General features: G+C 62.0%; 55 protein-coding genes and 1 tRNA gene (1 of these 56 only partly in view). 32 read left to right on the plus strand and 24 right to left on the minus strand.

From position 1 onward, the window contains the following. From M1D88_RS16970 to M1D88_RS16980, 3 genes are all read left to right on the plus strand, one after another. On the plus strand, nucleotides 1–151 hold the end of the coding sequence (locus M1D88_RS16970) for an ABC transporter ATP-binding protein (RefSeq protein WP_458111907.1). It extends 1658 nt beyond the left edge of the window; the window shows 151 of its 1809 coding nt (coding positions 1659–1809); its start codon lies beyond the left edge, outside the window; its stop codon occupies nucleotides 149–151. Next, complete coding sequence (locus M1D88_RS16975) at nucleotides 148–1980, plus strand: ABC transporter ATP-binding protein (protein WP_458111908.1); 1833 nt, start codon at nucleotides 148–150, stop codon at nucleotides 1978–1980. Before M1D88_RS16970 ends, M1D88_RS16975 begins: the two co-directional genes overlap by 4 nt. Before the next feature lie 90 nt (nucleotides 1981–2070). Further along, nucleotides 2071–2147, plus strand: a tRNA-Pro gene (locus M1D88_RS16980). Nucleotides 2148–2316: 169 nt separating this feature from the next. Here M1D88_RS16980 and M1D88_RS16985 read toward each other — a convergent pair. Continuing rightward, on the minus strand, nucleotides 2317–2517 hold the full coding sequence (locus M1D88_RS16985) for a hypothetical protein (protein ID WP_458111909.1): 201 nt from the start codon (nucleotides 2515–2517) through the stop codon (nucleotides 2317–2319). Between the two features lie 129 nt (nucleotides 2518–2646). On the opposite strand from M1D88_RS16985, the gene M1D88_RS16990 reads away from it, so the two are divergent. Continuing rightward, nucleotides 2647–3927, plus strand: coding sequence for a helix-turn-helix domain-containing protein (locus M1D88_RS16990; RefSeq protein ID WP_458111910.1), 1281 nt, complete (start codon nucleotides 2647–2649; stop codon nucleotides 3925–3927). 36 nt (nucleotides 3928–3963) lie between these two features. On the opposite strand, the gene M1D88_RS16995 is transcribed toward M1D88_RS16990, so the two are convergent. Both M1D88_RS16995 and purD read right to left on the minus strand, forming a co-directional pair. Continuing rightward, nucleotides 3964–4914 (minus strand): phosphoribosylaminoimidazolesuccinocarboxamide synthase, encoded by a 951-nt coding sequence (locus tag M1D88_RS16995; RefSeq protein ID WP_458111911.1) that lies wholly within the window; start codon nucleotides 4912–4914, stop codon nucleotides 3964–3966. A gap of 2 nt (nucleotides 4915–4916) precedes the next feature. Beyond that, nucleotides 4917–6227 (minus strand): phosphoribosylamine--glycine ligase, encoded by a 1311-nt coding sequence (gene purD, locus M1D88_RS17000; RefSeq protein WP_458111912.1) that lies wholly within the window; start codon nucleotides 6225–6227, stop codon nucleotides 4917–4919. A 482-nt stretch (nucleotides 6228–6709) separates the two neighbouring features. Between purD and M1D88_RS17005 the strand changes: the two genes are divergently transcribed. Continuing rightward, complete coding sequence (locus M1D88_RS17005; RefSeq protein WP_458111913.1) at nucleotides 6710–8287, plus strand: molybdopterin-dependent oxidoreductase; 1578 nt, start codon at nucleotides 6710–6712, stop codon at nucleotides 8285–8287. 36 nt (nucleotides 8288–8323) lie between these two features. Beyond that, on the plus strand, nucleotides 8324–9340 hold the full coding sequence (locus M1D88_RS17010; protein WP_458111914.1) for an asparaginase: 1017 nt from the start codon (nucleotides 8324–8326) through the stop codon (nucleotides 9338–9340). Between the two features lie 7 nt (nucleotides 9341–9347). Here the strand turns inward: M1D88_RS17010 and M1D88_RS17015 are convergent, their stop codons facing one another. Continuing rightward, the gene (locus tag M1D88_RS17015; protein ID WP_458111915.1) at nucleotides 9348–9623 is read right to left on the minus strand and encodes a hypothetical protein; all 276 of its coding nucleotides are present in this window, start codon (nucleotides 9621–9623) and stop codon (nucleotides 9348–9350) included. A gap of 934 nt (nucleotides 9624–10557) precedes the next feature. Between M1D88_RS17015 and M1D88_RS17020 the strand changes: the two genes are divergently transcribed. Further along, entirely contained in the window at nucleotides 10558–10950 is a 393-nt protein-coding gene (locus tag M1D88_RS17020; protein ID WP_458111916.1) for a sterol carrier family protein, read from the plus strand. 129 nt (nucleotides 10951–11079) lie between these two features. Beyond that, entirely contained in the window at nucleotides 11080–11745 is a 666-nt protein-coding gene (nboR, locus tag M1D88_RS17025; RefSeq protein WP_458111917.1) for a nicotine blue oxidoreductase, read from the plus strand. An 11-nt stretch (nucleotides 11746–11756) separates the two neighbouring features. Here the strand turns inward: nboR and M1D88_RS17030 are convergent, their stop codons facing one another. Next, on the minus strand, nucleotides 11757–12740 hold the full coding sequence (locus M1D88_RS17030) for an aldo/keto reductase (RefSeq protein ID WP_458111918.1): 984 nt from the start codon (nucleotides 12738–12740) through the stop codon (nucleotides 11757–11759). A 471-nt stretch (nucleotides 12741–13211) separates the two neighbouring features. Next, nucleotides 13212–14138: a neutral zinc metallopeptidase gene (locus tag M1D88_RS17035; protein ID WP_458111919.1), complete on the minus strand. Its 927-nt coding sequence runs from the start codon at nucleotides 14136–14138 to the stop codon at nucleotides 13212–13214. 443 nt (nucleotides 14139–14581) lie between these two features. Between M1D88_RS17035 and M1D88_RS17040 the strand changes: the two genes are divergently transcribed. The 3 genes from M1D88_RS17040 to M1D88_RS17050 all read left to right on the plus strand — a co-directional run bounded on the left by M1D88_RS17040 (nucleotide 14582) and on the right by M1D88_RS17050 (nucleotide 16621). Further along, nucleotides 14582–15361 carry a hypothetical protein gene (locus M1D88_RS17040; protein WP_458111920.1) on the plus strand — a complete coding sequence of 260 codons (780 nt, stop codon included), beginning with the start codon at nucleotides 14582–14584 and terminating at the stop codon, nucleotides 15359–15361. A gap of 361 nt (nucleotides 15362–15722) precedes the next feature. After that, the gene (locus tag M1D88_RS17045) at nucleotides 15723–16079 is read left to right on the plus strand and encodes a helix-turn-helix transcriptional regulator (RefSeq protein WP_458111921.1); all 357 of its coding nucleotides are present in this window, start codon (nucleotides 15723–15725) and stop codon (nucleotides 16077–16079) included. After that, a complete protein-coding gene (locus tag M1D88_RS17050) occupies nucleotides 16076–16621 on the plus strand; it encodes a hypothetical protein (protein ID WP_458111922.1) in 546 nt (181 codons plus the stop codon). Before M1D88_RS17045 ends, M1D88_RS17050 begins: the two co-directional genes overlap by 4 nt. A 362-nt stretch (nucleotides 16622–16983) precedes the next feature. Here M1D88_RS17050 and M1D88_RS17055 read toward each other — a convergent pair whose 3' ends face one another. The 5 genes from M1D88_RS17055 to M1D88_RS17075 all read right to left on the minus strand — a co-directional run bounded on the left by M1D88_RS17055 (nucleotide 16984) and on the right by M1D88_RS17075 (nucleotide 24625). Then, nucleotides 16984–17211 carry a hypothetical protein gene (locus tag M1D88_RS17055; protein WP_458111923.1) on the minus strand — a complete coding sequence of 76 codons (228 nt, stop codon included), beginning with the start codon at nucleotides 17209–17211 and terminating at the stop codon, nucleotides 16984–16986. Nucleotides 17212–18261: 1050 nt separating this feature from the next. Then, entirely contained in the window at nucleotides 18262–19503 is a 1242-nt protein-coding gene (locus M1D88_RS17060) for an amidohydrolase (protein ID WP_458111924.1), read from the minus strand. Nucleotides 19504–19555: 52 nt separating this feature from the next. Further along, complete coding sequence (locus M1D88_RS17065) at nucleotides 19556–22414, minus strand: molybdopterin-dependent oxidoreductase (protein WP_458114562.1); 2859 nt, start codon at nucleotides 22412–22414, stop codon at nucleotides 19556–19558. A 2-nt stretch (nucleotides 22415–22416) separates the two neighbouring features. Next, on the minus strand, nucleotides 22417–23367 hold the full coding sequence (locus M1D88_RS17070; protein WP_458111925.1) for an FAD binding domain-containing protein: 951 nt from the start codon (nucleotides 23365–23367) through the stop codon (nucleotides 22417–22419). A gap of 10 nt (nucleotides 23368–23377) precedes the next feature. Next, nucleotides 23378–24625 (minus strand): XdhC family protein, encoded by a 1248-nt coding sequence (locus M1D88_RS17075; protein WP_458111926.1) that lies wholly within the window; start codon nucleotides 24623–24625, stop codon nucleotides 23378–23380. A gap of 301 nt (nucleotides 24626–24926) precedes the next feature. On the opposite strand from M1D88_RS17075, the gene pucL reads away from it, so the two are divergent. The 4 genes from pucL (at nucleotide 24927) to M1D88_RS17095 (ending at nucleotide 29681) form a co-directional block, all read left to right on the plus strand. Further along, nucleotides 24927–25835 (plus strand): factor-independent urate hydroxylase, encoded by a 909-nt coding sequence (gene pucL, locus M1D88_RS17080; protein ID WP_458111927.1) that lies wholly within the window; start codon nucleotides 24927–24929, stop codon nucleotides 25833–25835. A gap of 127 nt (nucleotides 25836–25962) precedes the next feature. Then, a complete protein-coding gene (gene aceB, locus M1D88_RS17085; protein ID WP_458111928.1) occupies nucleotides 25963–27561 on the plus strand; it encodes a malate synthase A in 1599 nt (532 codons plus the stop codon). A gap of 3 nt (nucleotides 27562–27564) precedes the next feature. Next, entirely contained in the window at nucleotides 27565–28872 is a 1308-nt protein-coding gene (locus M1D88_RS17090) for a DUF6986 family protein (protein WP_458111929.1), read from the plus strand. Beyond that, a complete protein-coding gene (locus tag M1D88_RS17095) occupies nucleotides 28869–29681 on the plus strand; it encodes a bifunctional allantoicase/(S)-ureidoglycine aminohydrolase (RefSeq protein ID WP_458111930.1) in 813 nt (270 codons plus the stop codon). The genes M1D88_RS17090 and M1D88_RS17095 overlap by 4 nt, the downstream gene beginning before the upstream one ends. A 19-nt stretch (nucleotides 29682–29700) precedes the next feature. On the opposite strand, the gene M1D88_RS17100 is transcribed toward M1D88_RS17095, so the two are convergent. Next, nucleotides 29701–30024 (minus strand): hypothetical protein, encoded by a 324-nt coding sequence (locus M1D88_RS17100; protein ID WP_458111931.1) that lies wholly within the window; start codon nucleotides 30022–30024, stop codon nucleotides 29701–29703. Between the two features lie 62 nt (nucleotides 30025–30086). Here M1D88_RS17100 and M1D88_RS17105 point away from each other — a divergent pair, with 62 nt between their 5' ends. Further along, nucleotides 30087–31067 (plus strand): CHAD domain-containing protein, encoded by a 981-nt coding sequence (locus M1D88_RS17105; RefSeq protein ID WP_458111932.1) that lies wholly within the window; start codon nucleotides 30087–30089, stop codon nucleotides 31065–31067. A 13-nt stretch (nucleotides 31068–31080) separates the two neighbouring features. Here M1D88_RS17105 and M1D88_RS17110 read toward each other — a convergent pair whose 3' ends face one another. Together M1D88_RS17110 and M1D88_RS17115 are read right to left on the minus strand one after the other, a co-directional pair. Then, on the minus strand, nucleotides 31081–32256 hold the full coding sequence (locus tag M1D88_RS17110; RefSeq protein WP_458111933.1) for a zinc-dependent alcohol dehydrogenase: 1176 nt from the start codon (nucleotides 32254–32256) through the stop codon (nucleotides 31081–31083). A 64-nt stretch (nucleotides 32257–32320) separates the two neighbouring features. Further along, on the minus strand, nucleotides 32321–32734 hold the full coding sequence (locus M1D88_RS17115; RefSeq protein ID WP_458111934.1) for a CBS domain-containing protein: 414 nt from the start codon (nucleotides 32732–32734) through the stop codon (nucleotides 32321–32323). 262 nt (nucleotides 32735–32996) lie between these two features. Here M1D88_RS17115 and M1D88_RS17120 point away from each other — a divergent pair, with 262 nt between their 5' ends. The 3 genes from M1D88_RS17120 to M1D88_RS17130 are packed head-to-tail and all read left to right on the plus strand — an operon-like array spanning nucleotide 32997 to nucleotide 34464. Beyond that, nucleotides 32997–33236, plus strand: coding sequence for a hypothetical protein (locus M1D88_RS17120; protein WP_458111935.1), 240 nt, complete (start codon nucleotides 32997–32999; stop codon nucleotides 33234–33236). 2 nt (nucleotides 33237–33238) lie between these two features. Beyond that, the gene (locus M1D88_RS17125; RefSeq protein ID WP_458111936.1) at nucleotides 33239–33598 is read left to right on the plus strand and encodes a VOC family protein; all 360 of its coding nucleotides are present in this window, start codon (nucleotides 33239–33241) and stop codon (nucleotides 33596–33598) included. A gap of 53 nt (nucleotides 33599–33651) precedes the next feature. Beyond that, nucleotides 33652–34464, plus strand: a complete 813-nt coding sequence (locus M1D88_RS17130) for an SDR family oxidoreductase (RefSeq protein ID WP_458111937.1) — start codon at nucleotides 33652–33654, stop codon at nucleotides 34462–34464. Nucleotides 34465–34503: 39 nt separating this feature from the next. Here the strand turns inward: M1D88_RS17130 and M1D88_RS17135 are convergent, their stop codons facing one another. The 3 genes from M1D88_RS17135 to M1D88_RS17145 form a co-directional block, all read right to left on the minus strand. Beyond that, on the minus strand, nucleotides 34504–35214 hold the full coding sequence (locus M1D88_RS17135) for an HAD family hydrolase (protein ID WP_458111938.1): 711 nt from the start codon (nucleotides 35212–35214) through the stop codon (nucleotides 34504–34506). Next, entirely contained in the window at nucleotides 35214–35522 is a 309-nt protein-coding gene (locus M1D88_RS17140; protein ID WP_458111939.1) for a YegP family protein, read from the minus strand. The genes M1D88_RS17135 and M1D88_RS17140 overlap by 1 nt, the downstream gene beginning before the upstream one ends. Nucleotides 35523–35617: 95 nt before the next feature. Then, nucleotides 35618–37411 carry a glycoside hydrolase family 15 protein gene (locus M1D88_RS17145; RefSeq protein ID WP_458111940.1) on the minus strand — a complete coding sequence of 598 codons (1794 nt, stop codon included), beginning with the start codon at nucleotides 37409–37411 and terminating at the stop codon, nucleotides 35618–35620. A 143-nt stretch (nucleotides 37412–37554) separates the two neighbouring features. On the opposite strand from M1D88_RS17145, the gene M1D88_RS17150 reads away from it, so the two are divergent. Genes M1D88_RS17150 through M1D88_RS17160 form a run of 3 tightly spaced genes read left to right on the plus strand, consistent with a single transcriptional unit; the run spans nucleotide 37555 to nucleotide 40280 of the window. Then, nucleotides 37555–38436: an aldo/keto reductase gene (locus tag M1D88_RS17150; RefSeq protein ID WP_458111941.1), complete on the plus strand. Its 882-nt coding sequence runs from the start codon at nucleotides 37555–37557 to the stop codon at nucleotides 38434–38436. Then, nucleotides 38437–39168, plus strand: a complete 732-nt coding sequence (locus M1D88_RS17155; RefSeq protein ID WP_458111942.1) for a DUF72 domain-containing protein — start codon at nucleotides 38437–38439, stop codon at nucleotides 39166–39168. Between the two features lie 53 nt (nucleotides 39169–39221). Then, a complete protein-coding gene (locus M1D88_RS17160) occupies nucleotides 39222–40280 on the plus strand; it encodes an App1 family protein (protein ID WP_458111943.1) in 1059 nt (352 codons plus the stop codon). A 9-nt stretch (nucleotides 40281–40289) separates the two neighbouring features. Here M1D88_RS17160 and M1D88_RS17165 read toward each other — a convergent pair whose 3' ends face one another. From M1D88_RS17165 to M1D88_RS17180, 4 genes are all read right to left on the minus strand, one after another. Then, nucleotides 40290–41774: a GH1 family beta-glucosidase gene (locus tag M1D88_RS17165; protein WP_458111944.1), complete on the minus strand. Its 1485-nt coding sequence runs from the start codon at nucleotides 41772–41774 to the stop codon at nucleotides 40290–40292. 110 nt (nucleotides 41775–41884) lie between these two features. Then, nucleotides 41885–42274, minus strand: a complete 390-nt coding sequence (locus M1D88_RS17170) for a hypothetical protein (protein ID WP_458111945.1) — start codon at nucleotides 42272–42274, stop codon at nucleotides 41885–41887. Between the two features lie 9 nt (nucleotides 42275–42283). Beyond that, entirely contained in the window at nucleotides 42284–42784 is a 501-nt protein-coding gene (locus tag M1D88_RS17175; RefSeq protein WP_458111946.1) for a DnaJ domain-containing protein, read from the minus strand. Nucleotides 42785–42888: 104 nt separating this feature from the next. Continuing rightward, a complete protein-coding gene (locus M1D88_RS17180) occupies nucleotides 42889–43308 on the minus strand; it encodes an Hsp20/alpha crystallin family protein (RefSeq protein ID WP_458114563.1) in 420 nt (139 codons plus the stop codon). A gap of 143 nt (nucleotides 43309–43451) precedes the next feature. On the opposite strand from M1D88_RS17180, the gene M1D88_RS17185 reads away from it, so the two are divergent. Beyond that, the gene (locus M1D88_RS17185) at nucleotides 43452–43739 is read left to right on the plus strand and encodes a MerR family transcriptional regulator (protein ID WP_458111947.1); all 288 of its coding nucleotides are present in this window, start codon (nucleotides 43452–43454) and stop codon (nucleotides 43737–43739) included. A gap of 30 nt (nucleotides 43740–43769) precedes the next feature. Here the strand turns inward: M1D88_RS17185 and M1D88_RS17190 are convergent, their stop codons facing one another. Beyond that, on the minus strand, nucleotides 43770–44549 hold the full coding sequence (locus tag M1D88_RS17190; RefSeq protein WP_458111948.1) for a phosphatase PAP2 family protein: 780 nt from the start codon (nucleotides 44547–44549) through the stop codon (nucleotides 43770–43772). Between the two features lie 191 nt (nucleotides 44550–44740). Between M1D88_RS17190 and M1D88_RS17195 the strand changes: the two genes are divergently transcribed. The 6 genes from M1D88_RS17195 to M1D88_RS17220 all read left to right on the plus strand — a co-directional run bounded on the left by M1D88_RS17195 (nucleotide 44741) and on the right by M1D88_RS17220 (nucleotide 50776). Continuing rightward, on the plus strand, nucleotides 44741–44965 hold the full coding sequence (locus M1D88_RS17195; protein ID WP_458111949.1) for a hypothetical protein: 225 nt from the start codon (nucleotides 44741–44743) through the stop codon (nucleotides 44963–44965). Nucleotides 44966–45014: 49 nt separating this feature from the next. After that, nucleotides 45015–46148 (plus strand): DNA alkylation repair protein, encoded by a 1134-nt coding sequence (locus M1D88_RS17200; protein ID WP_458111950.1) that lies wholly within the window; start codon nucleotides 45015–45017, stop codon nucleotides 46146–46148. A gap of 298 nt (nucleotides 46149–46446) precedes the next feature. Further along, the gene (gene chvE, locus M1D88_RS17205) at nucleotides 46447–47571 is read left to right on the plus strand and encodes a multiple monosaccharide ABC transporter substrate-binding protein (protein ID WP_458111951.1); all 1125 of its coding nucleotides are present in this window, start codon (nucleotides 46447–46449) and stop codon (nucleotides 47569–47571) included. A gap of 111 nt (nucleotides 47572–47682) precedes the next feature. After that, complete coding sequence (gene mmsA, locus M1D88_RS17210) at nucleotides 47683–49212, plus strand: multiple monosaccharide ABC transporter ATP-binding protein (RefSeq protein WP_458111952.1); 1530 nt, start codon at nucleotides 47683–47685, stop codon at nucleotides 49210–49212. Between the two features lie 5 nt (nucleotides 49213–49217). After that, complete coding sequence (mmsB, locus tag M1D88_RS17215; RefSeq protein WP_458111953.1) at nucleotides 49218–50528, plus strand: multiple monosaccharide ABC transporter permease; 1311 nt, start codon at nucleotides 49218–49220, stop codon at nucleotides 50526–50528. Nucleotides 50529–50566: 38 nt separating this feature from the next. Beyond that, the gene (locus M1D88_RS17220) at nucleotides 50567–50776 is read left to right on the plus strand and encodes a hypothetical protein (protein WP_458111954.1); all 210 of its coding nucleotides are present in this window, start codon (nucleotides 50567–50569) and stop codon (nucleotides 50774–50776) included. Between the two features lie 247 nt (nucleotides 50777–51023). On the opposite strand, the gene M1D88_RS17225 is transcribed toward M1D88_RS17220, so the two are convergent. After that, on the minus strand, nucleotides 51024–51452 hold the full coding sequence (locus M1D88_RS17225) for a hypothetical protein (protein WP_458111955.1): 429 nt from the start codon (nucleotides 51450–51452) through the stop codon (nucleotides 51024–51026). Between the two features lie 90 nt (nucleotides 51453–51542). Between M1D88_RS17225 and M1D88_RS17230 the strand changes: the two genes are divergently transcribed. After that, nucleotides 51543–52211 (plus strand): helix-turn-helix transcriptional regulator, encoded by a 669-nt coding sequence (locus M1D88_RS17230; protein WP_458111956.1) that lies wholly within the window; start codon nucleotides 51543–51545, stop codon nucleotides 52209–52211. A 30-nt stretch (nucleotides 52212–52241) separates the two neighbouring features. Here the strand turns inward: M1D88_RS17230 and M1D88_RS17235 are convergent, their stop codons facing one another. Beyond that, the gene (locus M1D88_RS17235) at nucleotides 52242–53114 is read right to left on the minus strand and encodes an NAD-dependent epimerase/dehydratase family protein (protein WP_458111957.1); all 873 of its coding nucleotides are present in this window, start codon (nucleotides 53112–53114) and stop codon (nucleotides 52242–52244) included. A gap of 175 nt (nucleotides 53115–53289) precedes the next feature. Between M1D88_RS17235 and M1D88_RS17240 the strand changes: the two genes are divergently transcribed. Next, a complete protein-coding gene (locus M1D88_RS17240) occupies nucleotides 53290–54105 on the plus strand; it encodes a carbonic anhydrase (protein ID WP_458111958.1) in 816 nt (271 codons plus the stop codon). Nucleotides 54106–54150: 45 nt separating this feature from the next. Beyond that, nucleotides 54151–55248, plus strand: a complete 1098-nt coding sequence (locus M1D88_RS17245) for an NAD(P)H-dependent flavin oxidoreductase (protein ID WP_458111959.1) — start codon at nucleotides 54151–54153, stop codon at nucleotides 55246–55248. The last annotated feature ends 2 nt before the right edge of the window (nucleotides 55249–55250 follow it).

Here is a 55250-nt window from a genome sequence, read left to right on the forward strand (position 1 = left end):
CGGCCGCATCACCGCCGTCGGAACCCATACGGAACTGCTCGCTGCCAACGACCATTACCGGTACGTGATTGCGAACCTGGTCGCTGAACCCCGGGATCTCGATTCCGAGCTGTCGGAACTCGACGCCGAGGCCGAGGAGATATCCCGATGACCACCACCACGTTCGGTACAGCCAACGAGGACAACGCCTTCCTCAGCAAAAGCGACAGCAGGACTGTCCGAAGGCGATCTCTTGCGCTGCTCGGGTCCCTCATCCGTCCGGTCCGGCTCCGGTTCTGGCTCACTCTGGCCACCGTAATCCTGTCCCAGCTTGCGAGGGTCTCGGGGCCGGTCCTGATCGCTTTCGGCATCGACCATGCACTTCCGGCCTTACGTGCCGGGGACAATGTCCCCCTGATGCTGACCGGCGTCGCCTATTTGGCGGCTGCGATCACGACGGCGGCCCTCACCGCGCTGTATGTCACGTCGACGGCGAAACTGAGCCAGGCGATGCTCCTTGACCTGCGGCTGAGGGTGTTCCGGCACACCCAGCGTCTCAGCCTCGAGTTCCACGAAAAGTACACCTCCGGCCGCATCATTGCCCGGCAGACTTCCGATCTGGAAGCCCTGAGGGAACTCCTTGATTCCGGCGTGAGCTCCCTGGCCTCAGGAATGCTGTTCATGGTGTTCACAGCCGTCACGGTGTTCGCCCTCGACTGGCGAAGCGGCCTGATCCTGCTGGCTGCAGGCGTCCCGATGTACTTCCTGTCCCGCTGGTACCAGAAGCACTCCCAGATTGTCTTCCGGGAATCCCGGGTGGTGTCGGCAAGGCTGATCGTTCATTTTGTGGAATCCATGACCGGGATCCGTGCCGTCAAGGCCTTCCGCAAGGAACGGGAGAACGCCCAGCGGTACACCGACCTCTCCGAGAACTACCGCAAGGTCACTGTGCGCTCCATCAATCTCAATGGCATTTTCCAGCCGGGCCTGGTGCTGATCGGCAACGTCTGCGTGGCGGTCGTCCTGCTCTTCGGCGGGTTCCGGGTTCTGGGCGGTGATCTCGAAGTGGGCGTCCTGCTTGCCTTGATGCTGTCCGCCAAGCGCTTCTTCCAGCCGGTGGACCAGATGGCCATGTTCTACAACTCCTTCCAAAGCGCACAGGCAGCCCTCGAAAAGGTCTCGGGTCTCCTGGAGGAAGTCCCCACGGTCCGTCCACCCAAGAACCCTGTACCGCTCAAGGACGCACGCGGCACTATCGCTTTCAAGGGAGTGGAATTCCGGTACGGCGACGGCCCTGTCATCATTCCCAGACTGGACCTCCACATCCCCGCCGGGCAGACGGTGGCTCTGGTGGGCCAGACCGGTGCAGGAAAATCAACCTTCGCCAAGCTGATCGCCAGGTTTTACGATGTGTCCTCCGGAACGCTCACTCTGGACGGAGTGGACCTCCGGGATCTGAGCACCACAGATCTTCGCCGGAACGTTGTGATGGTGACACAGGAAGCCTTCCTCTTCAGCGGCTCCGTGGCCGACAACATCGCGTTGGGACGCCCGGAGGCCTCGCGGGCGGAAATTGAGGAAGCGGCCAAGGCTGTGGGCGCCCACGAGTTCATCATGGAACTGCCCGAGGGATACGACACCGACGTCAACAAGCGGGGCGGCAGGGTCTCGTCAGGCCAGCGCCAGCTCATCAGCTTTGCCCGCGCTTTCCTGGCGAAGCCGGCTGTCCTGATCCTCGACGAGGCAACGTCGTCGCTCGACGTCCCCTCAGAGCGGTTGGTGCAGCAGGGCCTGGCCGGCCTTCTGGAAGGGGTTGCCGGCAAGGAGTCCGGCCGCACCGCGCTCATCATCGCCCACCGCCTCTCCACGGTGGAGACGGCCGACCGCGTCCTGGTCATCCACGACGGCCGAGTGGTGGAAGACGGCAGTCCCGAGGAACTGATCAGTGGCGGCGGGCGCTTCGCCCAGCTCCATGGAGCATGGAAGGACTCGCTGGTTTGAGTCCGGTTCCAGGGGCGGCGCGGGGAGTCCGGTGATTTCGCATCCGGTGCTCCGATCCGCTATTCTTGTAAAGTTGCTTTTGCAGCGGATCGGGATGTAGCGCAGCTTGGTAGCGCGCTTCGTTCGGGACGAAGAGGTCGCAGGTTCAAATCCTGTCATCCCGACCAAACAGTAAGAGGGTCTTCCAGTCGGAAGGCCCTCTTTCGCGTATCCAGGCCGTTTTCCCTGCGGCCTGAGTGGACCTGATTCTCAAGCCGGCTTAAAGTCTCGAGCCCCGGGTTCAGCACTTGGCATGAACCCGGGGCTCTGGATGGTCCCTTTCGGGCTGACGTCTTTTTACATTGGATCAGGCCAGTTGCCGATGCCCATAGGAGCGAACGTGCCCCCGATTGCCTGGGGTGTGCTCATGGGGTCCGGCCAGTTGCCGATCGCTACGATCGAGGACTCAGCGGGGGCGGCCGACACGACGGCTGGAGCAGCAAACGCGAAAGCCACTGCCCCGGCCATGGCAACGGAAGCAGCAATCTTCTTCAACATGGATGTTCCTCAATACGAGTTGGATTCGTTACAAAGTCTGCGCAGGGCTTGTTGACATACATTGTAAAATGTTTTCCACAGAGACTGTCAAGCATTTCCTTTAAGACTGTCCAAAATGAGGAGGAACCGGTGGGGAACGGATTCGGCGAGAAGCTCCGTGCGGAGCGTCTCGAACGGGGGCTGACTCAAGCCGAACTCGGGAAGGACCTCTACTCCCCCAGTTACATTTCCCTGCTGGAAACCGGCCGGCGTGAGCCTACGGCCGACGTCATTGAAGAGCTGGCGAGGCGACTGGAAATGGCTCCCAAAGCCCTCGAAGCCTGGAGCCAGCCGGTATCCATCAGCGACGCCGAGTACGTTCTGGCCGGCCTGTATGCCCGGCAGGCCTGGGATCTGAGAGACTATCCGCTTGCCGCGAGCCACGCTGCGACCGCCGCACAAATAGCCCTCGAAGGCCGGAACACCAGCGCCTGGTGGAACATGACTTACATGCAGGCCGAGTGCCTCATGAAACAGGGTCAGTTGGCCGAATGCCAGAAAATCATCCAGCACCTTTTGGAGCATCCCATGGCCTCCGAGTCGGTAGGCCTGGGCGTCAGGGCACGGCAGATGCTCGCCGCAGTGTGCCACGGCCAAGGCCAGCTCACTATCGCCGTCGAGCATGCGCAGGAAGCCGTAAGGCTCTGTGAGCAACTGCCTCAGGGATCCACGTTGATCATCGGTGCGATGCGCGCGCTGATCGGCGCGCTGGCTGAAAGCGGCAGGCTTGAGGAGGCCTGGAAATACTGCCAGCTCATGAACGAGCAAACGGACGAAAACTCCATGTCCCAACTTGCCGGCGAGGTGGCCTGGGTGATCGGAAACGTGGCGTTTATGCGCCACGACTACCCGGAAGGGATCAAGCACCACGAACGCGCCGCCAGATTGCTCTCGCCGGCGAACGACATTGAACTTTGGGCACGGTTCAACAAAGCTTCAGCGGCAGTCCGCCTGTCCTCCGGCATTGTAGAGCCCGAAACCTTATCCGCTATCGAGCGTGCCGAACTGGCGCTCTCGATTGTGGGAGGCAACAAGACGGACCATCTCGAGGTTGCGTTCATCCGGGCCCGCTGGCTCTACCTCACCGGCGATATCGTGGCAGCCGTCAACAAGCTCCGCGAGATCCACGCGGAACGCAAGGCACTGGGCAAGCACACGGCCGGCGAAGTGTCCCTCCTGCTGGGGAAGTCGCTCAAGGTAGCGGGCGAGCCCGCGGAGGCTTTGGAGCACCTGGAAGAGGCGCGGAAAGAATTCAGCTCGGCCGGAGCTTCGGACCGCCTGCAGCAGGCCATGGACGCCATTCTGGAAATCAAACTCGCCGAACGCCGCGCTGCTGCGGCGTCCGGCGGTTCAGCTGACACTGCGGGCTGAGACCGGCCTGCTGGAGCGGTCCTCCGTGAGCAGGGCTTAGGCGAACTTCCGGCCTGTGAGCTTCTCGTAAGCCTCCACGTAGCGGCCGCGCGTGCGGTCCACCACCTCGGCCGGAAGTGCGGGGGGCGGTGTGTCCGAAGCCCTGTCCCAGCCGGATTCCGGAGACGTCAGCCAGTCGCGGACGTACTGCTTGTCAAAGGAGGGCTGCGCCTTTCCGGGTTCGTACGTGGCGGCATCCCAGAAACGCGAAGAGTCAGGGGTCAGCACCTCGTCCCCGAGAGTAATGGTTCCGGTGACCACATCGAATCCGAACTCCACCTTGGTGTCGGCGAGGATGATGCCACGTCCGCGTGCCACTTCTTCGGCCCGGCTGTAGATTTTCAGCGTGAGCTCACGCAAGCGCTCGGCAACGTCCACGCCCACCATGTCCACCACGGCTTCATAAGTGATGTTCTCGTCGTGCTCCCCAACCTCTGCCTTGGCAGACGGAGTGAAGATCGGTGCTTCGAGGCGGGAACCGTCAACCAGTCCCTCGGGCAGCGGAATGCTGCACACGGTGCGGGACTGCTTGTACTCGGCCAAACCTGAACCTGTGAGGTATCCGCGGGCGATGCACTCCACCGGGAACATGTCCAGTTTTTTGCAAATCATGGCCCGCCCCTCAACAGCTGCAGGGACGCCGCCTTCCACAGTGGACGCGAGGACGTGGTGCTCCACGTCAAGCTGCTCAAACCACCAGAGACTCAGCTGCGTAAGGATGCGTCCCTTGTCCGGGATTTCACTGCTGAGGACGTGATCGAAGGCGCTGATACGGTCGCTGGCCACCACCAGAACGCAGTCCTGGTGGAGCTGGTCCTTGATGGCTTCATCAAGGGGTACGTAGAGATCCCGCACCTTTCCGGAGTACACGTGCTTCCAGCCCGGCAGCTGCGGGGCCTGGGTCTGGAGCCCTCCGGCCTGTGTTCCGGGCGCGTTCAAATCCACCATGCTCATGCCTTTGCCTTGGAGGCTGCCTGGACCCCTGAAGCGGCTACGCGAATCTCGCCCCGGGCCGCCTTGCGGCCGATATCCGTCCGGAACTGTGAGCCTTCCAGCTGAACCAGCTCCACGCCGTCGTACGCGCGTTCCCGCGCCTCCACAAGGTCGGTTCCCAGCGCGACGACGGCGAGCACCCGGCCGCCTGCGGAGATGACCTTGCCGTCGTCGTCGAGAGCGGTCCCTGCATGGATGACGTGCACGCCTTCGAGCTCTTCGACCTTCTTGAGCCCACGGATACGGTCACCGGTGCGGGGGGTGTCGGGATAGTTTTCAGAAGCGACGACGACGGCCACCGCGGTTTCCTTGGCCCAGCGCAGCTCTTCTGCCTTGTCCAGTTCACCCTTGGCGGCGGCGAGCAAGAGGGACCCGAGGGGCGTCTTCAGCCGGGCCAGTACAGCCTGGGTTTCCGGATCGCCGAAACGAACATTGAATTCGATGACACGGGTGCCGCGGGAAGTCAGAGCGAGCCCGACGAAGAGGACACCAACAAAGGGCGTGCCACGGGCGGCCATCTCGTTGACAGTGGGCTGTGCCACCCTGTCGATGACCTCCTGCACCAGGCCTTCAGGTGCCCAGTCCAGCGGTGTGTAGGCTCCCATTCCGCCGGTGTTGGGGCCTTCGTCGTTGTCGAAAATGCGCTTGAAGTCCTGCGCCGGGGAAAGCGCCACAGTATTGTGGCCGTCGCACAGGACGAAGACCGAAACTTCCGGGCCGTCCAGGAACTCCTCGATAACTACGGTTCCGCCGGCGTCGAAGCAGCTTTGGGCATGGGCGAGCGCGGCGTTGCGGTCGTGAGTAACCACCACTCCCTTGCCTGCGGCAAGTCCGTCGTCCTTCACCACGTAGGGGGCCCCGAACGTATCAAGGGCGGCTTCGGCTTCCTCGGCGTTGGCGGCAACCAAAGCCATGGCTGTCGGAACGCCGGCCTCGGCCATGACCTGCTTGGCAAAGGCCTTGGACGCCTCCAGCTGCGCGGCGGCCTTGCTGGGGCCGAATACGGGAATGCCGGCGGCGCGTACGGCGTCCGACACCCCGGCGGCCAGCGGTGCTTCGGGGCCGACCACCACGAGGTCGGCAGTCAGGCGCGTGGCCAGAGCGGCGACAGCGTCAGGATCATTGGCGTCGATCGCGTGCGTTGGAACCAGCTTGCTGATGCCGGCGTTGCCCGGAGCCGCGTGGACTTCGGAGACGTTGGGGTCTGCAAGCAGGGAGCGGACAATGGCGTGTTCGCGGCCACCAGGGCCAATGACGAGTACCTTCACAGTCTCCAAGGGTACTTTGTGGACCCGGTGCACTCCTAAGCCATGACCTTCGCAACTCACGCTCTTTAGGGGGCAAGGGCCCGCCCCGCACCGCTTTCATGCCGCATCATTGCGCGGTCAGGGGGTGCGGTAGAACTCGGAGATCAGGGTGAGGCCCCGCTCCGCCCAGGCAATTTCGTGTTCGGCGCGGGGCAACAAGCGGCCGAGAAAATCTGCTGCTGCGTCTCCCGCGTCGCTTCAATTAGCGGCGTGGGCGGAGCCGTTCAGGGCCCAGAACAGGAGCTGCCGAGCATCGTCATCGATGTTCCCTAGCCCGTTCCGCCCGTTCCCGGCTGAAGGTTCCCACCTTCCCGCCCAGTTACCTCTGCAAAGCCCCCGTAATTCGCGGCGTTTCTTCCGGGACACGCGGCTTCCGACCAGGTAACTGGGCGGGAACCCCACGTCCGGACAATCCGCGGGGCGAGCGGCTACGAACGAAGGGTATGAAGAACCTCAGATCCCGCTTGGGAAGCCCCGCGGCACTGGCCGCCCTGGCTGGAATGGCCGCGGCCGCCGTCGTCCTTTCCGTTGCGGAACTGGCGGGTGCCTTCTTCACGGCTCGCGCCACACCGCTTATCGCTTTGGGATCGGCCTTCATCGACTTCACCCCGCCCTGGATGAAGGACTTTGCCATTGCCACGTTCGGCACCAACGACAAGGCTGCCCTGTTCGTTGGAATGGGCCTCACCATCACAGTGCTCGCCGGGGTCCTGGGCATTGTGGCGTACCGCAGATGGGTTCTGGGCGTGGCTGGTGTCCTGCTGATGGGCGCGGTGATTGTGGCCAGCGTTGTCACGCGTGCCGGAGTGAAACCCCTCGACGCCCTCCCGACCCTTTTTGGCACGATCGCAGGACTGGTGGTGCTGAGACTCCTGATGAGGCAGCTATGGGGGATGAAAACCTGGCCGGAAGCGCCTGCCGACCTTGCCGCGAAGGGGACCGAGCGCGTGCCTTCCACCCGGCGGGCTTTCTTCGCGGCGACGGGGATCACCGCTGCAGCTTCGGTCATGGCCACAGCTGGTGGCCGCCTACTGGGTGCCGCCCGGAGCAACATCGCGCAGGCCAGGCAGTCGCTGCAACTTCCCAAACCGGCGACGGCGGCTCCCGCAGTTCCAGCGGGCGTCCAATCTGCTGTTCCGGGAGTCACTCCATGGATCACGGCCAACAACGATTTTTACCGGATTGATACGGCCCTCAGCGTTCCGGAAATCAATGTGGAGGACTGGGAGCTCCGGGTCCATGGCCTCGTGGAACAGGAGGTTCGGCTGACGTTCCAGGACCTGCTCGACGCCGAATTGATCGAGTCCCATGTGACCCTTACCTGTGTGTCCAATCCCCTGGGCGGCAACCTGGCAGGAAACGCCAAGTGGCTGGGAGTGCCTCTTCGAGATGTGCTGAAGATGGCGCGCCCCCAGCCCGGAGCGGACATGGTGCTCTCGACGTCGGAGGACGGTTTCAGCGCGTCCACCCCTTTGGAGGTCCTGCAGGATGACCGTGACGCCATGCTGGCCATCGCCATGAACGGAGAGCCCTTGCCGCTGGAGCATGGCTACCCTGTCCGGATGGTGGTGCCGGGGTTGTACGGTTTCGTGTCCGCCACGAAGTGGGTGGTGGATCTTGAGATCACCCGTTTCGCCGACAGCAAGGCTTACTGGACGCAGCGTGGGTGGTCGGAACGGGGCCCCATCAAGACCATGGCGCGGGTGGAAGTGCCTAGGTCCTTTGCCAAGGTCCCCGCAGGCCGGGTGGCAATCGGCGGCACGGCGTGGGCACAGACGAGGGGAATCACGAAGGTCGAAGTCCAGATCGACAACGAAGATTGGGCCGAGGCCGAACTCTCCACTGAGGCATCCGTGATTACGTGGCGGCAATGGTCTTTTGATTGGGAAGCCACTCCCGGCCCGCACTACATCAAGGTCCGGGCCACCGACGGAAGCGGTGAGGTGCAGACGGACCAGCGGGCGGACCCGGTGCCCGACGGCGCGTCCGGCTGGCAATCGGTTATGGTCACGGTCGAATAGCCGGGTATTCGCAGGCCTGCGCCCTAGACTTTAGCCATGCCAGAAAATTCGCATGCCACCTTTTCCGTGGACTCCGCCGTCGAACTGGCAGTGGTGGAACGCAGCGGTTTCGTCGAATCCCGGCACATCGGCTCGGCCGTCGTGTTGGCCGCCGACGGAACCGTCGTCACACAGCTGGGGGACATCACGACACCCATCTATGCGCGCTCCTCGCTCAAACCGCTGCAGGCGCTGGCAGTCATGCAGTCCGGCGTGCCCTTGCGCGGCGCGCAGGTGGCCCTTGCCTGCGGAAGCCACACAGGGTCGCTGGACCATATGGATGTTGTGGAAGGCATGCTCAAGGCAGCGGGCCTCAAAGAGGAGAACCTCCAGTGCCCGGGCGCTTGGCCGCAGGATGAAACAGCACGGAACTGGCTGGTCCGTTCAGACCAAGGCATCTCAAGGCTGGCCCATAACTGTTCCGGAAAGCATGCCTCTTTCCTGTGGGCTTGCACCGAGAACGGCTGGGACATCCACAGCTACCTCGAGCCCAACCATCCCCTGCAGCAGCGCATCCGGTCCGTCATCGAGGAATATTCCGGGGAACGCATCGCGCACCTCGGCATTGATGGCTGCGGAGCGCCTGTTGCAGCCATCTCACTGACAGGACTGGCGCGGGCCTTTTCACTGCTCGCCAAAGCTCCTGGGGACAAACGCTCCAACGCCCGGGCCGCCACCATTGCCACCTCCATGCTCGACTATCCCTGGGCAGTCCAGGGGCGGGGCGAAGCCAACACCATCGTGATGGATGAACTGGAGATCATTGCCAAGGTTGGTGCAGAGGGCGTGCTGGTTATGGCCACATCTCAGGGCGTTTCCGTCGCCATCAAAATGCTCGACGGGAACCTCCGTGCAACCACCCTGGTGGGCCTCACTGTCCTGGCAGCCGCTGGAGCCGTGGACATTCCGGGAGTTTCCAGTGTCCTGGAGAAGGTGGTTGAACCTGTGATGGGCGGCGGCCGTCCTGTGGGCAAGATCCGGCTTGGCCACGCTGTCTCGGCGCTTCTTGACTGAGATGCAGCTACTTGTTTAGCGAAACGAAAACGGTATAGACGATGATTCCGCTGATAACGTCGAATACCGCGAGGACTTTGCCGGCAGTTGCCTTAACCCCGTGACCCTCAGCCTTGCGCGCCATGATGAACGCCATCACTCCCGCGCCAACACCGAACAAGAACAAACCGACAATACCGATAATGATGGATGAACGCCGATACTTCTGACCTTGGCTCAGGTGGAAAGCGGCCGCCTCCACGTCTTCCTGGCTTTGCACAACCGGGTCTTGGATTTCGCTCACGCCGCTCATAGTTCCCTCTCAAATTTTTGTCCATCGCTCGACGGAAGGCTCGAACAGTACTTGACGGATCCCGCCGCACAAAACGACGCCGGCCTCGAGGCTTCTTTCCGTCATCTTTCTTAAACAGGCGCATCGAATAATGGATCCGGTCCCCGCCGAAGCTCGCTCCCCGATGCCAGCACTTGTTTCGCCCGTGCCATGTACTGTCGGGTTGATTCCCGCCAGGCTCTTTGATGTTTTTTGGACAATCGGAGGCCTGCAGGCATTTCAAAGGCGGCGCCCATTGTGAGCTTGCATCCACTTCCTGAGGGTTCGATTTCGTAGCTGCTTCTGCAGTCAACCTCGGTGTGAGTGACAGTCCGCGTATATGCGCGCCACGGGCGTTCCTCTGCTACCACTTCAATAATCGAAACGCAGCCGTTTTCGGGGATGAAGCATTGCCGTTCACCCACGCCGTCAGGAGTGCCAGGAATGGTGAAGGCGTGCTTAGCGTCTGATAGCAATACTGCACTCTCTGCAGGGCGAATCAAGGCAAACAGGGTGTCAGGATCGCACTCGTATGTTTCCGATTCCTCCATGCTGAACGTTCGGGCCGGACCTCGCTTTGCCCGGCCCACAAGCCGACTCCGCAGGTGCATTGTGCGGACAAACGAGGAACAAAACATCCTGAGCAGGATCAAAGTGAAGAGGCTCCCAATCATCGCCAGACCCAATCCGTAGTTGGCGCCAGCCACCACTCCGGCCAGACCAACAATTGCTATATAACCGCCGAAACGGAGGACGGCATCAAGACGTTCTGGAGGATGATCACAATGCATTATGCCGTCCCCTTCTCAGCTCACAACCGGCGGACGGAATCCTAGGTGCGCAAACCTGACGTAAGGTTGAAACCGCCCACTTTGTAAACCAGCTTTTGACCTGCAGGAGCCCAGAAATGGCCGTATCCCGGCGACGCATTCCGCTGGACGAGGGCCGCGCGGCACTTGCCGCCTGGCTGGAAGCCAGCCCGGCGCCGTCGGACTCGCACAATTCCCCTGCCGCAGTCCCCCGGACAGTAACAGCGACGGCGGTGAGGTACTCGCTTGAGGAGGTCACCGCCCGGGCACCGGGAAATTCTGTTGAGGTTCGGGTTCCGCCCTTCGGCGTCACCCAATGCGTGGAGGGGCCCCGCCACACGCGCGGCACTCCCCCCAACGTGATCGAGTGCGACGCCGCCACCTGGCTGGCCATGGTTACCGGACGGTTGAGCTGGGCGGATGCGGTAGACGCCGGCCGTGTAGCGGCCTCCGGGCTGCGGGCCGACCTCTCAGCGTTGCTTCCGCTCTGAGGATCACCGGTAATCGGTGCGGCACGATGTTCTGCAGCTTCGTACTTCGAGTCCGTGGGTCCAGGAAGGGTGGTACATCGTCGCGGCGCCCCACGGCAACGCCAACCATCAGACGCTTAAGGTGTTGGTATGAGAACCCCGAATCGGCTGGGCGCCAACGAGGCAGACTCCACGGTGACAGGGCCCGCGGATAGCCGGTCCACCACCGGAGTGCTGCTCGCGGCGGGCTCGGGCTCACGCCTGGGGCTGGGGCCCAAGGCTCTGCTCCCTTTCGGCGGCCGCACCCTGGTGGAGATCTTGGCGGACCTGCTCCGCCAGGGTGGGTGCCGCGAAGTGGTGGTGATCCTGGGGGCCGACGCAGCCAGGGTGCTGACAAAGGTGGATCTGGAGCGGCACAAGGTGGTGATCAACTCGGAGTGGGAGTCGGGAATGGGCAGCTCATTCCGGCTTGGCGTGCAATCCGCACAGCCCTCGGATCATGTGCTGATAGCTCTCGTGGATCAGCCGGGACTCACCTCCGAATCGGTGGCGAGGCTGATCTCGCGCCACCGTCCGGGTAGTGTCACTGCCGCGGGGTACAGGAATCCGGGCGGGGAACTCACCCGCGGGCATCCCTTGCTGCTGGACGCCTCACTCAGGGAGGCAGCGGCAGGATCCGCAAGCGGTGAAGCGGGAGCCCGGCTGTTCCTCAAGGCCAACCCAGAGCTGATCGACCTCGTGGATTGCAGCGACCAGTCCGGGGGCCAGGACCTCGACACCCCGGACCAGTTGCACCTGCTGCAATCGGACGGCTAAGCTACCGGCTCCTACCAGCGCGGGTGGATGGCCTCGCGGAAGTAGCGGTCATAGATTTCGTGGACGCCGACGTCGAACGTTGCATCAATGCCCGGAACGCTGGCAGCCTCTGCGTTGGCCCGCGCCTGCTCCACGTTGCGGGCACCGGGGATCACGGTGCTCACCCCGTCCTGGGCCGCGATCCAGGCAAGAGCCGCCTGGGCGGTGCTGACGCCGTCGGGCACCAGTTCCTCAAACTCCGTGACCGCCTGGAGGCCCCTTTCGTAGTCCACTCCGGAGAACGTCTCGCCGACGTCGAACGAGTCGCCGGAGCGGTTGAAGTTTCGGTGGTCGTCCTTGGCAAACTGGGTGTCCAGCGTGTACTTGCCGGACAGCAATCCTGATGCGAGGGGAACTCGTGCAATGATGCCGACGCCGGCAGCCTGGGCGGCGGGAAGCACGGCGTCGAGCGGCTTGAGGCGGAAAGCGTTCAGGATGATCTGCACGGTTGCTGTTCCCTCGTGGCGCATGGCCTCCAGGGCTTCGTCGACGCGTTCCACGCTGACGCCGTAGTTTCGGATTGCTCCCTCTGCCACCAGTGTGTCCAAGGCGTCGTAGACTTCCGCGTTGCTGTAGACGGCGGTGGGCGGGCAATGAAGCTGGACCAGATCGAGGCAATCCGTACCAAGGTTGCGCCGTGAACGGTCCGTCCACTCCCGGAAGTTGGCCAGGTTGTAGTTTTCGGGCAGCTGATCCAGGCGCCGGCCCATCTTGGTTGCCACGGTAATGTCCAGCCCGGGGTTCTCGGCGAGGAAAGCACCGATGGCCTGCTCGCTGCGGCCATCGCCATATACGTCGGCTGTATCGAAGAAAGTGACTCCGGCTTCCGCCGAGGCAGCGAGGATGGCCTGGGCGTGGGCGGGATCGACGTTGCCCCAGTCGGCCCCGAGCTGCCATGTTCCGAGGCCGATAACGGAGACCTTCTGGCCGGTTTTGCCTAATGTGCGTTGTTCCATAATGCGACTATAGATGCTTGTTCAGCCTTGGCTAACTCAGGCTTGTCCCGTAGCCGTTAGCGCTATCAACTCCAGCGCCTTGGCTCGAGACTCCCCCACTCGCCAGCGCCGCCCGGGCGCAGGTGACTGAACACTGTGATGGCGCACGCCCGTGAGGGTCTATCCGGCTTTCCTAGCGACTTTCCTTTGGAGGTGACGCTGGTGTACCCCATGACATTGCCCACTGCGTGTCAAAAACCCCTCCCAGCAGGGTTGTGAAACCTCTCTCGCCTGCGGACATGAGTTGTGACACAGCCCTAGCGGTCTTTTCCGTAGGAATCGAAAGGCGGATCGCAGCTGTTCAAAATGGTCGTTTTTGACGACTACCGTCAATCAATCGGTGTGAAACTTGGTCAGCTCTGATAGCAACGGACCAATGAACTGATTCCTTGGTGACCAGCCGCGACGTGCACAATGGCCGGGACGTGCCTGCTAGCCGTTGTAAATGGGTGTGTTCGGGAAATACTGGTTGCACCCTAGGAGCCCATAGTAGTATCCGTACTCCACTGAATCAGCCCGCTCCTGCACTGTTCCGTGAGTCCGATTAATATCGCTTTCCGCTTTACCGATCGTCTCCACTAGACCGATGATGTCGCCCACGTCGTCTGGATACTCCAAGTAGCCTGACTGCTCTGCGTGGTACACCCAAGCACCTGCAATGCAGTCAGCCTGGTTCTCTCTCTGTATTGCCTCCTGCTGATTCTGGGGCCGCGGGACCTGCATGATGGTCTGAATGTGGTGTCCCCACTCGTGCGCGTATCCAACAGCGGGAGCGGCATCTCCAAGGCCGGCATAAAGTGTCCACAACATGTCTTGACCCGTATAAATTGCTTGATCTACGGAGCAATACATGTAGGACTCACTGTGATAGGGAGCGATGGTGTTGTCTGGACCCGCGCAGGCACTTGGCCCAACCTGACCTGAGGCTATGTAGTAGAAGTTTGTTGGCCGGTATGCGGTCCCATAGAGCTCATCGAACATCGGGGAGATGAGCGCGAGGATGTGGCTCAGGTATGTCCCCATATCGTCATACGTGTGGCAGCCTTCATGGGTTCCGCCAGGACAGAAGACCTGCTGCTGATTTGCGGCCAGGTCATCGGGTGCCGGCGCAACAACGTCAATCTCCGTCTTTGCGGGTTGGGGGGTCGGCGTGACCAGCACTGTAGCAGTCTCGGAGGGTAGAACCTCCGTCGGTCGCTCAGTGGGAGTGCTGGCTGGAACCCCGCTGCTCGGCGGAGGAGGCGGTGTAACGGTTACTGTCTGCGTTGGGCTGGATGTGCCACCTTCTGGATTGGTTGTGCAAGATGCCACTAGCATGGCGGCAGCGGCGAGGACAGCGGCGGCTGGATGACGGCTCATGGGGGATCCTAAGGTTCCAAATGAGACCGGCGGACTTTATTACAACCCCAGATTTTCTCAGAGTATGCCTACCAACCGCTCTTGTCATCGGTGCAGCCCCGTTCCCTGATCTTCCTCGCCAAGGTAGCTTGTGCGTCAGGATGCGAAGCTACAGTGATCCGCACAGAATTTAAGATGTACGGGTCCTGGCGTTCTTGTAGATCCTCGGCATAATCACCCAAGGCCCGAAACAGTCGTTTTTGACCTCGGCAGCGTTCGCGCTTGATGAAACGTGCTTCCGAGATAGGGCATGCCCCCATAGTCCCCGCCGGCAGTTGCTCCCTCATCGTGCATTTCACCGTGCGGGTCATACGTACATCGCCAAGACCCGCCGTCACGCTGATAGCGTCAGCGGCCTTCCGCAGCACGCTGATCAACCGGCTTACGGGCGGCCAGATGCCGGCATGGCATGTGAAATGCTGGGGCTCATGGAACCCCTGAACATGGAACGCCGCGTTATCGAGGCGGCAGAGACACTGGCTCGATCGCTGGGGAGCGATCCAAACCACACCGTGGCGGCCGCCGCCCTGGATACAAGCGGCCGAATACACACAGCTGTGAATGTCTATCACTTCACCGGCGGACCCTGCGCCGAGCTTGTCACTCTTGGGGTAGCCGCAACCGCCGAAGCAGGCCCCCTGGTCGCAATGGCCGCCGCAGGCGACCGAGGACGGGGTCTCATTTCGCCCTGCGGCCGCTGTCGGCAGGTGATGCTCGATTTGCACCCCGATCTTCTCGTTGCGGTCCCAACTGCTGCCGGCCCTCAGATGCGGCCGATCGCAAAGCTCCTTTCCGACACATACTTCTTTCCGGATGCACGGGCCGAGCGTGTGTTCCGCTTCAACCGGAGCTACTACGAAGCAGTCGCAAACGGCCGGAAAACCTCCTCGGTTCGATGGGACGAGCGTATTGCCGTTGGTCCTGCAATCTTCTACTTCGAAGATGATGTGGAGTGCCCATCGCTTCGTGGGGAGATCCTTGAGGTCCAGCGGTATCGGATCGAGGATCTAACTCCCGAACGGCTTCGCATCTCAAACGGCGGAACAGTCGAGGGCTACCTCGAAGGTCTTCGACGTCATTACCCGCTTATGCCCGTCGACGCATTCGTCGACGTCGTGGACTTTCAACTAGCTCCATCCGACCCCGGTCTTGTAGAAGAAGCGCAAAACGCCAACGCGCGATGAAGGTTCGGCTAACGGTCGACCTACTTCTGAATTTCGCCGGGACGGGGCTTTGGCCGCCGGTTGATGAATGCCAGGATCAGCAGCGCAGAGACAACCGCGGCTATGGCTCGGACGACATCTCCAACAACTTCCCCAGCCGGCAGCAACCAGATCGCAATGAGGGACAAGCCAAATGCAACGGCAAAAACCAGAGCGCAGGCAAGCAACAGCTTCCAAATTGAGTCAATCCAAGTCAGGAATCTGTTGATCATTTCGTCAGCATATGTGGAGCAGTGAAGACACGGTAGAGGTTCCTAAATGGAACGTTGGCAGATTGTTCAGACCCATTGACTAACGGAAGGTATCTTCCTATTCTTTCTTCATGAGTCGTCGAAAGCAGGGAAGTCTGCTCCGGCTGGAGGTCCGTATTCTTGAGATCGCCGAGAAGCTGGAGTCCAAAGGTGACGTCCTTTATGGGTTCGCTTTGGCGAGTGCGCTCTCTGCCGATGACGGCAAGGCATTGACGTCCCATGGGACTCTCTACAAAGCTTTGGCGCGCATGACGGAGTCGGGCCTTCTTCAGGCGACATGGGAAGATCCCGACATCGCTGAGAAGGAGCGCCGCCCGAGGCGCCGCTTTTACCGGATCACCACGGACGGCAAGACTGCCCTGCATGCTGTCCACTCTGTTATCGCAGCACCTACCCGTGTACAGACCTTCCGGTCGGCGCAGGCATGAGTGACTACCAGGATCTGCAAGACTCCAGAGTCGCCAGAGCAGTCCTGTCCTGGGCCGACTTCTACAGCCGTCATGTGACTCCCAGTCAAGGCAAGGCCCGGCGCGAGGAACTGATCTCAGACATGTACGAACAGCAGGCGGACGCGTTGCGGCGGGGCGTTCCAGCCAAGGCAGTCAATCGCTCGATTGCCTTCCGCGCGGTCCGGGGAATCTTCGCGGACATCACCTGGAGCAGAATCCACAACGATCCGGAGGTACGAACCATGGCAACATCACGGAAAGCAGATTCGACAGATCGCCCCCTCACCAGCCAAGTCACTGCTGTCCTGTGGGCGGCTCTTGTCGCCCTGGCCGCCATCGGTCTGGGAACGTCCATCACGGAAATGATCGACACCGGGGGTCAAAGGCACGGATACACCCCATGGCCCGGGGCCGCCAATATTAGCCTCACACTTGTCGTTCTCATGGGGAGTGCTGCTGCTCTCGCCTTCACAGCCGTAGCCGGGGCATTGAAATGGCGACACAGCAATCGAGCCACCTAACCCAGGCTTCAAAGGCAGTCAGAGTTCGTTTAAGGTTCCTCAAACGTACATCCGCCCACTGGTCAGAAACGATCCTTGAATCCAATTGACCAACCGAAGATCGCCGGAACACGCTCTGTGGCCTGATCCTCAGGTCGGATCAAATCAGGTCCGAAATCGGTCGTTTTGAATACCGCTGTTAAGGCAAAGCAGACGTTTCCTGACTGAGTCTAGAGAGCCGGCCTGAGCGGCAAGGGTTTTTGAGGATAGGGTCAACGGAATGAGGAATCCCGCAATGCCCGGTAGAACGGCAACTTTGACAAGTAGCGGTTCCATCCCTGGTTCCATGGGCCCCATCACCCAAGGCTGGAGGAGTCCGTCGATTAAGAGGCGGATTCGGCGTGATGCTTGGCCTTCTGATGCTCGTCGGCCGGTTTGTCATCATTGTTCAGGGGTTCGACCCAGAGGGCTTGGCGTACTGCAATGGCGGTTCCGGTCTCCATTCCGCCGGTACTGAGCTGAAGGAAGTTCGCTTCATTCGTCGGAGCAGTCTCCCGGGACCAGATAAAGGTAGGCCGTCGGCGAGGATCAGGAGGAGCAGCCAAGGCCATCTGGTGCCAATCGATCTGTCCATAACAGCAATTCTCTGCTCGAAGCAGTCCACATTCGTGGCGCCCCACACTCCGCTGGCACACAGAGTTTCCAAGAATTGTGCAGGTTCTTCCCTCGGGTCGCTGCTCTCCGGGCTAAAGAGTGCCCGCGCGGCCGGGAGGGGACCTTCGGATCCCAGGACCCAGGATATGATGGCGCTCCAGATGACCAGGCTGGACGGGATCCTGAAACACTACGAGACCACAGAGGAATGCTTCAACGAACCCTCGATCACTGCCGCATAGATCCGCGAGATCCCCTTTTTCTTAGCCCACCATGGTTCGAACATGACGGGCCGGCGACGAGGGGGGTTGAGCCTTCGGCTCAGAAAGGCTCGATTCGTCGTCGGCCCCGCTTGATCTCCAGAACATCGTCCCGGAAAGCCTGACTCCTTGAGGCCCATCATGTTCGGCCTGGGAATGCGAACCTGGTACTACGCCTGCTCGAGCTTCAAGGCGAGGGAAGAGGTCGATTCTAGTATTTTGGCCTAGTCGCGTCGTACCAGATACCGGAGCCGACACCCAGCTTCAGCACACCGGTTGAAATTGCTCCCGGATCAATCCAATCCGTATCTTCCAGAGCGCGAAGGTACCTGCTCCCCCAGGAGTACCTGCTCCCCCAGGAGCAGGACCCCCGTTGCGCCGGCTGCTACGGCGCCTTTTGTTGCCTTGTTCATTCAGCGTCCCCCGGAACTGTCTGGTGCTTAGACCTTATGTGCTGCCTGGGACCTGAGCGTCCCGTTGCAGAAATTCTTACGGTCCCGACTCAAGGACCCGTCGATTTCTCCCCAGCTTTTTGGCAGGAACACGCAACAAACGCTCAAGGCCGTCTGGCGGGCCGCAGAGGGTAGGCCCGGGTGTTAAGACCAGACATCGAGGTACCCCCATTGGCCCGGGTTTTCATTTCTGAGAGGAAGCCTTCCGCACTGGATCAGCGCTGGCCTTCCTTGAAGGCCGCTCTTGCGCACAAGGCTTCCCAAAAGTAGAGACGATTTTCCGCTGCGATCTCAGCTACTGTTCCTTAGCCGCGGATCCATCCAGATATTCTCGGGCAGCCGTAACGAGCGCTTCCGTACCAAGGCTCAACGTAGGTTGGATACACGGGGCGAAATAGGGCGAATGGTTTGACGGAATATCCTCCGGCATGCGGCCGCTTTGGGCCCAGTCCTTGAAGGAGGACAACGAAGGGTCAGCTCCACCAAGAAACCAAAAGACCAGTGGTGCGCCGGCGGCCTGTGCCAGCACTCCAACATCCTCACTGGCCGAAACTGCACCCGGGTTAATGACCTTCCCTGGCCCGAACTTCTGCTGGAATGCGGAAGTAATCTTCGCTGCCGCGGCTTCGTCGTTGACCGTTAGCGGGAGGTGCTCTTCATAATGGAATTCCGGCTCGCTGGGAGCATTTGAGGCTGTTGCTTCGCTGCGAACAATGCGCTCAATGGAACCTAGAACCTTGTCTCTGGTCACCTTGCTGAAAGAGCGAATGCTAAGACCCAAAGAGGCAGTCTCAGGGATGATGTTGTTTTTGGTTCCGGAGTGAATCTGCCCAACGGTGACTACAGCAGCATCGCTGGGAGCCAGTTCACGTGAGACGATCCCCTGCAGCCGGACCGTTGCCGCAGCGGCCAGGAGGACCGGGTCAACGGTGGTTTCGGGACGGGATCCGTGACCACCCCTGCCATGCAGCGTGATACTGAGGGAATCGGCCGATGCCATGAGGACCCCGGGGCGAATGCCGAAGCACCCGGCCGGAAACGGTGCGACGTGCTGGCCCAGAACCACATCAGGCTTGGGTACCAGGTCATAGAGCCCGGCCGCCACCATTGTCTGTGCGCCTCCACCCCATTCTTCAGCCGGTTGGAATACTGCAATAAGTGTTCCCTGCCAGTCCTCATGCTGGGCAGCCAGGATTTCCACGGCTCCAACCAGGCAGGTGACGTGGACATCGTGTCCGCAGGCGTGCATCACCGGCACCTCCCTGCCCTCATGGTCCACGCCGACGACCTCACTGGCGTAGTCCAGTCCTGTTGCTTCTTTGACAGGAAGGGCGTCCATGTCTGCGCGGAGAAGGACAACGGGACCAGGACCGTTCTCCAGGATGCCAACCACACCCGTCTTGCCCACGTTACGGTGTACTTTGTAGCCGAGATCAACCAGATGCCTAGCAGCGATTTCAGCGGTCCTGACTTCTTGGAACGAAAGCTCCGGATTGGCATGCAGGTCGCGATAAAGCTCTTCAAGATCGATACTCATGGGCTCACACTTACAGATTGACACCAGCGCTGGCTAGTACTCGGCGCAGGAGTTATCTGGGGCGGGGCCGTGCTTCCTTCATGCGCAGGTACAGCCGGTCCCGGCGAATCGGCAACTCCCCGAAACGGATTCCAGTGGCGTTCCTGATCGCATTGGCCAGCGCCGGAGCAACGGGATTGAAGGGGCTCTCGCTCATCGATTTTGCCCCCAGCGGCCCCAGCTTGTCGTTAGTGTCCGCGAAGTAGACCTCGCTCCGCGGAACGTCCGCAAAGGTGGGGATGTGGTACTGCCGGAGAGTATCCGTGGTGACCCGGCCGGCGTCGTCCACCTGCACTTCCTCATACAGCGCCGCACCAAGAGCCTGCGCGATACCGCCTTCGATCTGGCCGCGGCACTGCCTCGGATTGACCACCACCCCGGCGTCGGCTGCCTGCACGCTTTGCAGGATGCGCAGCTCCCCCGTGTCGGTGTTGACCGCCACCCTGAAGGCGTGGACATTGAAGGCCACAGAACGTGGGGTACCGCCCCACTGCCCATCAGCCGAGAGCTCGACGCCGGCCTCAGAGGCGGCGTCGTAAATTTCAGTCAGCGGCACCCTGGTTCCTTCACAGACCACCGCATCCCCCTCCAGGACGCAGCCGGAGGACTGGACCCGCCGGATGCCGGCAGCGAAGGCACGGATCCGCACCGCAAGGTCTTCGGCGGCGGCGAGGGTCGCCTTGCCGGCAACCACCGTCCCAGTGGACGCGAAAGCGCCAGAATCGTGCGGGACCAGGTCCGTGTCCGATTGCCGGATGGTGACGCGGCTGGACGTGGTGGACAGTGCCGTTGCTGCGAGCTGGGCGTGGACAGTGGAGGTGCCGTTGCCGAATTCGGCGGTGCCGACGTCGGCGGCATAGGTACCGTCCGGGAGGAGCCTAACGACGGAGTGGGCAAAGTGCCCCCGGGGAGGCGCGGTATCGATCATGGAGATTGCGGATCCCTCGCCGGTAACCCAACCAGGCCCGGCGTCCTCCAACCCGGCGGCCCGGTAGCGTTCACGGCCGCGGTCAAGAGCTTCCTGCACCAGGCGGATGCATTGGTCCAGGCCGTAACTGCCGTAGTGCACATCCTCCTGGGGCTCCGGATGGGTGGAGAGCATCTGGTCCCCTTCCCGGACCATGTTCAGGTTTCGGAACTCCAGGGGGTCCATTCCGATCCCGCTGGCCAATTCATCCATGCCCGATTCAATGGCGAAGATCATCTGGCTCAGGCCGTACCCGCGGAAGGCGCCTGAAGGGACTGTGTTGGTGTAGACGGCCTGCGCGTCCACCTTCTTGTTGCGGCATTTGTACACGCCCAGGGATTCGCCGCAGCCGTGGAACATGACGCCGGGGGCATGGTTGCCGTACGCGCCCGTGTTGGTCAGGACCTCCAATTGCAGGGCCGTCAATTCCCCTTCTCTGGTGGCACCGGCCTTTAGGTGGACGGTGAAAGGGTGCCTGACAGTGGAGGAGGTGAATTGTTCTGCGCGCGTGAACTCAAGCTGCACCGGCCGCCTGAGCTTCAGGGCCGCGAGCGCCACAATGTCCTCGGTCAGGACTTCCTGCTTGCCGCCGAAACCTCCTCCCACCCGCCCGGCTACCACCCGCACTTGCTCCTGCGGCAAGCCGAAGACGCGCGCCAGGGTACGCCGGGCTAGGAACGGGACCTGGCTGGAGGTGCGGACGGTGAGGCGGCCGTCGTCGTCGAAGGAGGCAATGGATGCGTGCGTCTCCATGGCGACGTGCTGCACTCGCTGGGTCCGGTACGTATGTTCGTGGATGAAGTCGGCCTTGGCGAATCCTGCGGCCAGGTCGCCGAGCTCCGAGTGCAGCTCGGCCGCCACGTTCTGAAGCGGGCGGGCTATGCGCGAAGTGTCGCCATCCTTGTCGCCATGGAGAACCGGCGCCCCGGGGAGGATGGCGTCCTGAGGCGTGAAAACCGCGTCCATGACCTCGTACTCCACGTTCAGCACGCGCGTTCCGGCTTCCGCTGCGCTCACCGAATCGGCGACGACGGCGGCCACCCGCTGCCCGATGAACCTCACCACGTCATCCAGGACACGAGTGTCATCGGGGTCGTCGGTGTAGAGCTCGTGCTGGGCAGTTGAGAACAGCTGCTCCGGCGCGTCCTCATGCGTGAAGACCGCCACCACACCAGGGACCTGCAAAGCAGCTGTCGCGTCAATGTTCAAGACGCGGGCGTGGGCGTGCGGGGAACGAAGCAGCTTCAGGTGAAGGAGGCCCCGCAGTTCCCCGGGCGGGACATCGAGTGTGTAGGGGGCGGAACCGGTGACCACTCCGAGGCTGGCAGGCGCGGGAGCATCATCGCCGAGCTGTCCTGGCCGGGGATCAGGGTGTTCCGTGCCGCCGATGCCTGAGATTTGAGCTTCCCTGTCAGGATGCCCGTCATGCCCGCACACCGCATCCTCGATGGAGCGGTAGCCCGTACAGCGGCACAGGTTGCCTTTGAGGCTGCGGTCCAGGTCCTCTTTCTGTGCCTGGTCAAAGGTGGCCGCCGTCATGATCATCCCGGCCGTGCAGAAGCCGCATTGGAATCCCTGGCGGTCCAGGAACTGCTGCTGCATGGGATGCAGCCCTGCCTCGCTTGAGGCTCCTGTCGGGGCTCCGGTTGAACCTTCGGTGGATGCCCCTGTTGAGGCTCCCGCAAGGCCTTCGATGGTGGTGACTTCTTTTCCCTGGGCCCGGACTGCGGGATAGATGCAGCTGTGCACGGGGATCCCGTCCACGTGTACTGTGCAGGCGCCGCAATCACCGGCGTCGCACCCCTTTTTCACCCCAACATTCCCTTGCTCCCGAAGAAAGGTCCGCAGGCACTGGCCCGGCCTTGGCTGGGACCCCGCAGGGTTCCCGTTGATCCCGATAACCACGGTCACCACCCCTTCCGCCCGGCCGGTGGCCAAAAGTCCCCTGAAACGTAGGGCTGCCCGCCTTCGCCCGGCACTGACCCCAGCTCAACCCGGATTTCCTCGGCGAGGCGGTACGTCATGTCCTTGCGCCAGGCCGGGAGTCCGTGGACGTCGTCGTGGTAGAGACCGTCAGGGATGGCATCGTCAATAGCACTTTGCAATACCGCTGTCTGCGGGACGCCGGAACCTGATCCGAAGCGCAGCTGAACGGGACGCCTGGTGGCGGCCGTGACGGTCAGGACAAAGCCGGCATCGGCGTCGAGCCTCCCGATCAGGAGCACCCCGGACCTTCCCAGATTGCTCAACGAAAGCCTCCGGAACGCCACCCGCGAGCGCAGGGCGGCAGCCGGAAGGGTGATGCTGCGCAGCAGTTCCCCCGGCGCCAGGCAATTCTGCCCGTCGCCGGTGACGAAGTCGGCCACGGGAACCGTCCGGCCCACACCCCCGGCGGCATGCACAGTGGCCAGCCCGTCGAGGGCAGCGAAAAGCGAGATCATGGGCCCGGCCGGCAGGGCCGTACACAGGTTGCCGCCCACAGTGGACATGTTCCAGACCTTGAACGAAGCCACGAAGGAGTCGCAGCAGGGACGGATGAGCGCCAAGGCTGGCCACTCCGCTGGTCCAGTGGCAGTGGCGGATCTGTCGTCCAGCTCGCTGGGTCTACTGAAGTCCGCGGGAAGATTGTAGAGCTCGGCCACCGTGCAGGTTGCCGCGAGTTCCAGCCCTTCCGAGGTCACCGTGATGGGTGGCCAGCCTGTGGAGCCCAGGTCCAGGAGACGCTTGAGTGGTTGGTCGCCAAGAGCGGCGCCGCCATCGGAAAAGAGCACCGTGCCACCGGCCAACCACGCGTCACCCGGCTGCCACTGCCCGGGATCGGCAGTGGAAATAACTGCCTCAACGGTATTCAGATCCACGCGCCCTCCCCTACAGTTCTTCTGCCGGGCCGGGCTGCCAGTGGATGGGACCTGCTCCGTCCTTCAGGGAGGCCACTGTGGCCCCATTGCCGCGGTTCAGGGTAGCCACCAGCTCGGCCGTGATGGCTACGGCAACTTCCGCGGGAGTCACAGCCCCCAGGTCAAGGCCTATTGGCGAATGCAGCCGCGACAACGACTCCGGCGCCACGCCCTCCGCCAGCAGGGATTCCACCCGGCCGCGGTGGCTCAGCCGCGACCCCATGGCCCCTACATACGCCAGCTCCAGCTGAAGTGCTGCGGCAAGGAGCGGAACATCGAACTTGGGGTCATGGGTCAGGACGCAGACTGCGGTCCTGGCGTCGATCCGCCCGGCGTCCACCTCCGCTGCCAGATAGCGGTGGGGCCAGTCCGTGATCACGTCATCGGCTCCGGTGAACCTCTCCTGGCGCGAAAAGGCCTCGCGGGCATCACACACGGTGACGTGATAATCCAGCAGTCTGGCGGCGGGCAGGAGCGCGGCGCTGAAGTCGTTGGCCCCGAAGATCACTATCCGGGCCGGCGGAAGGCGGCTCTCCACCAGCAGGGTGACCGGCTCCGGCACGGTTTGGCCGGCAGTGGGCAGTTTCTGGCCAGACGCGGGCAGGGTTTGGCCAGACGCAGGTGAACAACCCTTCTGGGGAGCCAGCCTGACGAGTCCCGACCGGCCCCCACGGAGCAGCGGCTCCAGCTGGGCCGCAGCGGCGCGCAGGGCTGGATGCTGTGACAAGCCGAGGTCCAGAAGCGCGGCAATTTCAGCTGAGGCAGTGACGTCAAAGTGCGCCGGATCGTGGATCACCACCGCGTCCTTCCCCTCCCGGTCAAGCCTGCGGATCAGTGCCAGAGCCACCCGATCCGGAAGCCGGGTCTCTTGCAATTTCATCCACAACGGCCCGGAGGGACCGAATTCAAACTGCTCGATGTGCACATCCAGGCGCCCGCCACAGGTGAGGCCCGCCGCAAATGCGTCCTCGGCACTGTAACCGAACGACTCGCGGCGGGTGCCGCCGTCGTGCAGTGTCTGCAGTGCAGCCTCGACGACTGCCCCTTCGACGCACCCGCCGGACAGGCTGCCCAGCACCTCGCCGGCGGCGGACACGATCATTGACGTACCCACGGGCCGCGGCACAGACCCTGTTGCCCCCACCACGGTGGCCACAGCACAGCGCTGGCCGGAAACCGCAGGCTGCCAGTCCCGGACGGAAGGCAATAGATTCAGCATGCGGCTCTCCCTTCGTCCCCGGGCATGTCCCTCGCCGCGGTGTTGTCCATTCTGCTGCCTGTTCTCCGCTGAAGGAAGCAAGCCCCGCCGCAGCCGCCTGGGATCAATCCTGCCGACAGTGTTCCGGCTAGCCACCCGAAGTGAAAGTTGCGGGTTCCTTTAGGCTCTTTTTTGTTGGCAGTGTTTTTTAGGACAGGCAGTGCTTTTAGAACAGGCAGTGCTTTTTAGGACAGGGCAGGAAACATGCTGTTAATTTCGCTGTGCCACCTTGGTTCCAGCGACCGGAAGTTGGGAAAACACCATGAGCGGGAAGATAGTCCTCGGCAGCAACCAGTACGGCAAGGCCGAAGTCCGCGTCGTCAAAATCACCCGGGATACCAAACGCCACGAGATTGAGGACCTCAACGTTACCTCGCAACTTCGCGGGGACTTTGCTGCCGCGCATCTGGAAGGCAACAACGCCCACGTCGTGGCCACCGACACCCAGAAGAACACCATTTACGCCTTCGCCCGGGCCGGCATCGGCTCCCCTGAAGCCTTCCTGCTGAGGCTTGGCGAGCACTTCACCTCGAGCTTCGAGTGGGTCAGCGGCGGCCGCTGGGAAGCGGAGTCCTACGGCTGGGACCGGATCCAGGTGGCGGGCAAAGACCACCATCATTCGTTCGTGCGCAACGGCCGCGAGGTACGCACCGCCGTGGTGGTCCGGGACGGTGCGGCCATCCATGTCGTCTCGGGTCTCCGGGAGCTCACGGTCCTGAAATCAACCCAGTCGGGCTTCACCGGCTACCCCAAGGACAAATACACCACCCTCCCCGAGACCACAGACCGGATCCTGGCTACCGATGTCACGGCCCGCTGGCGTTTCAATCCTGCCCTGGACGTGCGCGCCTTTGACTTCAACAGGAATTACGACGACGTCAGGCGGCTTTTGTTGGAGGGCTTCGCTGAGAAGTACTCCCACGCCCTGCAGCAGACGCTGTTCGACATGGGCACCAAGGTGCTGGAAGCCCATGGCGAGATCGACGAGATCAGGTTCTCCATGCCAAACAAGCATCACTTCCTGGTGGACCTCGCCCCTTTCGGCCTGGACAACCCCAACGAAGTGTTCTTCGCGGCAGACCGCCCTTACGGCCTGATTGAAGCCACAGTGCAGCGTGAAGATGCCGCGCCAGCTGACGCCGCCTGGACCGGCATCGCCGGCTTTTGCTGACGGCGGACCTAATGCCGGTTAGATTGTCCCCAGGTTCTTCGCCCCGAATCGGCAGCGGACGCTGCCGCCGCAGCGGCTGCCCACGCAGCCTCAAATGCAGCCTCAGCTGCCTAGGAAAGGACACTCGATGGCCCTCACAGTCACCGATCCGCAGCCCGTTTCAAGGGCCGGGGAAATCCTCACGCCGGAGGCTCTCGCCTTCATTGAGGAGCTCCACCAGCGCTTTGCTTCAACGCGTGCGGAGCTGTTGAAGGCCCGCGTGGTCAAGCGTGAGCAGGTTGCACGGACAGGCAAGCTGGATTTCCTGCCGGAGACCGCCGATATCCGCTCCGGTGGGTGGAAAGTTGCTCCTGCCCCTGCTGCGCTCCAGGACAGGCGTGTGGAGATGACCGGCCCAGCTTCTCCGGCGAAGATGGCCATCAACGCCCTGAACTCCGGCGCCAAGGTGTGGCTCGCTGACCTGGAGGATGCCAGCACGCCCACCTGGCACAACGTGATCGACTCCATCCTGAACCTTCGCGACGCAGCCAGAGGCACCCTGAGCTACACCTCCCCCGAGGGCAAGGAGTACACCCTTCGCACCGACGCCCCGCTGGCTGTGGTGGTGGCCCGCCCCCGCGGCTGGCACATGGATGAGCGGCACCTGCTGGCCGACGGCGAACCCACCGCCGGTGCGCTGGTGGACTTTGGACTCCATTTCTTCCACGTGGCTGAACAATTGCTCCGCAACGGCCATGGCCCCTACTACTACCTGCCCAAAATGGAGAGCCACCTCGAAGCGCGCCTGTGGAACGACGTCTTTGTCTTCGCGCAGGATTACCTCGGCCTGCCGCAGGGGAGCATCCGGGCTACTGTGCTGATTGAGACCATCCCGGCGGCCTTCGAAATGGACGAGATCCTCTACGAGCTGCGGGAGCACGCCTCAGGACTGAACGCGGGGCGCTGGGACTACCTCTTCAGCATCATCAAGTACTTCCGGGACGCGGGGCCTGCCTTCGTCCTGCCGGACCGTGCCTCAGTTGCCATGACCGCTCCGTTTATGCGCGCCTACACCGAATTGCTGGTCAAAACCTGCCATCACCGCGGCGCCTTCGCGATGGGCGGGATGGCAGCAGTCATTCCAAACCGTCGGGAGCCGGAGGTAACGGCCCAGGCTTTCGAGAAGGTGAGGGCTGACAAGACCCGCGAAGCGACTGACGGCTTCGACGGCTCCTGGGTGGCGCACCCCGACCTTGTTCCCGTCTGTCAGGAGGTGTTCGATGCCGTGCTCGGCGAGCGCCCCAACCAGCTCGACAAGCAGCGTCCCGAGGTCTCCGTCACCGCTGGCCAGCTCCTGGATATTGCCTCCGCCGGCGGCCAGGTCACCGAAGCCGGGCTGCGGCTGAATCTTTACGTCGCCGTCGCCTATACCGCGGTCTGGATCTCCGGCAACGGCGCAGTAGCAATCCACAACCTGATGGAGGATGCTGCCACCGCCGAAATTTCCCGGTCCCAGGTCTGGCAGCAGATCCGGAACGCGGTGGTCCTGGCCGACACCGGCAACACAGTGAACCGCGAGCTTGTGGCAGGAATCCTGGCCGAAGAGACTGAGCGCCTGCGCAGTGAAGTGGGCCAGGACGCGTTCGAGAAGTACTATCAGCCCGCGAGCAGCCTCATTGCCGATATCTGCCTCTCAGAGGATTACACGGACTTCCTCACCACCCCCGCCTATGAACTGGTGGGCTGACGCATGAATGGAGCGCCCCGGGGATCGCTTTCAAGCGCTGACCTGGCGCAGATTGATTCGCGGCTCGCTGCCACGGACAGGATGCTGGTGCAGAACTACCCCGGCGACGATGGCTCGCGCCAACCCGTTCAGACTGCGTATATTCCGGCGGACACCTTCACGCCATCGCTTGCCGCCGAATGGGGTGCCCAGGCGCTTGCAACTGCCGAGTCCCGGGGCGGCCTGGTCCACCTCGGTCACCTGCTCGGTCAGGAACGTGCTTTGGCAACCGCCGTGGCCACCAGGGTGGAAGCGAAGTTGACCAGCGAGCCCATAGAGGATCTCAGGCTGGACTTTGAGGACGGATACGGGGACCGGGGCGACGACGCCGAGGACGCCGACGCTGTTTCAGCCGCTCACGCCGTGGCCGAGGCGGTTGCTGCCGGAACCTCGCCCCCGTTCATCGGCATCCGGTTTAAGGGTCTTGAAGAATCCACCCGCACCCGCGGACTGCGGACGCTGGACCTCTTCATCTCCGGGCTTGCGCACGCAGGCGAGCTTCCCGCCGGGCTCAGGCTCACGCTGCCAAAAGTAACCACTGTGGCGCAGGTGCAGGCCCTCGAGTTTGCAGTGACCAGGTTGGAGGAGATCCACTCGCTCCCGTCAGGAAGGCTGAGGTTCGAAGTGCAGGTGGAGACGCCCCAGCTCATCCTCGGCCCGGACGGCACCTCGCCGGTGGCACAGCTGCCCCACGTGGTCCCCGGACGGATCAGCGGGCTGCACTACGGCACTTACGACTATTCGGCATCACTGCAGATTTCTGCCGAATATCAGTCCATGGAGCATCCTGTGGCTGATTTCGCGAAGGAAGTGATGCAGCTTGCCGTGGCCGGGACAGGGATCCGGCTTTCAGACGGCTCCACCAACATCATTCCGGTGGGTGAGAACGTCGAGACGGCGTGGGTCCTGCACGGACGGCTGGTGCGGCGTTCGCTGGAGCGTGGCTACTACCAAGGGTGGGACCTTCATCCGGCGCAGCTTCCCAGCCGCTTTGCAGCCACTTATGCCTTCTACCGGCAGGGGCTTATCCCCGCTGCCACGCGGCTTCGGAATTATGTTCAGCGCACGCAAAAGGGTGTGATGGACGAGCCCGCCAGCGCCCGTGCCCTCGCAGCCTTCGTGCTCCGCGGATTGCAGTGCGGCGCCGTGGGAACCGCGGAAGTGAAGCTGCTTGCGGGCCTGGAACTCCCCCAGCTCCGGTCCTTGGCCCAGCCGCAAACGTCCCTCAACTCATCAACCGACTCGTCCACCGCACCAGGAGCGAACCCATGAGCAGCTACTTTTCTCCGGAAGGCGGCCTTCCGCCGCAGACCCAGCTCCTCACTGACCGCGCCATTGTCAAAGAGGCTTATACGGTCATCCCCAAGGGCGTTCTGCGGGATATCGTCACGAGCAACCTGCCAGGGTGGAACCAGAGCCGCGCGTGGATTATCGCCCGTCCTATCGCAGGCTTCGCCACCACGTTCTCGCAGCTGATCGTGGAAGTAGCTCCAGGAGGCGGATCGCAAAACCCGGAGGCCGAATCCGGCGTCGAAGGCGTTATCTTCCTGACCCAGGGTCAGCTCGCCCTGACGCTCGACGGCGATCTCCACCATCTTGAGGCCGGAGGCTACGCCTACCTGGCCGCCGGTTCGGACTGGTCCATCAGGAACAGCTCGGGGGAACCGGCCACTTTCCAATGGATACGGAAGGCCTACGAGCCGCTGGAGGGTTTCGAGGCCAAGTCCTTCGTCACCAGAGACCAGGCTGTTGAGCCCCGTCCTATGCCTGGTACCAATGGAGCATGGGCCACCACGAGGTTTGTGGACCCGGACGACCTCGCCCACGACATGCACGTCAACATCGTCACCTTCCAGCCCGGTGGAACCATTCCCTTCGCCGAAACGCACGTGATGGAGCATGGACTCTTCGTGCTGGAGGGCAAGGCCGTTTACCGGCTTAACGATGATTGGGTGGAGGTGGAAGCCGGAGACTTCATGTGGCTCCGCGCCTTCTGCCCGCAGGCCTGCTACGCGGGCGGCCCGGGTCCTTTCCGCTACCTGCTGTACAAGGACGTTAACCGGCAGATCCGCCTTACCTAAGGCCGTGGCGCAGACTCTGTTATCCGCGGCCAGGGTCCACGCTGGCCTGTGGATCCACGCGGCGCCGGCCCAGCCAAAAGCCGGCCCAGAAAGCAGCTCCCAGCAGGGCCACCACAATGAGCGCGATCCCCACCCTGGCCCGGGCCCCAAGGAACACCAGCCCTTCCGGCATGAAGTACTGCTGGGACAGCGGCGCATAGGCAAACCAACCGTACGTTTCCGTGCTCGGAAGCAGGACAAGCACCAGGCCGGCCAGCAACAACAGCACCAACGCTGCCGACAGCGCGACCGTTCTGATTCGTCCTGCCTCTGAACTGTCCCGCCCATCCCCCAATGAATTCATGAGGCAACTGTAGCCCTTCGTCCGGGCTGTATATCGCCCGCCTTCCGGCCGTAGAGTGAAGCATGGCGAGCACCCGGGAAGCTACGGAGATGTCGTCGAGTCCGACCTCCGGTGAAGTCCTGTTGGAGTACCTGCGACGCCAGGTGGCGGAGCTCCAGCAGCAGGCGCCGCGTGTCCGGGACGATCTGCCGGACTCGGTCCACCAGATGAGGATGTCTGCCAGGCGTCTCCGCGCGGTGCTTAAATCAGCGCAGTCAATGCTCGGGCCGGGTAACCGGCAGGCAGACGATGGCAGCCCGAACCTGTCCCTCCCTGAGCTGCGTTCTGAACTGAAGTGGCTCTCCGGGGTGTTGGGCAAGGCCCGCGACCCGGAGGTAATCCGGGACCGGCTGGCAGCGCTTGTGGCCGAGGAGGCGGACGCCTTGCTTCTGGGCCCTGCCGCAGAGCGCATTGACCAGGCTCTCAGGGCCGTAGCCCGGGACGCCCACGGCGAGGTGCTGGAGGCGCTTGGCAGCGACCGCTACCGCCGTCTGGTTCAAGCCTTGGACGCCCTCACGGACAGGCCCTTTGTGGGTGACAAGGCAGCACGGCCGGCCGGCAAGGGTTTGGTAAAGCTGGTCAAAAAGGATGTACGGAGGCTGCGTAGGAAGGCTGCAGCACTGGACCAGCCGAAATGGGGAGAGGCAGGCTCGGAAGCAAACTCGGACCCAAACTCTGACCGAGGCCCACGGGATGTGGCCTTCCACGACGTGCGGAAAGCAGCCAAACGGGTGCGTTACATTGCCGAGGCCGCTTCGATCGCAGAAGCCAAGTCCGCGGACCGGATCGAGGATGCAGCGCACACGATCCAAAAGATCCTTGGCCAGCACCAGGACAGCGTCATGGCCAGGGAACAGCTCCTGCGACTGGGATCAAAGCCAGAGCCGGGATCAAAATCCGAAGCAGACAGCGGCTTTACCTTCGGCCGTCTGCACGCCTTGGAAGAACGACGGGCTGAGGAAGCCGAAAAGGAATTCTTCAAGGCCTGGAAGGCTTTCCCGTAGCCGCAACGCTGAGCTACGGGTTAAGCACCACCTTGATGCAGCCATCCTCCTTCTTCTGGAACTTCTCGTACAGGGCCGGCGCCTCTCCCAACCCCGCTCGATGGGTGACGAGGTCCATCACACCCAGGGGATCGGCGTCGTCCTCCACCAGCGGAAGCAGTTCATCCGTCCAGTTCCGCACATTGCATTGCCCCATCCGCAGCTGGATCTGCTTGTCAAACATCCACAGCATGGGCATCGGGCTGGCCTGGCCCCCATAGACGCCGCTGAGGGAAACCGTGCCGCCCCGACGCACGGCATCAAGTGACGCATGGAGGGCGGCAAGCCGGTCCACTCCCGCCGTTTCCATCGCCTTCTGCGCGAGCTTGTCAGGCAGCAGCCCCAACGCCTGATGCGCGAACCCTGCGACAGGCGAGCCGTGGGCTTCCATCCCCACCGCATCGAGCACCGCATCGGGGCCGCGGCCCTCCGTCATGTCGCGCAGTTCATCTGCCACGGTCTTGGAGTAGTCGAGCGTTTCCACGCCGTGTCTGGCTGCCATTGCCCGGCGCTCCGGAACGGGATCAACGCCAATGACCCGCTGTCCCAGGTACCGCCCTATCCTTGACCCGAACTGTCCGACAGGGCCAAGGCCGAAGACAGCGAGGGTTCCCCCAACAGGGACGTCGGCATACTTGACCCCCTGCCAGGCCGTGGGCAGGATGTCGGACAGGAACAGATACCTCTCATCAGGCAATTCGGTCCCCACTTTCACCGGGCCGTAGTCTGCGAAGGGCACCCGCAGATACTCGGCCTGGCCGCCCGGCACGGAACCGTACAGCTCGGAGTAACCGAACAGGGCGGCTCCGGAGCCCTTCTCCTTGACCTGGGTGGTCTCGCATTGGGACTGCAACCCTCGGCTGCACATGAAGCATTCGCCGCAGGCTATCCCGAACGGGATGACGACGCGGTCTCCCACCCTCAGGTTGGTAACCGCGCTGCCGACCTCCACCACGATGCCCATCGGTTCATGGCCAATCACATCACCCTTATGCATATACGGACCCAGCACTTCGTACAGGTGGAGGTCGGATCCACAGATGGCGGTGGAGGTGATCCGGACGATCGCATCTGTGGGTTCCTGGATCACCGGATCAGGAACTTCCTCCACGCTGACGGATCGTTTGCCTTGCCAGGTGAGTGCCTTCATCGTTTGCCTCTCAATGCGATGAGAAATCGGATAACGGTAGCCGGACGGCAAAGGGTCCGAAGGATCAGTAGGAAATAAACTCTACGAGTTCACCCACACGGTCCTCGGGGTAGTTGCGGGCGATATCAGCCTGGCTGAGCATGCCTACCAGGTCATGCCCGTCAATCACCGGCAGACGCCTGACCTGGTGTTCCTGCATGGTCTTGATGGCTTCTTCTATGGTGTCATCGGCACCGATCGTGACGGGCTTCCCCTCAGCCATCTCGCCCGCCGTGACGCTGCGCGGGTCTCCGCCCTCAGCCAGGCATTTGATGACGATATCCCGGTCAGTGACCATTCCCTTGAGCCGCTGATCCTCTCCGCAGATGGGAAGTGCACCTACGTTGAGCGATTTCATCTTGCGGGCCGCCGCCTCCAGGGTTTCCTTTTCTCCGACGCATTCGGCGCCAGGAGTCATAAAATCGCGTGCCTTTGGCATTGTGCTCACTCCTCATGAGGTCTTCCGGGCGGCAGCATCCTGCCCGGAATGGATATGGAATTGGTCCCCGTATGAGGTCATGGCGGACAACTCTCCGGGGGTACTTTGACCGTAGCGCCGATTCAGTTCCCTGTGAAGGTCAGCATGCTTATTAGTTTTTCGGTCAGAGAAAAACTAAGCAACCTGATCAAATCCCTTGCCTCCCGGACCGGGAACTCACTAGCGTTGAAGGTGCCCCAGTCCCCCAAGGAAAGGCAACATCATGACGCTATACCAGCCCGAGCCCGTCGAGATTTCCACCCGCATGCGGCCGGGAGAATGGACAGAATCCAGCCTGGAAGAGCTTGTCACCACCTATCGGGCAAAGCTGATGGGCATGGGGGCCAGCGTGGCGGACATCGTCACGGAAGTGGACAGAAATGACGACGGCTCGGTCCGCGTATTCGTGGCTTGGCGGAAGGACGAGGCTGCTAACGAGGCCACCACGGGTCAGGCCGTGTAGGAATGCTGACAGTCGGAACCACCGTCCTTGGCGTTGGCGATGTCGCCAGAGCCACAGCTTTCTGGAGCGCCGCCCTTGACTACGCTCCCCAGGACAACGGGGACGACACGTGGGTGATCCTGAACCCGCAGAACGGCAACGGCGCCCGGCTGGCACTGATGCTCAGCGAGAGTCCAGTTCAATTGCACCCGCGGATCCATTTGGATCTTTGGGCCGATAACCAGGAAGCGGAGGTCCAGCGGCTTTTGGACCTTGGAGCCGAACGCGTTGACTGGGATCTCTACCCGGACGATGCAGATTTCATAGTGCTCGCAGATCCCGAAGGCAACCGTTTTTGCGTCGTGGACGCAAGCGAGGGTTAGAACCAGGGCTTAGTGATCAGGACTAACGACCACCAGACCGAGAGGAACGCGGCATGGAATTTTCATCGCAGGAGTTTTCCCCCCGGACGGCAATCGTCACGGGCAGCGACTCGGGTATCGGCAGGGCAACAGCTGTGGCCCTGGCCCGGAACGGCCTGGATATCGGCATCACCTGGCACACTGACGAGGCAGGCGCGGAACACACTGCCTCGCAGGTCAGGGAGGCCGGGAGGACAGCCGTGGTCCGGCAACTGGACACCTCGGACATTCCGGCATGTTCCGGCGTCGTGGATGAACTCGCGGCCGGGCTCGGCGGCGTGGATGTTTTCGTCAACAACGCCGGAACGGGTGAAGGCACCCCGTTCCTGAAGCTTGGGTACGACGGCTGGACCAAGACCATGGATGTGGACCTCAACGGGGCCTTCCTGTGTATCCAGGCGGCAGCCCGCCATATGGTCCAGGCCGGGAGAGGCGGCAGGATCATTGCAGTGACCAGCGTCCATGAAACGCAGCCCAAGGTGGGCTCCTCCGCTTATGTGGCAGCCAAGCACGGGCTGGGCGGGCTCATCAAGACGATTGCCCTTGAGCTGTCCAGCCATGGAATCACGGCGAACTCAGTCGCCCCGGGCGCCATCTCTACTCCCATGTCCGGGCAAGAGGGTGACGACCCGCAACCCAGGAACGAGCCCGGGATTCCGCTTGGCCGCTCTGGTCGCGCCCAGGAGATCGCGGCCGTCATCGCCTTCCTTGCCTCGCCGGCGTCGAGCTACGTCACGGGGGCGTCGTGGGTGGTGGATGGTGGGATGCTCCAGATGGGGCCGACGGCCGGAGCCAATCTGCCCGACCATGAGTGGCGTGACATCTGAGGAGCTGCGATACAAGGCAGCCCCCGCCTAAACAGTCCCTTAATGGAGCGCTTTGCTTTGAAGCAGCTTCCCGATGGCACTGTCCCTGAGATTGCCCAACAGTTCGCGCGGACCGGAATAGGACTCTATAGCTCCCGCATCCCTGAGCTCGGCCTCGCTGGTGCCGCCGCAGGTTACGCCGATCGTGGGGATGCCGATTTTGGCGGCCGCGTACACATCCCACACTGCGTCCCCCACATAAACAGCATCGTGGGCGCTCACCCCAAGTCCTTCCAGGGCAGCCAGGAGGATGTCAGGCTCAGGCTTGCTTTCCTTGGCATCATTGGCGCTCGTGGCCACGTGGATGTAAGAGTCCGAATTAAGGGCGGACCGGAGCATTTTCAGGTCCTGCTCACGTGCGGAAGAGGCCAGCGCGACGGCGAGCCCTCCTTCCCGGCATTGAAACAGAAGGTCGCGGGCGCCGTCGAACGCCTTCAGGAATGGCCAGTAGGTTGAGAAGATGGCGGCGTGGGCGTTCATCACCGAAACGTCTTGGCCTGTGTCGCGGTCCGGGGGCAAAAGATGGGCCACCAACTTGTCCCCGCCCATGCCCACGGTCCGGTGGATCGAAGCCATGGGAACGTCGAAACCTGCTCCGCGGAAAGCATGCCACCAAGCCATGGTGTGCAGGTACGACGAGTCCACGAGTGTCCCGTCCACGTCGAAAAGGACCGCCGCCCGATGCTTTCCACGGGCTTTGCCGTTGAGCATCAGTGGTCCATACCTGCGCGCCTTCCCGCGGCGATCAATTGGCCGTGCCCCCCAACAGCCGTAGATTTTCTGGCGGCCTTGACATGTTGCTTGAGGCTCTGCTGTTTGACGGGTGCCGACTGCTGGTCATGGCTGCGGTCACGGACAAGCCCGGTGCCGGCGATTTCGCGGGCCTTGGCAATACCGGCCACTGCTGCTTTCTTCGTCGGGAACGTAATGGAGACAGCCATGAGAGCTCCCGTTCCGTCCAGCATCCTGATGCGGTATCCGCCGTCGGGCGCGTCCACGAGTTCGAAATATCCAGACATTGCATCTCCTCCATACTCCACGGCGTCGTGAGGTATTAGTAAGTATACTTACCGACGCCTGAGAGGAAAACGTGAGGGGGCCTTTCAGCAGCTGCTCAACTTCCCCGCAAGGGCGTATCGCTGCGGTGCATCGTGTCTTCCTCGAGTTCCAAAGCACTCAACACCAAGGCGAAGTGGCTGAATGCCTGGGGGGTATTTCCCAAGTGCCTGCCATCGCCCACGTGGAACTCTTCGCTCAGCAGGCCTACGTCGTTACGCAACGCCAGGAGCCTTTCGAAGAGGTCCCTCGCTTCGGAATGCCGCCCTGCCCCCAGCAGCGCCTCAACCATCCAGAATGAACAGGCCAGAAACACCCCTTCGTCCCCGGGCAATCCGTCGTCGCTGTATTCAGGTTGATAGCGGAGCAGGAAACCGTCCCGCGACAGTTCGCGCTGAATGGCATCAATTGTGCCAATCACTCGTGGATGCTCGGGAGGCAGGAATCCTACCCGCGGAATCAGCAGCAGGCTCGCATCCAGTTCAGGCCGGCCGTAGGACTGCGTGAACGTGTTGCGTTCGACGTCGAAACCCTTGGTCATCACCTCATGGTGAATCGTGTCCCGCAAGACTTCCCAGCGGTCGGCTGGCCCCGGCAGGCCGGACTCGCGGACACCCTTGACCATGCGATCTGCAGCTACCCAGGCCATGACCTTGGAGTGGGTGAAGTGGCGGCGGGGCCCGCGCATTTCCCACAACCCGTTGTCGGGCTGGTCCCAGGCTCCTTCGAGGTATTCCATCAGCGCGATCTGGACATCCCACGCCTCATCGGTGTGCCGCAGCAATGAGTTGCGGGTCAGGGACAGGCAGTCCAGCACTTCGCCCCAGACATCCAGCTGCAGTTGGTCTGCTGCCGCATTCCCGATCCGCACCGGTTTGGAATTCTCATAACCGGCCAGCCAGGGGAGCTGCATCTCCGGAAGCCGTCGTTCGCCGTGGATTCCGTACATGATCTGAAGGTCCGCCGGGTCCCCCGCAACGGCACGCAGCAGCCAGTCGCGCCAGGCTGCCGCCTCGTCCGTGTAACCGGCAGCCAGGAGGGCCTGAAGGGTCAGGGTGGCGTCGCGCAGCCAGCAGTAGCGGTAATCCCAGTTCCGCGGGCCGCCCAGCTGCTCAGGCAGCGAGGTGGTAACCGCTGCCACTATCCCACCGGTCGGGGCATAGGTAAGCGCCTTGAGGGTGATAAGCGAGCGTTGCACCGCTTCGCTGTAGGGCCCGTTGACAGGGCACTTCTCCGTCCATTCCAACCAGAACTCCTCAGTGGCCTGCAGCACCTCTTCAGCATTAACAGAGCGGGGCCTACGGACATGGCTGGGCGCCCACGTCAGCACGAAAGATACACGTTCGCCCTCATGGACCGTGAAGTCACTGACCGTCTGAAACTTCTCGCCCCGCAAGGGCGCCTGGGTCACGAGGTAGGCGGCATCGGGTCCGGCCACGGCATGCACTCCGAAGTGGTCACGGCGGACCCACGGAACAATGTGGCCGTAATCAAACCTCAGGGCCAGTTCGCCACGTATCCTCACCTGTCCACTGACACCCACCACGATCCTGACAATGTCAGCCACTTCGTCACGGGGTGGCATGAAGTCAATGATGCGGACCTGCCCATCAGGGGTGTCCCACTCCGATTCCAGGATGAGCGTCCCTGGCTGGTACCGCCGACGCGTGCATTTGCCGCCGTTCACGGGAGCCAGAAGCCAGCGGCCGGCGGACGGCGTGTCCAACAAGGCGTTGAAGCACGCCGGGGAGTCAAACCGCGGGAGGCACAGCCAATCGACGGATCCTTCCATGCTGATCAGCGCGGCGGTGTGAAGATCCCCAACCATCGCATAATCCTCGATGCGTGCCATGGACCCTAGCGTGCCACAATCTGGCCTCAAGGCACGAGGTGTAGGGTTGAAACACGGTGATGCAGCTGCCGATGGATACATTTCCATGTGCTGGGTTCTGTCGCGGGCATGTGGATGCCGCAGGACAGAAGGGAACCCAGTCAATGCTTCATAAGACGTTCGGCCACACCACTTTCTCCGTTTCAGCCTTGGGCTTCGGTGCAGGACACCTCGGGGATGACGTCCTCACGGATCAGGAGGCCCATGACCTTCTGGAGCGGGCGCTGGGACTGGGCATCACCTTTTTTGATACCGCCCGCAGCTACGGGCGCTCGGAGCAACGGCTCGGCGCCTTTCTGCCCCCGCACCGGGATGACGTGGTGCTGTCTACGAAGGTGGGGACTGGCGTTCCTGGTCAGCCGGACTGGAGCGCGGCAGCAGTACGACTCGGGGTGGAGGAGTCGCTCCGAACCCTGCGCACTGACGTGATCGACGTCGTCTTCCTCCACTCTTGCCCGCTGGCAATCCTCGAAAAAGGCGAAGCCATCGACGCACTGCTTGCCTGCGTTGATGCCGGCAAAATACGGGTGGCCGGTTACAGCGGCGACAACGAAGCCCTCGCCTGGGCTGCCGCATCCAATGCCTTCGTCGCCCTGCAGACGTCTGTGAACATTGCGGACCAGAACTCCCTGCACGAGATACTGCCGGACGCCGCGCACCGGGGAATCGGCGTAGTGGCCAAACGCCCGCTCGCCAACGCACCCTGGCGTTACAGTGAGAGGCCAACAGGCACTTACGGGGAAACGTATTGGGACCGTATCAACCAGATGGGCCTCGAACCACAGGCCGACGACTGGCCCGGCACGGCAGTCCGGTTCTCGGCATTCGCCCCCGGCGTGTCCACCATGGTCATGGGTACCTCCAACGCCGCCCACCTTGAGGAGGCCGCGGCCGCCGTCGCCCGTGGCCCTTTGCCGGAAACTGAACTGCACCGCTGGGAGAAGGCCTTTACCCGTCACGCGCAGGAATGGGCCGGCGAAGACTAAGTGACCCTCAATATCGGCACGTCCGGTTGGAGCTATGACCACTGGGAGAACGTTCTGTACCCTCCCGGGTTGCCGTCCAGGGACCGGCTGCAGCATTACGTGGCGCGGTTCAATACCGTGGAGCTGAATGCAAGCTTCTACCGCTGGCCTCGGGAGACTGCCTTCGCGAGCTGGCGCAACCGGCTTCCCCAGGGGTTTGCCATGTCCGTGAAGGCCCCTCGCGGCCTCACCCACGCCAAGAAGCTCTACAGCCCGGAAGTGTGGGTGGAACGGATAACCCGGTGTTGGCATGAACTTGGAGACAAAAGGGCGGTACTGCTGGCACAGTTGCCGCCCAATCTTGCCCGTGACGACGCCCGGCTGGACTATTTCCTGTCGGCCTTGCCGGAGTGGATCCGCGTGGCGGTGGAGTTCCGCCATGACAGCTGGGACCACCCGGAGGTGTACCAGCTCCTCGAACGCCACCGGGCCGCCTACTGCATCATGAGCGGGGCCAACCTGCCCTGCATCCTTCGCGCCACCGCCCCCTTTGTGTATGTCCGGCTCCACGGCCCCGACCACCAGCACCTCTATGGTGGGTCGTATTCGGACGATGACCTGAAATGGTGGGCGGATCGGATCAGCGAATGGCGTTCCGCGGGCAAGGACGTCTTGGTCTACTTCAACAACGACGGCGGCGGCAACGCAGTGCGGAATGCGTTCACATTGCGTGGCCTGCTGGGAGACGGTTGATCCGCTGCGCTGATCTGCGTCTTCGGGCGTAGCAGCTGTGGCAGAGTGGAGGCATGGAATTGGCGCCTAAGGAATCATCACTGGCAGGGAACCACGTGTTCCGGCTGGCCCACAAGCTGTCGGATGCCGGGAACACCTTGAGGATGCGGCTGGCGAGGCGCTGGAAGTTCGTTCCCCAAACCGTTGCGTACCAGGGATACGGTTCCACTGAGTTCGTCCGTATCCTGGCCCGGGTCCTTTTGACCAGCAAGCCTGCCCCCGGCAGCCGGGCAGAGCACGCCGCAAAGAACGGAAACCAGAACGTCCGCGGCTGGCGTGCCTTCACCAGCATTCCCATCCCCAATGTGACCGTCGAGATGGAAATCGGCGGAGTTGTGACCACAGTAAAAACGGACCGCGGCGGCTTGGTGGACACGGATGTAAAGGTTTCCCTCTCGCCGGGATGGCATACAGCAGTGCTTCGTGCTGAGGGCACCGAACCGGCCGAGGCCAACATCTTTGTGGTGGCTCCCGGTACCCGCTTTGGGATTGTTTCGGACATCGATGACACCGTCATGGTCACGGCCCTTCCCCGCCCGTTCCTGGCTCTCTGGAACACCTTCGTCCTGAGTGAGCGGGCCAGGATGGCAACACCGGGCATGGCTGTGCTGCTGGACCGCCTGATCGTGGAGCATCCTGATGCGCCTGTTGTCTACCTGTCCACGGGGCCTTGGAACGCGGCGCCCACGCTGGCGCGTTTCCTCACCCGGAACATGTACCCTTCCGGCACCTTGCTGCTCACGGACTGGGGACTCACCCAGGACCGCTGGTTCCGCAGCGGTCAGGAACACAAGCTTCGCAACCTGGAACGGCTGGCGGCGGAGTTCCCGGACATGCGTTGGCTGCTGGTTGGTGACAACGGCCAGCACGACGAACAGATCTACTCGGAGTTTTCCCGGGAGCACGGGTCGCGCGTGGCAGCCATCGCCATCCGGCAACTGTCCGTAAGTGAATCTGTCCTGGCGGGCGGCCACTCGGAGAACGGCGATCACACCGGTTCAAATGTCCCTTGGATTTACTCCCCTGACGGCGCCGGGATTGCCAAGGGTCTCAAAGGCCTGAAGCTCCTCTGACCGCTTGCCTTAGCTCTGACTCACCGTGGCTGCCGCTGCTTCAGGAACGCCGGGGTGGCGGGAGGCAAGGACCTCCTGAAGCCAGTAGAAGGAAGCTTTCGGCGTCCGGGCAAGCGTCTCAAAGTCAATGTGGATGAGGCCAAAAGGCTGCCGGTATCCCGCGGACCATTCGAAATTGTCCATGAGGGACCAAACGTAATACCCGCGCAGATCTATCGATTCCGCCACACCGCCGGGGGCAGTTGCCTCCAACGCGCTGGCAAGGTGTTCGGCCAGGTATCTCAGCCTGCGTTCATCCGGTATGAAAATTCTGTCCGCTTTCCTGTCTCGGACCACCACGTCGTCGAAACTGGCTCCTCCTTCAGTGATGAACACCGGCGGAAGGTCCGGATACCGTTCGGCCATTTCGGCCAAGGCAACAGACATATATTCGGGCTTGATGGGCCAGCCGTAGGCAGTTGTCTGGGCGTCAGACCAGGCCGTGATGTGGAAGGGCGAACCAGGCGCGCTGTCCGTAAGGTCGCTGCCCATTGCCTCGGCCATGCCTGCTGGGACGGGCCCTTCACCTGCCCCCGCCGCCACCTTGGTGGGCATGTAGTAGTTCAAGCCGTAGAAGTCCAACGGCTGAGAAATCACGGCCATGTCCTCATCCGGGTGGTTGAAGGACGAGAAGAACTTGGCTGCGCGGATGACGTCAGGGTACTTGCCGGTCAGGACAGGGTCGGCGTAAAGCCGGTTCTGGGCGATATCCATAAGGCCGGCACTTAGTTTGTCCAAGGGGTTACCCGATGCAGGAACCATCGGGGAGTACACGTTGGTGATGCCGATTTCTCCCGGAACTTGGGCAGACCTCAAAGCCTGGACAGCCAGGCCATGCCCCAAGAGCTGGTGATGGACGCTGGGAAAAGCGTTCAGCAGCAGCGACTCACCCGGTGAATGCAGACCCAGGGCGTATCCGTTTGTTGCCACGGTGGCAGGTTCGTTAACCGTCACCCAGCGGGCCACCCGGTCACCGAAAGCGGAGGCTGCAATCGCAGCAAAATCGCCCAGGCGATAGGCGGTGTCCCGGTTGATCCAGCCGCCGGCCTGATCCAACGGAAGAGGGGTGTCCCAGTGGTAGAGGGTTACCATCGGGGCGATCCCGCTGGCCAGCAGCTCATCCAGGAGCCGGTCATAGAAGTCGAGGCCGGACGGATTCAGCGCTCCCTTGCCATCAGGCTGGATCCGAGGCCAGGACAGGGAGAAACGGTAGGAATCAATGCCGAGCTCCTTCATCAGGGCAACGTCTTCGGGCATCCGGTGGTAGTGGTCGCAGGCAACGGCAGGGCTCCCGTCATCTACGATTGCACCGGGCTTTGCAGCGAAGACATCCCAGCCGGCTGGTCCGCGTCCGTCCTTATCCAAAGCCCCCTCGATCTGGAAGGCTGCCGTCGCAACGCCCATCGTGAAGGACGCCGGTATCAATGCGGCCAGGTCTTTGGCGGTTACGCTCATGTCCAGGGACCCCTATGTTCTTGTGCCGGTGGTGGATTGATTTTAGGACCCCCGGCGCCTCCATGCCACGCACTGGCAGGAGTTCCCGTTGGCTTACACGGTACAAGTGATCAGTGGAGCAGGGCATCTGAACCAAACAGGAAGTCCTTCGCGTGCGCCAGCGCCTTCTTGAAGGCATCATTGCGGAGAGTTATCAGCTGCTCCGAATCGGTGCCGTCCGGCTCCAGGTAGGCCGTATACCCAGGACGCAACACCCAGATGTCCCCCGCCGGCGGCAGGTAGAAAACACCGAAGGAGCGATGCTGAATGTCATCAGGAGCCCAGATCGGCACAACGGCCATGGCAGCCCCCGTGTCCGGATTGATCCACTGGGCTCTTGGCAGGGGCTCCTCATGGGCTTCCGGGTCCAGGAACGGTGCTGTTCCCACTCCCCAGCGCTGTTCAAAGCGTTCGTGGAACGCAGGGATAAGATGCGAATCGTAGCGGCGCCACGTGCTCATATGGTTCTCCTAATCCGTTACATCCGGCCAGGCCCAGGGCCCTTCTTCCCACCGCACAGGGGTCACCCGGAGGAGCGGGGACGGCTTTGAAATCCGGCGGACCGGCACTTCACGGGGCCCATAGCGCACAGGTATGTCTTGTGCGCTTGTCCGCATCGGGCGCTCGCCCCGTGCGGCCTCCCGTGCCCGATGATCCCGTGCACTTTCTTCCCCTGCGCTTCTATCCCGGGAGCCTCTATCCCGTGCACTGTTGTCCCGTGTACGGGCCGTATCGTTTTTCCGATGGCGGTTGTGCCGACGGTCATAGTCTGCGCGCTTCTTGGGGTCGCGCAGCACTCCGAAAGCGTTCATGATGGCAAGCACTTCAGCAGACGTCGGTGCAGCCCCGGCAGAGTCCACGTCCGGATGACGTGTCCGCATCAACCCGCGGAAAGCGCGCGAAATTTCCTGCTGGGTGGCGGTGTCAGCCACTCCCAACACCGTGTAGTAGTCCGCAGGCTCGTTGCTCATGCTTGCCATCCCCTGCCGCCTGGTGCCAGTGAGGGGCGGCTTCCGGCCCTGCCGAAAGCCGCCCCGGGCAACCCGGGATACCGGTCACCCTGTTCCCGCTGGAGTTACCTGTTGATTTCCTGCCGGCGCTTCGTCTCGATTTCGATCTTGCGGGGCTTGGCCTGCTCAGCGACCGGGATGCGGAGGGTCAGGACACCGGCGTCGTAGCTTGCCTTGACGTTTTCAGTGTCGAGCGTGTCACCGAGGATCAGCTGGCGGCTGAAGACGCCGCGGGGCCGCTCGGAAACAATCAGTTCAACACCTTCGCCTACCGGTTCACCGCGTTCCGCACGGACGGTAAGAACGTTGCGTTCGACATTCAGGTCCACGGAATCAGCGTTGACCCCAGGGAGATCAAACTCGACGACGAATTCCCCGTCCGCCTGCCAGGCATCCATGGGCATCGCCGCCGGCCGGGCTGCGGTTCCGAAGACCTGCTGCGTGAACCTGTCCAGCTCACGGAACGGGTCGGTGCGCATCAACATCATTTCCCACTCCTTCAGCATGAGGTAGTTGCTCATATCTTTTGGGTATCCATTCCACTAATCTGTGGTGCTGGATATAGATTTTTTATAACACCAGTGAGAGACTATGGCAAGAGCTGTTGAGCACAAGGCTAAGGAGCATCATGGCAGAGCACGGAGACGACGTGGGCGTGTATGCGATCTCGGTTGTAGCGCAACTGCTCGGGACCGGTCAACAGAACATTCGGCAGTACGAGCGAAAGGGCCTGCTTACGCCCGATCGCACCTCAGGTGGAACGCGCCAGTACAGCGAATCCGACGTCGCAGTCCTGCGGCGGATCGGTGAACTGCTTGACGAAGGGCTGAACCTTGCAGGAGTGGCCAAAGTCCTGGAATTGGAGGAAATGAACGCCAAGCTCCACCGGGACCTGAAGCGCGCGCGCGGCCGCTGATCGGACAAGTCAAGCCGCTGAGCGGGAAGTTCAGTCGGTGCTAGAGTCGGCTTTTGACAGCTCTCCGGTGATCTTCTCGCCGGGAATCCGGGCTGTGCGCCACGTATCAATAGCGATGACCGCACCAAGGATCACCAATGAGAGCGAGACTGACGCGAGGGCGTCACTGACCCAGTGATATCCGAGGTAAAGGCGGCTGATCGCCGCGAAAAAGATCCCGACGGCGGCGGCGGCAAACCCGATGACCGCCGGCCAAATATGCTTCCGGCGGGAAAAGACCAGGAAAGCCGTAATCAGGAGGAAGTCGGCCGCGCCCAGCACATGGCCGGAGGGAAAGGAAAACGTTGAGTCCGGCCCAAACAGCATCTGCTCTATGGGAGGCCTGCTGCGGCCCACCGAATGGCCGATGATCTGGGCCAGCACTACGCCCGTCAGCATTCCGGCAGCAAGCAGGATGGGCCGCCACGCATGCTTGGCTGCGAGACTCCAGGCAACCGTCACCACCAGGATGATGATCGGCAACACCACCGGGCCGAAGATGACCGCCAGAATGATCATGGCAGTGGTCAAGGGGTCTGAGCGCTGGGTGAGAAACCATGACTGCATGGGATCATCGCTGCCGGCGATCCCATCCTTGTTCAGGATGGCCCCGAGGGTGAGGAAGAAGAAGACGGACCCCAGAAGCATCAGGGCAGCCGCCACCCGGTAGAGCCTGGTCCTGGCAGCGGCAGTCATGTACCGCTCCTCCACAACAAACTTGTCGTGGAAAACACGCCAAAACCCCCGGTTATCGGCCGTTCTCTCAGTCATTTTTCCCGTCTCCGCCTCGTACCGGTGCAAGTCGTCTTCGTCAAGAAATTATCTCCATCCGAGGCCTGAGCGTTCCGGCGCTGGAGGTGGCCAGTCTACTTACTATTTTCCGGAAGCACTGTTAGCGTGGGCAGAAGTGTGGACCGCGAGGGCCACAACACAGCAGGGCAACAGCAGAGCAAGGAGGGGCCATGAGCATGGATGCCGCTGGTGAGGACCGGAAGAGCCACGAAGACGACAACGCGTCCGGCAAGATGGCGGGGCCAGAAGGCACCGTTCCGGGAAGCGACAAGGGCGTAGGGATGGGCGCCGGCGATGAGCCGAACACCTTCGAGCCGGAGGAAGACCCCACGGCCACTGCGGAAAGCACTGAAAAGGTGGAAGATACCCCCGCGGATACCAGGGAACCCAGCTAAAATCCTGAAATGAAATCTCTGGACGGCCGGCCCGAAGTACCCTGACTCCATGGGCGCCATGAACGAACTCATCAATCGGGCCGCTGTCGATTCATTACGCGGGGCGCTCACACCGGCAGCTCCGGGCCGAAGCTGGCCGGAGCTCACAGCTGCAGGGGCAACCCTGGATGGGCTGAGCCTGCGGGAGCGCGCCGATCACGTCAGCCAAGCACTCCTTGCAGACTTCGGGCGCCCGGCTGACAGTACCCTGGCCGCTGGAATCTATACGACGGCGGCAGTAACGTTCCGCCGCGCCTTGCTGGATGCAGGCTTCTCCGGGTGGGCGTTGTGGCCAGTGACGGAGACTGCAGTTACCTTGGCGTTGGATTCAGGAGATCCGGCACATTTCGATGACTGCCTCTTGCTGCTGGCTGAACTGACGCCGCGGCTGACTGCGGAATTCGCGATTCGCCGGCTGCTGGCTGCCGACCTTCCGCGATCGTTGACGGCAATCCAGTCCTGGACCTCGCACCCGGATGAACATGTCAGGCGTCTCGCCAGCGAAGGCACGCGACCCTACCTGCCCTGGGCGGTGCGGGTACCCGCGGTAATCGATCATCCTGAAGCCACAGTTCCCATCCTTGACGCACTGTACCGGGACCGCCACGAGTACGTGAGGCGCTCGGTGGCCAACCACCTCAACGATCTAGCCCGCCATGCGCCGGACCTGGTCATTGCGACGGCGACTCGGTGGCTGGCAAATCCGGATCGCAACACTGCCTCACTTGTGCGGCACGGCTTGCGGACACTGATCAAGAAGGGCCACCCACAGGCACTGGCCTTGCAAGGCTTTGCCCCGGCGGACCTCACTGTCAGCGCACCGCAACTGGACCGGGCCGACGTCGTTCTCCCCTCGGATCTGGCTTTTACATTCGAGATCTCCAACACCGGGGCAGAACCTGTGAGGCTGGCCGTTGACTATGTGGTGCATTACCGCAAGGCGAATGGATCGCGCTCGCCAAAGGTCTTCAAACTCGCCACCGTCACCTTGGTTGCCGGCGAAACCAAGAGCTTTTCCAAACGGCACGCTTTCCGCCAGATGACGACGCGTGTCCACCATCCCGGGAAGCACAGCCTGGAGCTTCAGGTCAACGGAATCCGGTACCACATGGTCGATTTTGTGCTCCAACCCGAAGGGTCCTGAGGGAGTTGCTAAAATGTGATTTGACTCACAATAGAAGCTCGGGTTACTCTATGGTAGTTGTTAGCGCTCACAGGACGCTATATCGTCATTGTAGTATCACGGTAGATCTAGCAGCAGCTCGGAGTATTCAAGACCGGCATCCGTTCGCCGGCCCTGACCCTCAAATTCTTCCTGGCAAGGGGCCATCAGACCCCTCGTGAGGAAACCGGACATCACTGGCCGGGACACAGCCGTAAGCGCAGATGCTTTTCGGCTAAGCACCAGTTCGCTGACCCCCGGTCAGCGGAAGGAGAACATAGTGAGAATCAAAAAACTCCTGGGCGCGTTCGCCGTCGTCCTCGCAGTTACCGTGGGGGCTACGGGTTGTGGCACCCGCGGCGGAACAACATCGCCCACAGAAGGAGCTGACGCCGCAGGTTCGCTAGTGGGAATTTCCATGCCCACGCAGACCTCGGAACGCTGGATCGCAGACGGCAAGAACGTCTCCGATTCCGTTACCAAGCTCGGATACAAGGCGGACCTCCAGTTCGCCAACGATGACATTCCCACCCAGGTCTCCCAGATTGAAAACATGCTGACCAAGGGCGCCAAGGCCCTGATCATCGCAGCTATCGACGGCACCACCCTGACCGATGTCCTGGCGAAGGCCAAGGAACAGAACGTCAAGGTCATCGCCTACGACCGCCTGATCAACGGAACGCCCAACGTTGACTACTACACCACGTTCGACAACTACACCGTAGGCGTCCAGCAGGCCACCTCCCTGCTGACCGGACTGGGTCTGCTCGATGCCAGCGGCAAGAAGGTCGAAGGCAAGGGCCCGTTCAACGTTGAGCTCTTCGCCGGCAGCCCGGATGATAACAACGCCAACTTCTTCTGGACTGGCGCCATGGACACGCTGAAGCCGTTCATGGACGCGGGAACCATCAAGGTCCCCAGCGGCCAGACCAACTTTGAGCAGGCTGCCATCCTCCGCTGGCAGGCACCCGTTGCCCAGAAGCGCATGGAAGACATCCTGACGTCCGCTTACAGCTCCGGCACCAAGCTCGACGGCGTTCTGTCACCGTACGACGGCCTCTCCATCGGCATCATCTCCGCCCTCACCAGCACCGGCGGCTACGCCAAGGGAAGCCTCCCGATCGTGACCGGCCAGGACGCTGAGAAGGGCTCGGTTAAGTCGATCATCGCCGGCGAGCAGTACTCCACTATCTTCAAGGACACCCGCCAGCTTGGCGAGCAGGCCGTGAAGATGGTCGATGCAACCCTGAAGGGCGAAGAGCCTGAGGTGAACGACACGAAGACCTACAACAACAAGGTCAAGGTCGTTCCGTCCTACCTGCTCAAGTCCTTGATCATCACGAAGGATAACTACAAGAAGGAACTCATCGACACCGGGTACTACACCGAGGCCGACGTCAAGTAGCACTGTCCAAGGGTTTGTGGCCGGACCCCCGAGGTCCGGCCACAAACCCTTACCCAGCAGCCCTGCAGCCGCAGGACAGCACAAGTTTCGATCATTCAGTGGGAATTGACGATGAATACACCCATTCTTCAAATGCGAGGAATCACCAAGACCTTCCCGGGAGTGAAGGCCCTTCAGGACGTCACCCTGGACGTGAACCGCGGCGAAGTCCATGCCATTTGCGGTGAAAACGGGGCCGGCAAGTCCACCCTTATGAAAGTGTTGTCGGGCGTTTACCCGCACAACTCTTTCGAGGGCGACATCCTCTTCGAAAACGAACCGTGCAGTTTCTCCAGCATCTCCGACAGCGAGAAGCGCGGCATCGTCATCATCCACCAGGAACTGGCACTCAGCCCCTACCTCTCCATCGCAGAGAACATCTATTTGGGGAACGAGCAGGCCACCCGCGGTTGGGTCGACTGGCGCAAGACCAACCTGGAGGCCGCTAAGCTGCTGGCCCGGGTGGGACTCAGCGAGAACCCCATTACTCCGGTGCAGCACATCAGCGTCGGCAAGCAGCAGCTCGTCGAAATCGCCAAGGCGCTGTCGAAGGAAGTAAAGCTGCTGATCCTCGATGAGCCGACGGCTGCTCTGAATGATGAGGACTCCGGCCACTTGCTGGACCTCATCCTGCACCTCAAGGGCCAGGGCGTCACCTGCATCATCATCAGCCATAAGCTCAACGAGATCCGCAAGGTGGCTGACGCCGTCACCATCATCCGCGACGGCAAGACCATCGAGACGCTCCGGCTCGACGAAGGGCAGATCACCCAGGAGCGGATTATCCGCGGGATGGTTGGCCGCGACCTGGAGAGCCTCTACCCCGACCGCGATCCCCAGATCGGCGAGGAAGTCCTGCGAATCGAAGACTGGTCGGTCCAGCACCCGCAGGACCATTCCCGGATCGTGGTGCACAACGCCAGCCTGAACGTCCGCAAGGGAGAAGTTGTGGGCATGGCGGGCCTGATGGGCGCCGGCCGCACCGAGCTCGCCATGAGCGTGTTCGGGCGCACCTACGGCCGTGCCATTTCAGGCAAGGTGTACAAGTACGGCAAGGAAATCAACACGTCAACCGTGTCCGAGGCCATCAGCCATGGCATCGCCTACGCCACCGAGGACCGCAAGCAGTATGGCTTGAACCTCATCGAGGACATCAAGCGCAACATCTCCATGGCGGGGCTCCGCAAGCTCGTCAAAGGCGGCTGGGTGGACAGGAACGAAGAGACGATTGTCGCCAACCGCTACCGCACCAACATGAACATCAAGGCACCCACCGTCGCCGCCATTACCGGTAAGCTCTCCGGCGGAAACCAGCAAAAGGTGGTGCTGAGCAAGTGGATGTTCTCGGACCCCGATGTACTGATCCTTGACGAACCCACCCGTGGGATCGATGTCGGTGCCAAATTCGAGATCTACACGATCATTGCGCGCCTTGCGGCCGAAGGAAAGGCAGTGATCGTGATTTCGTCCGAACTGCCCGAGCTCCTGGGTATTTGCGACCGCATCTACACGTTGTCCGCAGGACACGTCACGGGCGAGGTGCCAATCGCCGAAGCCACCCAAGAGAAGCTCATGCACTACATGACCAAAGAGAAGGAATAGCGAACATGTCCGCCCTCAGAGAATCCCTGAGCTTCCTGACAAGCCGCCTGCGCCAGGTCGGCATTTTCGTCGCCCTGATACTCATCGTCATCCTGTTCCAGGTCCTGACCGATGGCATCCTCCTGCAGCCGCAGAACGTCAGCAACCTGGTGGTCCAGAACAGCTACATCCTGATCCTGGCCATCGGCATGGTGATGGTCATCATCGCCGGCCACATTGACCTCTCCGTCGGCTCCGTTGCAGGATTCATCGGAGCTGTTTCAGGCGTGATGATCGTGCACTGGGGGTGGGCCTGGTGGATCGCCATTCCGGCGTGCCTGCTGGTGGGCGCGCTCGTCGGTGCCTGGCAAGGCTACTGGATCGCCTACGTAGGAATTCCGGCCTTCATCGTCACCCTGGCCGGGATGCTGATCTTCCGCGGCCTCACCCTCATCACGCTGAAGAACCAGCAGATCACCCCGTTCCCCGATGAGCTCCGTGCCCTGGGTGGCGGCTTCCTTCCGGATATTTCCGGCGGTACATCCGTCCTGGAATTCCTGACGGTGATCCTCGGCGTGGGCGGCACAGCTGCCATCCTCTTCCAGGCCATCAAGGAACGCCGGGTTCGCCGGAAGTTCAACCTCGAAAACGAGCCCATGGCCTGGTTCGCCGTCAAAACTGCCTTCATCGCGCTGCTGATGCTGATTATCACGTTCCTCCTGGCCAGCTACCGCGGAACCCCGATCGTCCTGATCGTCCTGGCTGCACTGGTGATCCTGTACTCGGCTCTGATGAACAACAGCGTTTTTGGGCGCCATGTCTACGCCATCGGCGGGAACCTGCACGCCGCTGAACTGTCCGGCGTCAAGACCAAGGCCGTGACCTTCCGGTTGTTCGTCAACATGGGTGTGCTTGCAGCACTGGCAGGACTCGTGTTCACCGCCCGCCTGAACTCCGCGCAGCCCGCCGGCGGTACCGGCTTTGAGCTCGACGCCATCGCCGCGGCCTTCATTGGCGGGGCTGCCGTGCAGGGCGGCATCGGCACCGTGGCAGGAGCCATGATCGGCGGCCTCATCATGGGGGTGCTGAACAACGGCATGTCCATCCTGGGCCTGGGCACCGACTATCAGCAGCTGATCAAGGGCCTGGTTCTTCTGCTGGCTGTCGGCTTTGATATCTTCAACAAGAACCGAAGCGGCAGCGGTGGCGGATCCACCATCGGTAGCCGCTTCAAGCGCAAGACCTCGCCGCCAGCAGGCGGCGAGAGCACCACCCCCGTTTCCAGCAAGCCGGCCGGTGACAGGCCCGAGAAAGCCGCAGCTTCGCGGAACCCCTGAAATCCCCCGTCAGATCACCCGTAAAGAAAGAGTTTTCCATGTCTACCCCCAGCCATCGCATTGATATCCAGGTGAGCAGCCGCCACCTCCTAGACGAGCGACTCGAAGCAGCCGTGCGTGACCTCCAAGAGGTTGCTATGGCTGCAGGGACCCACGGCATCCTGCTCACGCGAAACAAGCCAGGGCACTACACCGCCACGCTTTCGGACCAGGTGCCCTTCGGAATGACCAGGGAACTCATCCACTAATCAAGGGGCTTCCCGCGTGAGGGGGATCCCGCGGGAAGCGCTTTGTTTTTATGCGTAAAAGGGGGAAGAAGCGCATGTGTGATCCTGGTGAAGACTGGAGTCAGCTGGTTGGTCGCGTTGTTGAACTGCGCCGGAACGGACAGGTGGTCCGCACTGCCGAAGTGGAGGATGTGACCCCGGATTCGTCTATCCTGTGGCTGCGATTTGATGGCAACCACGGCCGCCAGCTTGTCACCAGGACAGATGGCTACGAGGTTCGCCCCCTTTGACGGTCCTGCCCCGAAGCAAGCCGGTTCAAGGCCAGGGCGCCTACCAACAAACCAAAGTCTCTCAGGGCCACATCAAAGAATCCCGGCACCAGCAGCAGGTTCACTATGATCCCTGCCAACCAAGCGGCCACCACCAATGAGCCGATCTTGGGACGCCAAGCCACCAATAGGCCCGCCAAGATCTCCACCGCTCCCACCCCGTACATAAAGGTCTGGGGACTTACCGGCACGATCTGCGTGGCAAGGGGAGCCAGGTAGCTGGTCCAATCCACCAGGAAGTTGGTGAATTTGTCGATTCCGAAGGCAATCGGCGCAATGGTAAAGACGGTTCGAAGCAGCAGAAAAGCCTGGTGCGTCTCGTGATGCCGAGCCTCCTGTGCAACGGGCTGCGGCTGATGGTCAAGCATGACTTCCTCCTTCTAAAAGTGCTGATACTTGACTTTAGAATTGAGGCCTTGTTATGTCAATGGCCATTGATTTTAGAGTAGGATTTCATTATGACTGCAGCTGAAACCGGCCTGAGTATGGGCAAGGCTCTCAGTGCCTTAGGTGACCCCTCCCGCCGGGCCGTGTTCGAGTACGTCCTTCACGCTGATGGCCCTGTGGGCCGCGATGAAGTTGCCGGGTCGTTGGGCATGGTGCGGAGCACCGCGGCCTTCCACTTGGACCGACTGGCGGCCGAAGACCTCCTGGAGGTTTCCTTCCGGCGACTGACCGGCAGGACCGGACCAGGATCCGGACGGCCTCACAAGCTCTACTCCCCCGCGGTTCGGGAAGTGGCTTTAAGCCTTCCTCCAAGGCGCTATGACCTGGCCGGCGAACTGCTTGCAGCCGGTGTGGAAGCCGCCGTCGAAACCGGCATACCCGTAGCCGAAGCCCTGCAGGCCGTTGCCGCCAATGCCGGGGAGGAGATCGGGCAGGAGGCTGCCACCCTTGAAGGTGCACTGGAGCTCTACGGCTACAGGCCCAACGCCGGGGAGGACGGCAGCATCGAGCTACTCAACTGCCCCTTTCACCGCCTGTCCAGGGCTCACACCTCCACCATCTGCGGCCTCAATCTGGATCTCCTGGCGGCAGTGGCCGAGACAGCCGAGCCAGGCTGCTACAAGGCCGTCCTGGAGCCGCAGGTGGAGCGGTGCTGCGTCCGGCTGGTGCCGCAGGATTGACAACCCGAGGTTACCAACCGACGTCGCGCTTCAGTCCTCCGTAGGGGTAGTACGGAGCGAGTGATAGCTCCGCCAGCTATGCTCCGGCGCGAAGCCCAGCAGGCGCTTCGCCTTGTCGATGGAGAGCATGGTCTCGTGTTCTCCTAGTTCCTTGGTCACAGTGACCGCCGGGAACACCTCCGCGGCCAAGCTTGCGCTGGACCTCTGCATCACCGTGTCGGCGTTCGCAATGATGAAGGCCTCAAAACCAGGTGGCTGGTATTCCAGTGCCCTGGCCACCGCCTGGGCACCATCCCGTCCGTCGATGTAGCCCCAGAGATTCCACTTTCGTAAGGACGCGTCGGCCTCGAAGGCCGGGAATGCCTCATAGTCCTCAGGGTCCATGACGTTAGAAAATCTCAGTGCCACGATGCTCAGTTCAGGATCCCAACGGGTCAGCTGTATAGCCATCTGCTCTTCGAGGTGCTTGACGAGGGAATAGGTACTTTCGGGCCGCGCCGGATACTCCTCGTCCACCGGAATGTAGGGCGGATCCACGTCGAAAGGGAGGCCCAACAAGGTCTCGCTGGAGGCGTACACCAGTTTCCTGATACCCGCCCGCCGAGTTGCTTGGAAAACGTTGTATGTGGACAGCATGTTGTTTTCAAAAGTGGCAACATCGGGGGCCAGTCCGGGGGCTGGAATTGCAGCCAGATGAACTACCGCATCCACGCCGCCGTGCCTGTCGTCCAGCCCAAGGAGCGCGTCCAGGACGTGCCCGTAATTTCTCAGGTCAATCTGGGTAAAACCGCGTGATTTCGGGCCCACACGGTCAAGATTCGTGACGTCGTGACCATCCTCATTAAGCCGACGGACCACACTTCTGCCAAGCTTTCCGCTTCCACCGGTAACTGCAATTCTCATGCCCCTACACTAGGGCCCGAACACGTTTTCGCCGCTTTCACACCGTCAGAAAATTCGCTGATGACAGCTCCCCGGGGCACTTCACATGGAGTCCCATGAATCGCCCGGACTATTTCTCGTGGTATTTCTCTGAACACCCCAACGGCAACACCGCTGTTTTTTGTAAAGGATGGGAATGCGTTCCACACCAGAAATCACCCGAAAGTCCCTGCTCATTGGATCCGCGTGGGGGCTGCTTGCCCTCACCGCCGGCTGCGCCAAGCCCACGACGGGCAGTGAGGCCCTTCCCTCCAGCATGCCAACTGCGTCAGCGGCCAACGTGGCCCACTGGTCCTATGAAGGCGCGGACGGTCCCGGGGATTGGGGGAATCTCAGCCCTGCCTTCCAGACTTGCGCCACCGGCAAAGCACAATCGCCCGTTGATATTCCTGCGGCCACACCCAAGTCTCCGGCTCCGATCAGCCTGGCCTACTCCGCTTCCGAATGCGAGGTCCACGACAACGGCCATACTGTCGAGCTGCATGCAGGCTCAGCCCAAAGCCTCACTGTTAGCGCTAAGACCTACACCTTCAAGCAAATGCACTTCCACGATCCGTCCGAACACACCATCGAGGGCACCCGCTACGACGTCGAGTTCCACTTCGTCCACCAGTCCGATGACGGCGTTCTTGCCGTCCTCGGGGTTCTGGCGAAAGCGGGAAAGACGAATACAGCATGGGCACCATTCGTCGATGCTGCCGCTGGCTCCACCTCGGCGCGTTCGATCGGCAGCGTCAACCTCGCGTCCTTGCTTCCCGCTTCCCTGGAACACTTTGCCTACGAAGGGAGCCTCACCACTCCCCCGTGCAGTGAGAACGTGCTCTGGCTGGTGTTGGACCAGCCGATCGAACTCGGTGCCGACCAGATCAGCAAACTGTGTGCCGTCCACTCGGCAAACAACCGTCCAACGCAGGAATTGAACAGCCGCACTGTCACCCTGGTGAACCAGTAGGCCCCGGGGCAAGACGTGCCAGCCTGACATGATTGACTGTTGCACATGACAGCCTGGACCAGTACACCCTTCTCGCGTCTGCTGAACATTGACTTGCCCATCGTGCTGGGGCCGTTCGGGGGCGTTTCCTCGATCGGCCTCACAGCCGCGGTCAGTGAAGGAGGCGGGCTGGGATCCTTTGGCCTGTACGGCTATGACCCGGACCGGATCAGGGCAACGGCGCATGCCCTTGACGAAGCAACAACCAAGCCCTACGCGCTGAACCTGTGGCTGCCCATCCCGGGCGAAGAACCGCCGCAGCCCGACGAGGCAGAGTTTGCGGCCTACGTTGAGGTCCTCCGTCCGTATTTCGAGACTGTGGGGGTTGAGCCGCCTGCCAGGCCTGCAGCCTACCTGCCCGACGTGGAGGGGCAAATCCAGGCAGCGCTGGAGGCAGAACCCGCCGCCCTCAGCTTTGTATTCGGCGTTCCTCCTGCAGATGTCATCGATGCTGCGCACGCCCGCGGCATAATTGTGATGGGAACCGCCACCACTGTCGAGGAGGCACTGGCCCTGGAAAAGGGCGGCGTGGACACGATCGTGGCCTCGGGCATGGAAGCCGGCGGCCACAAGGTGTCTTTCCTGGATAAGCCGGAGAATTCGCTGATCGGCACTTTCTCCCTGGTGCCGCAGGTGGCAGACGCTGTGGCAGTTCCCGTCGTTGCTGCCGGAGGGGTTGCCGACGGCCGCGGAGTTGCTGCTGCCCTCACCTTGGGAGCCGACGCTGTGCAGATCGGTTCGGCTTTCCTGGCTACAAAGCAATCCGCTGCCAGCAACGGATACCGGTCCGCGCTTCGGGATCCCGGGACGCGGCAGACCGTGCTCACGCGGGCCTACAGCGGCAGGTTGGGCCGCGGTATCCCAAACCGGGTTGCACGCGAACTTACCGATTCCCGCCTTCATGCGCCCTTCCCCGTACAGAATTGGCTGACCGGACAGTTCCGTACCAAAGCGGCGCAACTGGACATCCCGGAACTGATGTCACTCTGGGCAGGTCAGTCCGCACCCCTTATCGCGGCAGCCCTTGATAACGACGACGACGCCGGTCACCTTATGCAAAGGATCGTCGACTCCACCTCGCGGATTCTGGACGGCAGCAGCTGAGC

This window comes from Arthrobacter sp. R1-13, assembly GCF_054161475.1.

Excerpts from the sequence above, each read along its gene's own strand:
- M1D88_RS16975 (WP_458111908.1), top strand. The coding sequence starts at position 148 with ATGACCACCACCACGTTCGGTACAGCCAACGAGGACAACGCCTTCCTC.
- M1D88_RS16985 (WP_458111909.1), bottom strand. The coding sequence starts at position 2,517 with ATGTTGAAGAAGATTGCTGCTTCCGTTGCCATGGCCGGGGCAGTGGCT.
- M1D88_RS16995 (WP_458111911.1), bottom strand. The coding sequence starts at position 4,914 with ATGGTGGATTTGAACGCGCCCGGAACACAGGCCGGAGGGCTCCAGACC.
- M1D88_RS17005 (WP_458111913.1), top strand. The coding sequence starts at position 6,710 with ATGAAGAACCTCAGATCCCGCTTGGGAAGCCCCGCGGCACTGGCCGCC.
- M1D88_RS17010 (WP_458111914.1), top strand. The coding sequence starts at position 8,324 with ATGCCAGAAAATTCGCATGCCACCTTTTCCGTGGACTCCGCCGTCGAA.
- M1D88_RS17020 (WP_458111916.1), top strand. The coding sequence starts at position 10,558 with ATGGCCGTATCCCGGCGACGCATTCCGCTGGACGAGGGCCGCGCGGCA.
- nboR (WP_458111917.1), top strand. The coding sequence starts at position 11,080 with ATGAGAACCCCGAATCGGCTGGGCGCCAACGAGGCAGACTCCACGGTG.
- M1D88_RS17030 (WP_458111918.1), bottom strand. The coding sequence starts at position 12,740 with ATGGAACAACGCACATTAGGCAAAACCGGCCAGAAGGTCTCCGTTATC.
- M1D88_RS17035 (WP_458111919.1), bottom strand. The coding sequence starts at position 14,138 with ATGAGCCGTCATCCAGCCGCCGCTGTCCTCGCCGCTGCCGCCATGCTA.
- M1D88_RS17040 (WP_458111920.1), top strand. The coding sequence starts at position 14,582 with ATGGCATGTGAAATGCTGGGGCTCATGGAACCCCTGAACATGGAACGC.
- M1D88_RS17045 (WP_458111921.1), top strand. The coding sequence starts at position 15,723 with ATGAGTCGTCGAAAGCAGGGAAGTCTGCTCCGGCTGGAGGTCCGTATT.
- M1D88_RS17050 (WP_458111922.1), top strand. The coding sequence starts at position 16,076 with ATGAGTGACTACCAGGATCTGCAAGACTCCAGAGTCGCCAGAGCAGTC.
- M1D88_RS17055 (WP_458111923.1), bottom strand. The coding sequence starts at position 17,211 with ATGGCCTTGGCTGCTCCTCCTGATCCTCGCCGACGGCCTACCTTTATC.
- M1D88_RS17060 (WP_458111924.1), bottom strand. The coding sequence starts at position 19,503 with ATGAGTATCGATCTTGAAGAGCTTTATCGCGACCTGCATGCCAATCCG.
- M1D88_RS17075 (WP_458111926.1), bottom strand. The coding sequence starts at position 24,625 with ATGCTGAATCTATTGCCTTCCGTCCGGGACTGGCAGCCTGCGGTTTCC.
- pucL (WP_458111927.1), top strand. The coding sequence starts at position 24,927 with ATGAGCGGGAAGATAGTCCTCGGCAGCAACCAGTACGGCAAGGCCGAA.
- aceB (WP_458111928.1), top strand. The coding sequence starts at position 25,963 with ATGGCCCTCACAGTCACCGATCCGCAGCCCGTTTCAAGGGCCGGGGAA.
- M1D88_RS17090 (WP_458111929.1), top strand. The coding sequence starts at position 27,565 with ATGAATGGAGCGCCCCGGGGATCGCTTTCAAGCGCTGACCTGGCGCAG.
- M1D88_RS17095 (WP_458111930.1), top strand. The coding sequence starts at position 28,869 with ATGAGCAGCTACTTTTCTCCGGAAGGCGGCCTTCCGCCGCAGACCCAG.
- M1D88_RS17100 (WP_458111931.1), bottom strand. The coding sequence starts at position 30,024 with ATGAATTCATTGGGGGATGGGCGGGACAGTTCAGAGGCAGGACGAATC.
- M1D88_RS17105 (WP_458111932.1), top strand. The coding sequence starts at position 30,087 with ATGGCGAGCACCCGGGAAGCTACGGAGATGTCGTCGAGTCCGACCTCC.
- M1D88_RS17110 (WP_458111933.1), bottom strand. The coding sequence starts at position 32,256 with ATGAAGGCACTCACCTGGCAAGGCAAACGATCCGTCAGCGTGGAGGAA.
- M1D88_RS17115 (WP_458111934.1), bottom strand. The coding sequence starts at position 32,734 with ATGCCAAAGGCACGCGATTTTATGACTCCTGGCGCCGAATGCGTCGGA.
- M1D88_RS17120 (WP_458111935.1), top strand. The coding sequence starts at position 32,997 with ATGACGCTATACCAGCCCGAGCCCGTCGAGATTTCCACCCGCATGCGG.
- M1D88_RS17125 (WP_458111936.1), top strand. The coding sequence starts at position 33,239 with ATGCTGACAGTCGGAACCACCGTCCTTGGCGTTGGCGATGTCGCCAGA.
- M1D88_RS17130 (WP_458111937.1), top strand. The coding sequence starts at position 33,652 with ATGGAATTTTCATCGCAGGAGTTTTCCCCCCGGACGGCAATCGTCACG.
- M1D88_RS17135 (WP_458111938.1), bottom strand. The coding sequence starts at position 35,214 with ATGCTCAACGGCAAAGCCCGTGGAAAGCATCGGGCGGCGGTCCTTTTC.
- M1D88_RS17140 (WP_458111939.1), bottom strand. The coding sequence starts at position 35,522 with ATGTCTGGATATTTCGAACTCGTGGACGCGCCCGACGGCGGATACCGC.
- M1D88_RS17145 (WP_458111940.1), bottom strand. The coding sequence starts at position 37,411 with ATGGCACGCATCGAGGATTATGCGATGGTTGGGGATCTTCACACCGCC.
- M1D88_RS17150 (WP_458111941.1), top strand. The coding sequence starts at position 37,555 with ATGCTTCATAAGACGTTCGGCCACACCACTTTCTCCGTTTCAGCCTTG.
- M1D88_RS17160 (WP_458111943.1), top strand. The coding sequence starts at position 39,222 with ATGGAATTGGCGCCTAAGGAATCATCACTGGCAGGGAACCACGTGTTC.
- M1D88_RS17165 (WP_458111944.1), bottom strand. The coding sequence starts at position 41,774 with ATGAGCGTAACCGCCAAAGACCTGGCCGCATTGATACCGGCGTCCTTC.
- M1D88_RS17170 (WP_458111945.1), bottom strand. The coding sequence starts at position 42,274 with ATGAGCACGTGGCGCCGCTACGATTCGCATCTTATCCCTGCGTTCCAC.
- M1D88_RS17175 (WP_458111946.1), bottom strand. The coding sequence starts at position 42,784 with ATGAGCAACGAGCCTGCGGACTACTACACGGTGTTGGGAGTGGCTGAC.
- M1D88_RS17180 (WP_458114563.1), bottom strand. The coding sequence starts at position 43,308 with ATGTTGATGCGCACCGACCCGTTCCGTGAGCTGGACAGGTTCACGCAG.
- M1D88_RS17185 (WP_458111947.1), top strand. The coding sequence starts at position 43,452 with ATGGCAGAGCACGGAGACGACGTGGGCGTGTATGCGATCTCGGTTGTA.
- M1D88_RS17190 (WP_458111948.1), bottom strand. The coding sequence starts at position 44,549 with ATGACTGAGAGAACGGCCGATAACCGGGGGTTTTGGCGTGTTTTCCAC.
- M1D88_RS17195 (WP_458111949.1), top strand. The coding sequence starts at position 44,741 with ATGAGCATGGATGCCGCTGGTGAGGACCGGAAGAGCCACGAAGACGAC.
- M1D88_RS17200 (WP_458111950.1), top strand. The coding sequence starts at position 45,015 with ATGGGCGCCATGAACGAACTCATCAATCGGGCCGCTGTCGATTCATTA.
- mmsA (WP_458111952.1), top strand. The coding sequence starts at position 47,683 with ATGAATACACCCATTCTTCAAATGCGAGGAATCACCAAGACCTTCCCG.
- mmsB (WP_458111953.1), top strand. The coding sequence starts at position 49,218 with ATGTCCGCCCTCAGAGAATCCCTGAGCTTCCTGACAAGCCGCCTGCGC.
- M1D88_RS17220 (WP_458111954.1), top strand. The coding sequence starts at position 50,567 with ATGTCTACCCCCAGCCATCGCATTGATATCCAGGTGAGCAGCCGCCAC.
- M1D88_RS17225 (WP_458111955.1), bottom strand. The coding sequence starts at position 51,452 with ATGCTTGACCATCAGCCGCAGCCCGTTGCACAGGAGGCTCGGCATCAC.
- M1D88_RS17230 (WP_458111956.1), top strand. The coding sequence starts at position 51,543 with ATGACTGCAGCTGAAACCGGCCTGAGTATGGGCAAGGCTCTCAGTGCC.
- M1D88_RS17235 (WP_458111957.1), bottom strand. The coding sequence starts at position 53,114 with ATGAGAATTGCAGTTACCGGTGGAAGCGGAAAGCTTGGCAGAAGTGTG.
- M1D88_RS17240 (WP_458111958.1), top strand. The coding sequence starts at position 53,290 with ATGCGTTCCACACCAGAAATCACCCGAAAGTCCCTGCTCATTGGATCC.
- M1D88_RS17245 (WP_458111959.1), top strand. The coding sequence starts at position 54,151 with ATGACAGCCTGGACCAGTACACCCTTCTCGCGTCTGCTGAACATTGAC.